47 protein-coding genes (2 of these 47 running past the window's edge) are annotated in these 57,671 nt (G+C 62.5%); 13 read left to right on the top strand and 34 right to left on the bottom strand.

Annotated features, from left to right (window positions below; genetic code table 11):
* The 5 genes from ACVWYF_RS07835 to treF form a co-directional block, all read right to left on the bottom strand.
* On the bottom strand, window positions 1–61 hold the 5' portion of the coding sequence (locus ACVWYF_RS07835; RefSeq protein ID WP_457066335.1) for a porin family protein. It extends 758 nt beyond the left edge of the window; only the first 61 of its 819 coding nucleotides appear in the window; it begins with the start codon at window positions 59–61; its stop codon lies beyond the left edge, outside the window.
* 295 nt (window positions 62–356) lie between these two features.
* Window positions 357–3,167 carry a DUF7619 domain-containing protein gene (locus ACVWYF_RS07840; protein WP_457066337.1) on the bottom strand — a complete coding sequence of 937 codons (2,811 nt, stop codon included), beginning with the start codon at window positions 3,165–3,167 and terminating at the stop codon, window positions 357–359.
* Window positions 3,168–3,313: 146 nt separating this feature from the next.
* On the bottom strand, window positions 3,314–4,639 hold the full coding sequence (locus ACVWYF_RS07845; protein ID WP_457066339.1) for a hypothetical protein: 1,326 nt from the start codon (window positions 4,637–4,639) through the stop codon (window positions 3,314–3,316).
* A gap of 461 nt (window positions 4,640–5,100) precedes the next feature.
* Window positions 5,101–5,652, bottom strand: coding sequence for an RNA polymerase sigma factor (locus ACVWYF_RS07850; RefSeq protein WP_457066341.1), 552 nt, complete (start codon window positions 5,650–5,652; stop codon window positions 5,101–5,103).
* 116 nt (window positions 5,653–5,768) lie between these two features.
* Window positions 5,769–7,427, bottom strand: a complete 1,659-nt coding sequence (gene treF / locus ACVWYF_RS07855) for an alpha,alpha-trehalase TreF (protein ID WP_457066343.1) — start codon at window positions 7,425–7,427, stop codon at window positions 5,769–5,771.
* A gap of 287 nt (window positions 7,428–7,714) precedes the next feature.
* Here treF and ACVWYF_RS07860 point away from each other — a divergent pair, with 287 nt between their 5' ends.
* From ACVWYF_RS07860 to ACVWYF_RS07875, 4 genes are all read left to right on the top strand, one after another.
* A complete protein-coding gene (locus ACVWYF_RS07860) occupies window positions 7,715–8,122 on the top strand; it encodes a BlaI/MecI/CopY family transcriptional regulator (protein ID WP_457066345.1) in 408 nt (135 codons plus the stop codon).
* Window positions 8,100–9,551 carry a M56 family metallopeptidase gene (locus tag ACVWYF_RS07865; protein ID WP_457066347.1) on the top strand — a complete coding sequence of 484 codons (1,452 nt, stop codon included), beginning with the start codon at window positions 8,100–8,102 and terminating at the stop codon, window positions 9,549–9,551. Before ACVWYF_RS07860 ends, ACVWYF_RS07865 begins: the two co-directional genes overlap by 23 nt.
* 230 nt (window positions 9,552–9,781) lie before the next feature.
* Window positions 9,782–10,600: a class I SAM-dependent methyltransferase gene (locus ACVWYF_RS07870; RefSeq protein ID WP_457066349.1), complete on the top strand. Its 819-nt coding sequence runs from the start codon at window positions 9,782–9,784 to the stop codon at window positions 10,598–10,600.
* Between the two features lie 112 nt (window positions 10,601–10,712).
* Window positions 10,713–11,750, top strand: a complete 1,038-nt coding sequence (locus tag ACVWYF_RS07875; RefSeq protein WP_457066351.1) for a hypothetical protein — start codon at window positions 10,713–10,715, stop codon at window positions 11,748–11,750.
* Between the two features lie 112 nt (window positions 11,751–11,862).
* On the opposite strand, the gene ACVWYF_RS07880 is transcribed toward ACVWYF_RS07875, so the two are convergent.
* The 4 genes from ACVWYF_RS07880 to ACVWYF_RS07895 all read right to left on the bottom strand — a co-directional run bounded on the left by ACVWYF_RS07880 (window position 11,863) and on the right by ACVWYF_RS07895 (window position 16,724).
* Window positions 11,863–13,434, bottom strand: a complete 1,572-nt coding sequence (locus tag ACVWYF_RS07880; protein ID WP_457066353.1) for a DHA2 family efflux MFS transporter permease subunit — start codon at window positions 13,432–13,434, stop codon at window positions 11,863–11,865.
* 156 nt (window positions 13,435–13,590) lie between these two features.
* Complete coding sequence (locus tag ACVWYF_RS07885) at window positions 13,591–14,700, bottom strand: HlyD family secretion protein (protein WP_457066355.1); 1,110 nt, start codon at window positions 14,698–14,700, stop codon at window positions 13,591–13,593.
* A gap of 110 nt (window positions 14,701–14,810) precedes the next feature.
* Complete coding sequence (locus tag ACVWYF_RS07890) at window positions 14,811–15,236, bottom strand: universal stress protein (RefSeq protein ID WP_457066357.1); 426 nt, start codon at window positions 15,234–15,236, stop codon at window positions 14,811–14,813.
* Between the two features lie 123 nt (window positions 15,237–15,359).
* Window positions 15,360–16,724, bottom strand: a complete 1,365-nt coding sequence (locus ACVWYF_RS07895; protein ID WP_457066359.1) for a TolC family protein — start codon at window positions 16,722–16,724, stop codon at window positions 15,360–15,362.
* Window positions 16,725–17,007: 283 nt separating this feature from the next.
* Here ACVWYF_RS07895 and ACVWYF_RS07900 point away from each other — a divergent pair, with 283 nt between their 5' ends.
* Window positions 17,008–19,140, top strand: a complete 2,133-nt coding sequence (locus ACVWYF_RS07900; protein WP_457066361.1) for a sigma-54-dependent Fis family transcriptional regulator — start codon at window positions 17,008–17,010, stop codon at window positions 19,138–19,140.
* A gap of 84 nt (window positions 19,141–19,224) precedes the next feature.
* Entirely contained in the window at window positions 19,225–19,347 is a 123-nt protein-coding gene (locus ACVWYF_RS07905; protein ID WP_457066363.1) for a hypothetical protein, read from the top strand.
* A 71-nt stretch (window positions 19,348–19,418) separates the two neighbouring features.
* Here ACVWYF_RS07905 and ACVWYF_RS07910 read toward each other — a convergent pair whose 3' ends face one another.
* The 11 genes from ACVWYF_RS07910 to ACVWYF_RS07960 form a co-directional block, all read right to left on the bottom strand.
* A complete protein-coding gene (locus ACVWYF_RS07910; RefSeq protein WP_457066365.1) occupies window positions 19,419–19,901 on the bottom strand; it encodes a DinB family protein in 483 nt (160 codons plus the stop codon).
* A gap of 60 nt (window positions 19,902–19,961) precedes the next feature.
* Window positions 19,962–21,008, bottom strand: coding sequence for a serine hydrolase domain-containing protein (locus tag ACVWYF_RS07915; RefSeq protein WP_457066367.1), 1,047 nt, complete (start codon window positions 21,006–21,008; stop codon window positions 19,962–19,964).
* A 130-nt stretch (window positions 21,009–21,138) separates the two neighbouring features.
* The gene (locus tag ACVWYF_RS07920; protein ID WP_457066369.1) at window positions 21,139–21,621 is read right to left on the bottom strand and encodes a DinB family protein; all 483 of its coding nucleotides are present in this window, start codon (window positions 21,619–21,621) and stop codon (window positions 21,139–21,141) included.
* A gap of 13 nt (window positions 21,622–21,634) precedes the next feature.
* Window positions 21,635–22,057: a DoxX family protein gene (locus ACVWYF_RS07925; protein WP_457066371.1), complete on the bottom strand. Its 423-nt coding sequence runs from the start codon at window positions 22,055–22,057 to the stop codon at window positions 21,635–21,637.
* A gap of 99 nt (window positions 22,058–22,156) precedes the next feature.
* Complete coding sequence (locus ACVWYF_RS07930) at window positions 22,157–23,302, bottom strand: hypothetical protein (protein WP_457066373.1); 1,146 nt, start codon at window positions 23,300–23,302, stop codon at window positions 22,157–22,159.
* Between the two features lie 72 nt (window positions 23,303–23,374).
* Window positions 23,375–26,266, bottom strand: coding sequence for a DNA polymerase I (gene polA, locus ACVWYF_RS07935; RefSeq protein WP_457066375.1), 2,892 nt, complete (start codon window positions 26,264–26,266; stop codon window positions 23,375–23,377).
* A 123-nt stretch (window positions 26,267–26,389) separates the two neighbouring features.
* A complete protein-coding gene (locus ACVWYF_RS07940; RefSeq protein WP_457066377.1) occupies window positions 26,390–28,819 on the bottom strand; it encodes an MG2 domain-containing protein in 2,430 nt (809 codons plus the stop codon).
* Window positions 28,820–28,844: 25 nt separating this feature from the next.
* Window positions 28,845–29,975, bottom strand: coding sequence for a DUF4249 domain-containing protein (locus tag ACVWYF_RS07945; RefSeq protein ID WP_457066379.1), 1,131 nt, complete (start codon window positions 29,973–29,975; stop codon window positions 28,845–28,847).
* 99 nt (window positions 29,976–30,074) lie between these two features.
* Window positions 30,075–31,202, bottom strand: a complete 1,128-nt coding sequence (locus ACVWYF_RS07950) for a DUF4249 domain-containing protein (RefSeq protein ID WP_457066381.1) — start codon at window positions 31,200–31,202, stop codon at window positions 30,075–30,077.
* Window positions 31,203–31,208: 6 nt separating this feature from the next.
* Window positions 31,209–33,983, bottom strand: coding sequence for a TonB-dependent receptor (locus ACVWYF_RS07955; protein WP_457066383.1), 2,775 nt, complete (start codon window positions 33,981–33,983; stop codon window positions 31,209–31,211).
* A 60-nt stretch (window positions 33,984–34,043) separates the two neighbouring features.
* A complete protein-coding gene (locus tag ACVWYF_RS07960) occupies window positions 34,044–34,799 on the bottom strand; it encodes a hypothetical protein (protein WP_457066385.1) in 756 nt (251 codons plus the stop codon).
* A gap of 555 nt (window positions 34,800–35,354) precedes the next feature.
* Between ACVWYF_RS07960 and ACVWYF_RS07965 the strand changes: the two genes are divergently transcribed.
* The gene (locus ACVWYF_RS07965) at window positions 35,355–35,987 is read left to right on the top strand and encodes a 3'-5' exonuclease (protein WP_457066387.1); all 633 of its coding nucleotides are present in this window, start codon (window positions 35,355–35,357) and stop codon (window positions 35,985–35,987) included.
* A 46-nt stretch (window positions 35,988–36,033) separates the two neighbouring features.
* On the opposite strand, the gene ACVWYF_RS07970 is transcribed toward ACVWYF_RS07965, so the two are convergent.
* The gene (locus tag ACVWYF_RS07970; RefSeq protein WP_457066389.1) at window positions 36,034–36,744 is read right to left on the bottom strand and encodes a LytR/AlgR family response regulator transcription factor; all 711 of its coding nucleotides are present in this window, start codon (window positions 36,742–36,744) and stop codon (window positions 36,034–36,036) included.
* A 203-nt stretch (window positions 36,745–36,947) separates the two neighbouring features.
* Here ACVWYF_RS07970 and ACVWYF_RS07975 point away from each other — a divergent pair, with 203 nt between their 5' ends.
* A complete protein-coding gene (locus ACVWYF_RS07975; RefSeq protein WP_457066391.1) occupies window positions 36,948–37,364 on the top strand; it encodes a hypothetical protein in 417 nt (138 codons plus the stop codon).
* A 24-nt stretch (window positions 37,365–37,388) separates the two neighbouring features.
* Here ACVWYF_RS07975 and ACVWYF_RS07980 read toward each other — a convergent pair whose 3' ends face one another.
* The gene (locus ACVWYF_RS07980) at window positions 37,389–38,768 is read right to left on the bottom strand and encodes an FAD-dependent oxidoreductase (protein ID WP_457066393.1); all 1,380 of its coding nucleotides are present in this window, start codon (window positions 38,766–38,768) and stop codon (window positions 37,389–37,391) included.
* 238 nt (window positions 38,769–39,006) lie between these two features.
* Here ACVWYF_RS07980 and ACVWYF_RS07985 point away from each other — a divergent pair, with 238 nt between their 5' ends.
* The 3 genes from ACVWYF_RS07985 to ACVWYF_RS07995 all read left to right on the top strand — a co-directional run bounded on the left by ACVWYF_RS07985 (window position 39,007) and on the right by ACVWYF_RS07995 (window position 42,535).
* The gene (locus ACVWYF_RS07985; protein WP_457066395.1) at window positions 39,007–39,219 is read left to right on the top strand and encodes a hypothetical protein; all 213 of its coding nucleotides are present in this window, start codon (window positions 39,007–39,009) and stop codon (window positions 39,217–39,219) included.
* A gap of 117 nt (window positions 39,220–39,336) precedes the next feature.
* Window positions 39,337–42,123, top strand: coding sequence for a TonB-dependent receptor (locus ACVWYF_RS07990; protein WP_457066397.1), 2,787 nt, complete (start codon window positions 39,337–39,339; stop codon window positions 42,121–42,123).
* Window positions 42,124–42,322: 199 nt separating this feature from the next.
* Entirely contained in the window at window positions 42,323–42,535 is a 213-nt protein-coding gene (locus ACVWYF_RS07995) for a hypothetical protein (RefSeq protein ID WP_457066399.1), read from the top strand.
* 7 nt (window positions 42,536–42,542) lie between these two features.
* On the opposite strand, the gene ACVWYF_RS08000 is transcribed toward ACVWYF_RS07995, so the two are convergent.
* From ACVWYF_RS08000 to ACVWYF_RS08040, 9 genes are all read right to left on the bottom strand, one after another.
* Entirely contained in the window at window positions 42,543–43,142 is a 600-nt protein-coding gene (locus ACVWYF_RS08000; protein WP_457066401.1) for an alpha-ketoglutarate-dependent dioxygenase AlkB family protein, read from the bottom strand.
* Between the two features lie 60 nt (window positions 43,143–43,202).
* Window positions 43,203–43,898: a hypothetical protein gene (locus ACVWYF_RS08005; protein ID WP_457066403.1), complete on the bottom strand. Its 696-nt coding sequence runs from the start codon at window positions 43,896–43,898 to the stop codon at window positions 43,203–43,205.
* Window positions 43,899–44,016: 118 nt separating this feature from the next.
* Window positions 44,017–45,279, bottom strand: a complete 1,263-nt coding sequence (gene kynU, locus ACVWYF_RS08010) for a kynureninase (RefSeq protein ID WP_457066405.1) — start codon at window positions 45,277–45,279, stop codon at window positions 44,017–44,019.
* A 17-nt stretch (window positions 45,280–45,296) separates the two neighbouring features.
* The gene (locus tag ACVWYF_RS08015) at window positions 45,297–46,634 is read right to left on the bottom strand and encodes a hypothetical protein (RefSeq protein WP_457066407.1); all 1,338 of its coding nucleotides are present in this window, start codon (window positions 46,632–46,634) and stop codon (window positions 45,297–45,299) included.
* 27 nt (window positions 46,635–46,661) lie between these two features.
* Window positions 46,662–47,225 (bottom strand): hypothetical protein, encoded by a 564-nt coding sequence (locus ACVWYF_RS08020; RefSeq protein WP_457066409.1) that lies wholly within the window; start codon window positions 47,223–47,225, stop codon window positions 46,662–46,664.
* A 231-nt stretch (window positions 47,226–47,456) separates the two neighbouring features.
* Window positions 47,457–48,932 (bottom strand): hypothetical protein, encoded by a 1,476-nt coding sequence (locus ACVWYF_RS08025; RefSeq protein WP_457066411.1) that lies wholly within the window; start codon window positions 48,930–48,932, stop codon window positions 47,457–47,459.
* A 139-nt stretch (window positions 48,933–49,071) separates the two neighbouring features.
* Complete coding sequence (locus ACVWYF_RS08030; protein WP_457066413.1) at window positions 49,072–50,091, bottom strand: amidohydrolase family protein; 1,020 nt, start codon at window positions 50,089–50,091, stop codon at window positions 49,072–49,074.
* A gap of 27 nt (window positions 50,092–50,118) precedes the next feature.
* Window positions 50,119–50,658, bottom strand: coding sequence for a 3-hydroxyanthranilate 3,4-dioxygenase (locus ACVWYF_RS08035; protein WP_457066415.1), 540 nt, complete (start codon window positions 50,656–50,658; stop codon window positions 50,119–50,121).
* A gap of 49 nt (window positions 50,659–50,707) precedes the next feature.
* Entirely contained in the window at window positions 50,708–51,988 is a 1,281-nt protein-coding gene (locus ACVWYF_RS08040) for a hypothetical protein (RefSeq protein WP_457066417.1), read from the bottom strand.
* Window positions 51,989–52,172: 184 nt separating this feature from the next.
* Here ACVWYF_RS08040 and ACVWYF_RS08045 point away from each other — a divergent pair, with 184 nt between their 5' ends.
* The gene (locus ACVWYF_RS08045; RefSeq protein ID WP_457066419.1) at window positions 52,173–52,964 is read left to right on the top strand and encodes an SDR family oxidoreductase; all 792 of its coding nucleotides are present in this window, start codon (window positions 52,173–52,175) and stop codon (window positions 52,962–52,964) included.
* A 44-nt stretch (window positions 52,965–53,008) separates the two neighbouring features.
* Here the strand turns inward: ACVWYF_RS08045 and ACVWYF_RS08050 are convergent, their stop codons facing one another.
* Together ACVWYF_RS08050 and ACVWYF_RS08055 are read right to left on the bottom strand one after the other, a co-directional pair.
* Window positions 53,009–54,358 carry a hypothetical protein gene (locus ACVWYF_RS08050; protein ID WP_457066421.1) on the bottom strand — a complete coding sequence of 450 codons (1,350 nt, stop codon included), beginning with the start codon at window positions 54,356–54,358 and terminating at the stop codon, window positions 53,009–53,011.
* 166 nt (window positions 54,359–54,524) lie between these two features.
* A complete protein-coding gene (locus ACVWYF_RS08055) occupies window positions 54,525–55,064 on the bottom strand; it encodes a carbohydrate binding domain-containing protein (RefSeq protein WP_457066422.1) in 540 nt (179 codons plus the stop codon).
* Between the two features lie 131 nt (window positions 55,065–55,195).
* On the opposite strand from ACVWYF_RS08055, the gene ACVWYF_RS08060 reads away from it, so the two are divergent.
* Window positions 55,196–56,416 (top strand): acyltransferase family protein, encoded by a 1,221-nt coding sequence (locus tag ACVWYF_RS08060; protein WP_457066424.1) that lies wholly within the window; start codon window positions 55,196–55,198, stop codon window positions 56,414–56,416.
* On the opposite strand, the gene ACVWYF_RS08065 is transcribed toward ACVWYF_RS08060, so the two are convergent.
* A protein-coding gene (locus ACVWYF_RS08065; RefSeq protein ID WP_457066426.1) for a glycoside hydrolase family 16 protein crosses the window boundary here: on the bottom strand, window positions 56,400–57,671 show its 3' portion. 108 nt of this gene lie beyond the right edge of the window; 1,272 of the gene's 1,380 nt are visible here — the last part of the coding sequence; its start codon lies off the right edge, out of view; it ends in the stop codon at window positions 56,400–56,402. The two genes, ACVWYF_RS08060 and ACVWYF_RS08065, sit on opposite strands and share 17 nt — an antisense overlap.

Consider the following 57,671-nt stretch of genomic DNA (forward strand, 5'->3'; position numbering starts at 1 on the left):
AGGTGGCCGAAACCAATAGGCAAGCCGCGGCCAGGCCGCCGGAAAGGCGTGAAATTTTCATAACCAGCAAGGGTTGGAATGGGTGAAAGAAACCGGCCGCTCGGGGCCGGACTCCCGGCCCGGCTATCAGGGCCGATGCAGGGGTACATTGCAAAACCGTGCCAAACCGCTTCGCGGAAGCCCACCGCTACGGCTTGGTTTTTTAGCGCAGCAGACCAACGCCGGCAATTTCCGGACTAACCGCCGTCCGAAATCGACCAATGCCTGCTTGCTCAAAACGCAAAAAGCCGGACCGCTCCAGTGAGCGGCCCGGCTTAGCAGCGGGAAAAGTGGAAAGTGGAAAAAGGAAGAGGAAACTAATGAAGCACCACGCGGCGGCTGGTGGCTGGGCCAGTGGGCGGCGTGAGGCGCAGCAGGTACACGCCGGCGGCCAGGCCGCGCAGGTCCACCAGCTGATGGAGCGGGCCGGCGGGTGCAGTGAACAGCTGCCGGCGTAGGGGGCGGCCCAGCACATCAAGCAGCTCGATGCCGACCGGGCCGGCGGTGGCCAGGTCGGCCGCGATGCTGATGGCATCGGTGGCGGGGTTGGGGTAGGCGGTCCAGGCGGGGGCGTCGTGGCGGGCCAGCACGGCCGTGCCCTGGGCTACCGTGGTGGTGGCCGTGTTGGTGATGACGGGATTATTGTAATCGAACACGATGCCGGCGTGGTTGGGGATGATTTCGCCCACGGCCAGCGTGGCGCGCGGCTGCACCCGGAACCGCACGAAGCCCTGCGAGCGAATCACGTCGACGTTGCGCTCGGGCAGGTTGATGTTCAGAAAGCGCACCGTGAGCAGGCCTTTCTCGGGGCCAGCGGTGGTCAGGCTCCATATGCAGCTGTGCGACTGGGCCACCAGCATCAGGCTGGCCAGGTTGAGCTTGCGGAAATCCAGCGTATCGCTCAGAACGACCGTGGATGCCGCCGCCGTGCCCAGGTTCTGGAAATGAATGGTGTAGTCGAGCGGCTGCTGGGCCGTGATTTGGGCCGGCGTGAGGCGCTCGTAGTTCACATCCATGCTGTTGGGGTCGTAGGCGCCCACTACGGTTTGGGCCAAGGCGGCGGTGTTGTCGGCGGGTGCTACGTCGGCGGTAAGGGGCGCGGCGGCAGCGGTGTTGAGCACGGTGCCTACTACGGTATTGGTGGGCAGGCTGAACAGCACGTCGTATTCCAGCCGGGCAAATGGGGCCAGACCGGTATAGGTCCACGTCAGGACCTGACCCGTGCGGCTGGCGCTGGGCGTGCTGCTGATGTAGGCCATGCGGCCGTCGAGCGTGACGGTGGCCGTGCCGCTGGCCACCGTGGTGGTGCCCACGTTTTCCACCGTGAGGCGGTAGCGGGTGGTGAAGCCCGGCCGCGCCATGCCGTAGGGCGTGAGGGTGGCGCGGACATCGGCCTGATTGGCAATGGGGGCCAACCCGAAATCCTGCCCGTTGACCAGCTGGGTGCTGCTGCTGAAGGTGCCCGCGTAGCTGCCGCTACCAGGCTGCGACACGGTGTAGTACTGCGGCACCTGGGCCAGGCTTAGGGTGTAGGCCCCGGGCAAAGCATAGGCTTGTAATTGGCCCGTGGTGCTCACCGCCGAATAAATAGTAGCAGTGCCTTGGGTCAGGGCGGCGGTTAGCGGCTTCGGAAAAGGGCCTTCGGTGGGGTCTTGCTGGCCGTTGCCGTTCAGGTCGTAGTACACCATCCCGCGCAGCGTATTGGCATAGGTATTGAGCCGGACCACAATGGTGCCTCGGCCCACAGCCGTCTGCGCGCCAAATTGAATGACGGGCGGGGTAGTCTGGTAAGTGGGCAGCGGAAGGCCCACGGTGTAGAGCGTGCCCCGACCATCAATGCCCAACCCCCGGGGCGAAAAATAAGGTGCCGGCGCACTGACTGAGCCGGTCCAAGTATCGGCCGCAGTCCACTGTTCCAGCCCCTGCGCCGTGTAATGCACCACGTTGAACGGGGCCGTCAGGAGCAGGGTGCCCACCACTATTCTGGCCTGGCTGCGCTGGGCAATGGTACTGACCACCACGTTCACCCCCGCGCTGTTGGCGGCCAGTAGCAAGCCTTCGTCGCTGTAAGTGATGACGTTTGGGGATTGAGCTCCGCGCACCCACTGCCGCGTTCCGGTCGCGTCGTACTTCACCAAGAAGTACCCGCTGGCGAGGGCGGTGCTGCCAATTTGCAGGGGGCCGAAAGTCCCCCCGGTCACGTAGGTGTTGCCCGCGGCATCCGCCGCCGTGGCGTTGATGTTGGTAAAGGCCTGCGAAGAGGCATTCGTATTGTTCAATACCTGACTCCACAAGTGCGTGCCGGCCGCATCGAAACTGCTCACGAACCCGCCACTTGCTCCGCTTGAAGATGCCAGGGTGATGCCCGTCCCCGTTCCCAGATACAGCGTAGCGCGTACGATGCCACTCACCAGGCAGCCGCCGCCAGGTTTCGGGCCCAGCCGGAAGTTATAAACGGGGTCGGTGGGGGTGCCGTGCAGCACCCGCACCCACTGCTGGGTGCCGGCCCCATCGGTTTTGAGGATGAACGATTGGGTGCTGTCCACGGCTGTGCCGCCCACGGTGCTGTTGCCGCGCACGGTGCCAGCCACGTAGGCCGCGCCGGCATTGTCGGCCACCAGCCGAATGTCGAGGGTGGCGTAGGAGGCGAGCGTAGGCAGGGCACGGCTCCACTGCAACGTGCCAGCGGCCGAGCATTTGGCATAGAAGGCCGTGGAGGCGCTGATGGGCACGGGGCTGCCGTCCCAGGTGCCTGCGGTACGGTTTCGGGCCGTAATAAAAATCCCTCCGGCGCTGTTGTCGGCGGCCAGGGCCACCACCTGCAAGTCAGCCAAGGGCTTTGCCCACACCACCGCGCCGGACGAGTCATATTTTATTACGGCCATCGACCAGTTGCGCGGGCCCGTGAGCAGCAGGCGGCCCAGCCGCAGGCTATCGGTGAAGTTTACGGCCACGTAGGTATTGCCCGCCACGTCGGTGGCACTGGCTTGTGGCTGTACAAAGGCGGTATCTACCGCTCCATGCACCACACGGGCCCATTGAAACACCTGCGCAGATACCCGCTCCCGGCCCGTGGCAGCCAGCAGAACAAACAGGAAAAGCAGAAAGGGAAGTCGAAGTAGTTTCATTATCAGTGGAAAGGAAAAGCAAGGACCAAATGCGTGGCCGCACGCTGTTAAACCCGCTAGTGCCGCCCCGGCCGGAGCGCGGCATCGCATTTCAAAAGCCCAGACCAGTCACCCCCTGAAAAGGCTGCCGGCCCCATCAAAAAAACTTACAGTCCCAGCCGCACTCCGAACATCAGCCCCGTGGACGTGGCCTGCTGGCGCAGCCCCGTTTCGGGCTTGTAGAGCGACAGGGCCTGCCAGCGCATGCTCGGGGCCACGCTCACGCTGAGGCGGGGCGTGAGGGCATAGTTGAGGGCCAGCGAGCCGGCGAGGGCCACGTTGAGGGTGCGGAAGGGGCCGGTGCCGGCCGTTATGTTCTCGGTGCGGAAGTTCTCGCCGTCGTTGGTGACTATCTGCGTGCCGCCCAGGAAAAACTGGAGTTGCGCGCCCACGGCCACATCGGTCCAGAGGCGGCTGGTGCCGGGCGAGGCCAGGCGGTAGCGCAGCAGCACCGGCACCGTGAAGAAGCGGTAGTTGGGCTGCAATAGTTTGGTGGTGAGGGTTTCCTTCTTGGTGATGGTGGGCGTGGTGGTGTGGGTGGTGGTGTGGGTAGTATCGTGCTGCACGGTGGTGGTGAACACCGTGTCCTGGCGCGGCACATACACTGTGTCGTAGCGAATGACCTGGCCGCTGCCGTTGAAGATGGGCGAGAGCTGCGGCACCTGAATGATGCGGATGGAATGCGTCTGGTAGCTGGAGGTGAAAACGTTGGTGCTGGTGGTGGTCGCGGTGTTGTAGGCCACTTGCACATCGGTGGTTTTGTTGGTAATGCGCAGGTCGGCCCCGAAGGCAGTGTAGCCCACACCGCCGCCCACGCTCAGGCGGGGCGTGAGCTTGTACTCGGCCAGGAGGGCGGCGCTGAGGCCGGCGCGGCCGGTTTCGTGATTGCGGCGCAGGGCCGTGAGCGAGTCTCCTTCGGGGCCTTGCAGGGTGAGGGTATTTTGCTCGGGCGTAGCCGTGAGCATGACGCTCCAGCGGTGGGCCAGCGGGCACAGGCGGGCCGTGTCGGGCGCGGCGGTGGCCACGGTAGGAGCAGCCGGGGCCGCGCCGGGTAGGTCGCCGAGGGCCAGCAGCAGGCTATCGGTGCGGCGCTGGAGGCGGAAAAGCTCGGCCCGCTCAGTGCGCAGGTTAGTCAGCAGGGCGGCGCGGCCATCGGCCGGCAATGCGCCGGGCGCGAGAGTGCTGATGCTGGGCAGCTGCTCCAAGGTCTGGCGCTCCAGCGCCGCGAGGGGGCGCAGGGTGGCGGGCAGGGTTTCGGCAGTAGCGGTTGAACCTGCTGCGTCCCTTGCCGGAGCATCCGGCGCAGGCTGGGTCGCTTGGGTTGCTGTTGAGGCAATAGCAGTTTCGCTTTCGATGGGCGCATTCTGCAGCTGGCTGGTCCGGCGCACCCTTCTGGCATCCCGGTGCAGCACAGCCAAGCTCAGGTTTACCATTCCCAAGCTCGGATTTGCTATTCCTGAACCCGGGTTTGCTGTTCCTGAGCTCAGGAGTGGCAAACCTGAACTAGAGTTTGCCATTCCTGAGCTCAGGTTTGCCATTCCTGGATTCAGGTTTGCTAAACCTGAGCTCGGATTAGGCGTCCCGGTGTTCGGGTTTGGTAAACCTGAACCCGGAAGTGCCTCCCCCGACTTCTTCGTTGAGTCCCGGCTTGCCGTGGCCACCGAAACAGTTTTGGCCGGCCCGTGCGGCAGCAGCCAGCCCCCCAGCCCGGCCAGCAGGCCCGTGAGCACGAACAGCAGCGGTACCAGCACCGGCCTGCGGCGCGGGCGTAGCCGGGGCGGCGGGGGCAGGCGCTGCTCAATGCCGGCCCATACCGGCGCGCCAGGCGTGAGCTCAAAGTCTTCAAATTTATTGCGCAAAGACTGGTCGAGGCGGTTTTCTTCCGATTCGGGTATCATAGTCGTAAGTAGTTGGCTTGCTGCTGGTGCAGCCGCGTGAGTTGTTTGCGGGCCTTGCTGAGCTGGGCCTTGGAGGTGCTCTCCTGAATGCCCAGCAGCTCCGCGATTTCGCCGTGCGTGTAGCCGTCCACGGCGTAGAGGTTGAGGACCATGCGGCAGCCGTCGGGCAGCTGTTCCATCAGGGCCAGTACTTCGGCCACGCCCAGGCGGTCGAAGGCGTCGGCATTAGCGAAGGGCTCAGGCACGTCATCCAGCAATAATTGCTGGCGGCGATGCTGCCCGCTCTGCCAGTGGTTGAGGGCCGTGGTGACCACGATGCGCCGCACCCAGCCTTCCAACGAGCCCTCGGCCCGGAACTCGCCCAAATGGGTGAATACCTTCACGAAAGCATCCTGCAACACGTCCTCCGCCTCGGCCACCGAGCGCACGTAGCGCCGCGCCACGCCCAGCATCCGGCCGGCGTAGCGGGCATAGAGCGTCCGCTGCGCCGCCGGCTCGCGGCGACGGCAGGCGGCAAGAAGCTCGTCCAGTTCCGTAGAAAGGGGCATTAAAGGGAGAAAGCAGCGCAGCCCGGCCGGGTGCTGCCCGGCAGACAAGTTACTTCCCAAAAAGGCTGCTGCGGGAGACGAAGATTTTTTCGGGGGCTGCTCACCCGTCCGTCATTCTACCGCGGCTGCTCCCTATTTAGCAGGCGCAGCAGCACCCCATTGGTCCACCCGAAACCGTCCTGTAGCGGGTACTCGCCGCCGCCGGCGGGGCGGTTCACGTTTTGCACATCGTATTTCTCCAGCAGCTTGCCGGTTTGGTTATACACGCGGCTGTTGAGGCGCACCCAGCGGTGGGCCACGGTGTCGGCCAGCGCCTGCTGCTTGTAGCGCGTCAGGCCCTCAATGGCCAGGTGTTGCAGCGGAGCCCAGGCATTGGGCGCGTCCCACTGCTGCTTGGTGGCCGATAGTGTGGTTACCAGGCCGCCGGGTTTGAGGAAGCTGGTTTGCAGTTCCGCCGCTACGCGCTTGGCCTGCTCTGGCGTGGCTAGTCCGTACGCCAGCGGGAACGTGCCCGCCAGGCTGCGCACCTGCGAGCGCTGCTTCAGGCGCCAGTTGTAGTCCTGAAACCAGCCGGCTTTCGGGTCCCAGCTCAGGGCCAGTAGGGCCGTTTTGCGCTGGGCGGCCTTGGCATCGTACAGCCGGGCCTGGGCGGGCTGGCCGGCCACGCGGGCCGCCTCGGCCAGGGTTGTTTCGAGGTTATAAAGGAGGCAGTTCAAATCGATGGGCACCAAATCGGTGGTCTGAATGCTCTCCAGTCCGCCGCCGGGCTTAAACCAGCGGCTGCTGAAATCCCAGCCCGAAGCCGCGCCCGCCCGCATGTGGTGGTAGAACTGGGCGGCTGGCTGCTTGCTTTTTTTGGCGGCGGCCACGTCCTCGGCGTAGGATTCTTCGCGGGGCTGGTCGCTCTCGTCCCAATAGCGGTTCAGGAGGGCACCGGTGGGCAGGCGCACCACGCGGTGGGCGGCGGTGCCGGGCTTCAGGGTTTCGGCGCCCAGCATCCAATAGCGGTATTCGGCTTCGAGGGCGGGCCGGTAGCGCAGCAGCTCGCCATTGCCCAGGTCCTGGGCCAGCAGCTTCACGATATCGGCGAAAAAGGGCGGTTGCGAGCGGGTGAGGTAGTACGTGCGGTTGCCGTTGGGAATGAAGCCGAACCGGCCGATGAGGTAGGCGAAATTGTCGGTGATGTCCTTCAACAGCTGCTTCTTGCCGGACTCGGCCAGTCCCAGCATCGTGAAGTAGGAATCCCAGTAATACACTTCCCGGAACCGCCCGCCCGGCACCAGGTAGGGCTTGGGCAGCGGCACCAGCGAGCGAAATTCAGCCAATGAGTCCGTCGCATCAGCGGGCGGGGCGGCGGGCCGGGCCAGCACCGTCCACAGCGTATCGAGGTGGTGGCGCAGGCCGGCTTTCAGGTCGCTCTGAAAGGGCACGGAGCCGTCGGTTGGCAGCGTAAAGTGGCTTTCTACAAAAGCTTTCAGCTGAAAGCCCGGTTGGTCCTTCTCGCGCCGCCAGGCGGCCAGAATGGTGGCTGGCCGCTGCTTGGGTGCGGCATCCACAAAGGTCTTGTTGTCGGGGAAAATGTGGCCCAGCTGCACTGCCTCAAAAAGCCCGGGAAATAGCTGCCGGGGCGAAAGCGGTACGGCGGCCGGCTTCGGTGCCATTGCTGGCGGGGCAGCGGCTGCTTTGGAAGCCAGCGGCGCGGCAGTTTCGGTTTGGGCCAAGGCCGGTTGGGTGGCCAGCAGCCCGAGCAGCGAACAGAATACAAGTTTCAGCATGGGTGGGAATGAAGAATAAATCAGGGCGGCGCGGCCGTGCGCCAATGGTGGGCTTCGGGATGGTTTACGGCGAGTAGCAGCTTTTGGCTTCGTAGCGCCGACGGCCACTCAGGGCTTGCCGCCGACCCCTGCTGCGGCCTGCTACCGTAACACACTGGCTGCTGCAAGCTACCTGAAATCCTTCATTTACATCGAATAACAACCAATTTACAAGATAAACTAAATGGATAGTTTGTAAACTAAAATATTAGTTATACGTTTGTGTTACCCTGATTCAACCTCCCAACATGGACCCCTCCGCTTTCCCCGAACTCACCCGCGCCGAAGAACAAGTGATGCAGGTGCTCTGGCGCCTCGGCCCCGCCTTCGTGAAGGACGTGCTGGCCGAATTGCCCGCGCCCCAGCCGGCCTACAACACGGTTTCCACCATCATTCGTATCCTCGAAACCAAGGGGTTTGTCGACCACGAAGCCTTCGGGCGCACGCACCGCTACTTCGTGCTGGTGGCCCAGGACGACTACCGCCGCTTCTCGTTGCGCAAGCTGCTGGGTGGGCACTTCGGAAACTCGTTTAGCCGCCTCGTTTCGTTTTTCGCCAAGGAAGAAAACCTCGACGCTGCCCAGCTCGACGAGCTGCTGCGCCACGCCGCCCACCCCCAAACCCCCGAAGACCATGAACCAACTCAGCCTGCTTAACTGGATGCTGCTCAGCACTGTGCTCCTGGGCGCGTGGTGGGGGTGCTACCGCCTGGCCCTGCGCCAGGAGCGCAGCTTTGCCTACAACCGGGCATTTCTGGCGCTGGGGCCGCTGTTGGCCGCCGGCCTGCCGCTACTGCCGCTGGCCTGGCCGGCCGGTTGGTGGGGCACCAGCCCGGCGGGCCTGGCCGGCGTAGCGGCCGTGCTGCTACCAACGGTGGAGGTTGGCGCGCCCGGTACGGCCGCCGTGGCCAACGGTCCGGATTGGACCTTCTGGCTGCTAGTGATTTACCTGGCTGGCGTGGGCCTCATGCTGGCCCGTCTGGCCTACGGATTAGCTGGCTTATGGCATACTGCCCGCCGCCTGCCCCGCACGGTCCACGCCGGCTACACGCTGGCCAAAACCCACGGCTGGCTGCCCACCAGTTCCTTCGGGCGGGTCATATTCTGGGATGAAACCCTGGCCCTGAGCCCGGCCGAGGCCCATCAGGTACTGTGCCACGAGCTGGCCCACGTCCGCCAGCACCACACCTACGACCGGCTGCTGCTGGAGCTGCTGCGCGCCGCGCTGTGGTTCAATCCCTTCGTGCACCTCTGCGGGCGGGCACTGGCCCTCACCCACGAGTACCTGGCCGACGAAGCGGCCCTACACGATGATTTCTCGCCAACTCCTTCCCTTTCCACTTCCTACTCCCAACTGCTGGCCCGGCAAGTGGCCAGCCGCCTCGGTTTCTCGGTTCCGCTTGCGCACTCCTTCTCCCATTCCCAAACCCTCAGTCGCATTGCCATGATTCAGAAAACCAATCCCATTCGCCGCTGGAAACAGTGGCTCGCCCTGCCGTTGGCGGGCGTGTTAGTCGTTGCCGTAGCCTGCGAAAAAGCCGCCCCGCCGGCCGCGCCAGCCGTTTCGAGCGCCTCGGCCGATGCCCAGGTGGCCCCGCCGGCCCCGCCAAAACTCGTATTTATTAACTCTGTGAATGGTATTCCATCGCCCCCACAAAACAGGGTCTACACGTATGTTGAGCAAATGCCCGAGCTACCGGGTGGTGGCGGCAACGGTGCCATTGTCGGATTTATTCAGCAACACTTAAAATATCCTGCCAATCTGCCCGCTGCCGAGCGCATTAATGGCACCATATTCGTGCAATTTATCGTGGATGCCGAGGGTGTCGTCCAACCCGCGACGGTGCATTTGGTGAAGGGCCTGACCGCCCCCTACAACACGGCCGTCGTGCAGGCCGTGCTGCAACTGCCCCGCTTCACGCCCGGGATGCAGCGCATCCCGGCTGAAACCGGCCAGAAGAAGCCCGTAGCCGTGAGCTTCACCGTGCCCATTCGCTTTTCCTGGAAAACTTCGGTAGGTTTCTCCGGGGCCATGCCGATTAACTGGCAAGGCTGGGTGATTCCGTCCTCCGGCACCGGGTGTTAGCGGAAGCATTTCCCGGCATCAATTAAAATCGAGAGAAACCGCTCGAAAAGCTCCGGCCCGCGCCGGGGCCTTTCTGCGTTGCAGGCTTTGGGGCAAAGCCAACCGCAGCCCCGGCAGTAGCTTTAGGGCCGGAAGCGGCTGCCAAAGCTGCTTTTAAGTTGCCAGCTGCCTGGTTTCGCCCGCATCGTGTGCTGCCAGTCAGCGGGCAAACCAGTACCCGACCACCCGCTATGTCCCGAATATCCGTTGCCTTCCAGGCTTTACGCAGCCTGGCCCGCACCCCCTCACTGCTCAACCACGTCATTGCCGGCGATGTGGCCGAATGGCAGCGCCGGGCGCTGGCCCACCCCGGCCGCCAGCTCACGGCCAAAGGCCTGCCGATGGTATCGCTGGCCCATTTCCTGAGCCCAGCCGATAATACCGTGCGCCCGTTCGCCTTCCGCGAGGGCGGCTCGCTGCCGACTGATTTGCTGCTGCTGCGTGCCCTCGCCCGCCGCGTGCCCGGCTGCCGTTACCTCGAAATCGGGACATGGCGCGGCGAGAGTGCCGCCAACGTGGCCGAAGTCGCCGCCGAAGTCTTCACCCTGAACCTGTCGGACGAAGAAATCCGCGCCCTCGGCCTGCCCGAGCGCTATATCGAGCTACACGGCTTTTTCTCGAAGCCGCTGCCCAACGTGCGCCACCTGCACGGCAACTCGGCCACCTATGATTTTGCCGCGCTGGGCGGGCCGTTCGATGTGATTTTCATCGACGGCGACCACCGCTACGAGGCCGTGCGGACCGATACCAAGCGAGTATTCGAGCACTTGGTCGGTCCCAAAACTACTGTGGTGTGGCATGACGCTAGCCGCCAGCCCGGCGAGCCCCGCTGGGAAGTGCTGGCCGGCCTCTTCGACGGGCTGCCCGCCACGGCCACCGGTCAGCTGGTGCAGGTCGAGAACTCGCTATGCGCCCTGTACTCGCCCACGCCGCTGCCCGCGCAGGTGCCCGACCCGCTCGCCGACCCCACCACCTGGTTTGAGGTAACGCTGACGCCAGTTTCGCGTTAGCTCCCAAATTAAGCCACAGGATTTAAGCTGGTTTTAATTGCCTGGCCGGTTAGGGCCGGGCGGAAACCCTTACCTTTGAGGCAACTATTGCTCGCTTTGTTCCCCATTATCAGTGTCTTTAAACGCAACCTCTAGCGCGTTCGTCGCTACCCTGGGCCTGTTGGCGGCCCTGGCCCTGCCCGCCTGCTCCACCCGCCCCGCCGAGGGCGAAAAAGCCGCCGACGGCACCACCGCAGCTACCGGCGACACCCCCGCCCAACCCGCTCCCGTCGACACCATCAAGCTGAAGATGCAGGCCATGCGGCGCGACTCGCTTAAGGCCGACAGCATTGCCCGGAAAACCGGGCAGCTGCCGGGCGCTATTCTGCCGGGCCACCGCATCATTGCGTTCTATGGCAACATTCGCTCGAAGGGCATGGGCATCCTAGGCCGCGAGCCCAAAGACCAGATGTTCCGCAAATTTGAGGGCGTGCTGAAGGAGTGGCAGGCCGCCGACCCCAGCATTCCGGTGCAGGCCGCCCTGCACAACGTGACCATCACGGCCCAGGGCACGGCCGGCAAAGACGGCAAATGGCGCCTGATGAACTCCAAGTCCACCATTGAGGAGGTGCTGAGTTGGGCCAAGGAGCACAACTGCCTGCTGTTTCTGGACGTGCAGCCCGGCCACAGCACCCTGCAAGCCGAGCTGCCCAAGCTGGAGCAATACCTGAAAGACCCCATCGTTCACCTCGGCATCGACCCCGAGTTTTCGTTGGCCACCATGCCCGGCGTGCGCCCCAACCAGCGCATCGGCACCCTTGATGCCAAGGACGTGAACTTCACCATCAACTTCCTGGCCCGCATCGTGAGCGAAAACCACCTGCCGCCCAAGGTGCTCACGGTCCACCGCTTCACCCGGAAGATGCTGACCAACTACAAAAACATCAAGCTCGACCCCCGCGTGCAGGTGGTGATGCACATGGACGGCCACGGCGAGCCGACGCTGAAAAAGGACTCTTACCACGACTACATCCAGGTCGAGCCCGTGCAATACACCGGCTTCAAACTGTTCTATGAGTACGATGCCCGGCCCGCTCCCCACCACATCATGACCGCCGTGGAAGTGCTGAGCCAGCTCACGCCCAAACCGCTGTACATCCAGTACCAGTAGTTATTGCTGACAAATAAAAAGGGCTTCCTGCTAGATGCAGGAAGCCCTTTTTATGTATAAAATAATCTAACGTTCACCTAATCAAGCCACATAGCATAGCAATATTGCGGGCTTAGTGAGCCGCGTTCAGGTCCATCTTCGCCCCCGGCTTGTTGCGCTTGATGAGCAGCACCAGCGGCAGACAGGCAATGAAGAAGAAGCCGAGGCCCGTGAATACCTGGCCGTAGGTGATAATCGAAACCTGCTTCATGAGGATGCCTTCGAGGGCGGCGTAGGCCTGCTGGCGGGCCTGCTCCAGCGGGAAGCCTTTCGCCATGAAGTTCTGGGTGAAGGCCTGGATGCGCTGCATCGTGGCCGAGTCGTAGAGCGAGATGTGGGGCAGCAGTGCCACCCGGTTGTAGGCAATGCTGCGTTCCAGGTAAGTGCCCACGATGGCCACGCCGAACGAGCCGCCGAGCTGGCGAATCATGCCGGTGAGGCCGGCGGCCTGGCCGGCGTCTTTGCCCTGCAAACCGGCCAGCGACATGGTCGTGATGGGCAGGAAAATCAGGCCCAGACCCACGCCCCGCAGGATGAGCGGCCAGAAAAAGTCGCTTTCGCCCGCCGTGGGCGTGATGCGGGTGGCAATCCAGAAGGTGAAGAGAAAGAAAATGGTGAAGCCCACCGGAATCATGATTTTCTGGGGTACTCCGGCCTGTAAAGCCTTGCCGATAACCGGCATCATGAAGCCCGAAGCCAGCGCGCCCGGCAGCAGGAGAAAACCCGTTTGGGCCGCCGTGAAGCCCAGAATGCGCTGCGTGAAGATGGGGAACACAAACACCGAGGCAAACAGGCCAAAGCCCAGCACGAACGACAGGAACGCGCCCACCGCCAAATTGCGGCTCTTGGTAAGCACGCGCAGGTCCACAATGGGCTTTGCGGCCGTGAGCTCGCGCCAGATGAACCCCACAATACCAATAACCGACAACGCCGTGAACAGGATGATGGTGTTGTCGTCGAACCAGTCGTTGCTTTCGCCCTGTTCCAGCACAAACTGCAGCGAGCCCACGCCGAGAATCAGCAGGCCGATGCCGGCCCAGTCAATCTCGCGCAGGGGCCGGGGAATGGCGTTTTTGATGCGTTCCGGGTCGCGGATGAACAACCACGTAAACAGCGCCGCCAGGATGCCCACCGGCACGTTCACATAGAAAATCCAGGGCCAGTCGTAGTTGTCCACGATGTAGCCGCCCAGCGTGGGGCCGATGGTGGGGCCGATAATCACGCCCATGCCGAACAGGGCCTGCCCCAGGGGCAGTTGCTTAGGCGGGAAGGTGTCAATCAGAATAGCCTGCGAGGTGGCCATGAGCGCACCGCCGCCCACGCCCTGCACGAAGCGGAAGGCCACCAGCTCCCACAGGTTGGTGCTTTGGCCGCAGGCCATCGAGGCCAGGGTGAAGAGAATCACCGAGAAGAAAAAGTAGTTTTTGCGCCCAAACTGCTCGGCCAGAAAGCCGGTCATCGGAATCACAATCACGTTGGCGATGCCGTAGGAGGCCACCACCCAGCTCACTTCCTGCTGCGTGGCCGAGAGGTTGCCCATCATCTGGGTCAGGGCCACGTTCACGATGCTGGTATCAATTAGCTCCAGCAAGACGCAGAGGACCACCGTCACAACGATAATCCACTTGGTAAATCCGGTTTCCATTAAACGAGATATTTAAGAGTTAAAAAGGCCGTCATGCTCATCTGGCGTCCGCTTGTCGAAGCATTTCTCCTGCGTAACTAATCCGGATGATTGAATTACTGCTGCGGTAGAGATGCTTCGACTACGCTCAGCATGACGGCCGCGTGGCCCGTTACCTTATTTCACCTGCACCACCGCGTTCACGCTCATGCCGGCGCGCAGCGGGTGCTGGGGGTCCACTTTATCGAGGGCAATGCGGACGGGGATGCGCTGGGTCACTTTCACGAAGTTGCCGCTGGCGTTGTCGGGGGGCAGCAGGGCGAAGCGGGCCCCGGTAGCGGCCGAAAGGCTCTCGATGTGGCCCTGGAACTCCTCTTTAGGGTAAGCGTCAATCTCCAGTTTCACGGGCTGGCCTACTTTCATGTCTTCCAGCTGGGTTTCCTTAAAGTTGGCCACAATCCAGGTGCGGGCACTGCCCACGATGCCGAACAGCTGCTGGCCCGGGCCGACCACCTGGCCCGGCTGCACGTTCTTCTTGCTGATGATGCCGTTCTGCGGAGCCACAATGGTGGTGTAGCTGAGCTGCAGCTTGGCGTTGTCGAGGTCGGCCTGACGCTGTTTCACCACGGCCTGGGCCACGGCGATTTGCTGTGAAGCGACGGCTACCTGCTGGCGGGCCACGCTCACCTGGTCGGTGGCGGTGGCGCGCTGGGCGGCGGTGGCCTTCAGGTTGGCTTGCACGGCATCGTACTCACTCTGCGGAATGATGTCCTGCTTGCGCAGGAAGGTGCTGCGCTTCAAGTCTTTCTGGAGGCGCTCCTGGTTGGCCTCGCTCACGCCGATGCCGGTTTGGGCGGTGCGGACGTTGGCCTGGGCCGTGCCCACGCCGGCGCGGGCGGCCGTTACCTGGGCCTGCGCAGCGAACAGGGCAGCCTCCGCCGCGTTCACGCGCTGCTGGTAGTCGGCCTGGTCGAGGGTCACGAGGACATCGCCCTTTTTCACGACTTGGTTGTCGTCCACTTTCACTTCAAGCACCGGGCCGCCCACGCGGGGCAGCACGGGGTACACGTCGCCTTCTACCTGGGCGTCGTCGGTGCTCTCGTGGGCTTTGGCAAACTGGTAGCGCGTGAAGCCATAGTAGCCGCCGCCCAGCAGTACCAGTAGCATAATGATGAGAACAAGCGGGTTGCGCTTTTTAGGCTCTTCCATGGGCTCACTTTCAGCGGCCGCGTTGGGGTAGGGAGCAGGAGTGTTTTGAACGGCGGGGGAAGTTTCGGTCTGGGCCATCTTAATAGAATTAAGAATGAGGAATTAAGAATGAAGAATTACGAAGGGAGTGTGAGCAAGCAGAAGAGGTGGGGAAGCGTCGGCAAAGACAATTCTTCATTCCTCGTTCTTTATTCCTCATTAAGCAAAGGGGCGCGCACCAGCAGCGTGGCGCACCGGGCGGTGCGGAGCACGATTTCGGCGGTAGTACCCATCAAAAAACGGGTAAGGCCGGTTTGGCCGTGTGCGCCAATAACAATTAAATCAGCCTGTTGGCGAGCCGCTTCGGCCACAATTTCTGGCGCGGCCTCGCCGCGTACCATGCCGGTATGCACCCGGGCCACGCCAGCTTCTTCGGCCGAAGCCCGCAGGGCCTGCATCCGGTCTTTGCAGGGCGCAAACACCGTGGCATCGGGCCGCTGGCCGGTGGGGTCCTCCTGCGGCTCGCACACATGCAGCAGCCGCAGCTCGGCTCCCATTGCCACGGCCAGGGCCGCCGCGTAGGCCACCAGGCTAGCCGAAGCGGCCGAGAAATCGAGCGGACAAAGGATGGTCATTTTTTTAGTGGTTAACGGTTAGTGATAAGTGATTAATGAATGTTGGGACGGTTCGGATAACCAGAATAAAACAGGGTGAATGAATAATTAACCACTAACCGTTAATAACTAACCACTAATAACTTATTGCCAAATCTGCTCGCCGGTGGCGCGGCGCAGCTGGTACTGGCCCAGCGTGTAGTTGTACTCGGCCTGCACGAGGGCCAGGCGGGCCTGGGCGAGCTGGGTTTCGGCGTCCAGCACGTCGAGGTTCTGGCCCACACCGTAGCGGTACCGGTCGCGGGCTTTGCTCAGGGCCTCAGTGGCCTGGGCTACCTGCTGCTGGGCATTCTCGTGGCGGGCCTGGCTGAAGTCCATGTTGTTGACGGCCTGGCGCACATCGGCGCGGATTTGCTCCTGCGTGTCGGAGGTGCGGGCCACGGCGGCGCGGGAAATTGCCGCTGCCTCCACGCGCTGCTTCTTGTTCTTGTTGCCGTCATAAATCGGCACCGACAACTGCAATACGCCTACCGTGTTGAAGCGAATCCGGTTGATGTCGGGCAGGATGTAGCCGTTTTTGGCACCGGCCTGCACACCAGCTCCCAGGCTCGGCATGTTGCTACGCTCGATGAGGCGGGCCTGCATGGCGGCCGTGTTTTCGGCATCGCGGGCCAGCTTCACTTCGGGGCGGTTGTTGCTGGCTTTGGTCACCTCGGCCTCCACATTCACGGGCTGGGGCTCGTAGGTGAGGCGGCCTTTCACCGGCACATCGGCCTGGGCGGGCTTGTGCAGCAGGCGGGCCAGCTGCACCTGCTGGTTGCGCAACTGGTTTTGCAGGTCGAGCTTGGTGCTTTGGGCCTGCGTGATGCGGACATCGGTGGTAGTCACGTCGAACTTGGTGCTCACGCCGGCCTCCACGCGCTTGTTCATTTCGTTGCGATGGGCTTGCAAGGAGGCAATCTGCTGGTCCTGCACTTTGATGCTCTCGCGCATGAAAAGGATGTTGTAATACACCTGCGCGGCGTTGAACGCCAAGTCGCGGCGGGCCACCGTGATATTGTCCTGCGCCGTTTGCACCTGCGATTCGGCCACCTTCACTATCGCATCGTTCTTGCCGAAGTCGAACAGCAGGTACTGCGCCGTGAGGTGAAAGTCGTAGTTGTTATTGGGCGCGAACTGGAGCGTTTCCCCATTGAACGGCAGCTTCACCACGGGGTCGATGCGGGTGTAGGTGGCCGTGCCCGTCACTTGGGGCAGGAAACCGGCCCGCGTCTGGCTCAGGCGGCTGGTTGAGGCCGCCGACAACTCGGTGAGATTGGTAATGCTGGGGTTGGCGTCGAGCACGGCCTGCAGCGTCGCGCCGAGCGTTAGGGAGTCGCTGGCCAGGCCAATGGCCTGGGCCGCCGCCGGAACGCTGGGCTGGTTTTGTGCCAGCGCCGGCTGGGCCAGCAGCAAGCCGCCGAACAGCGACAAACCGGCAAAGCCCTTGAGAGATTGAGAAGAAAACATAAGGCCAAGTGGCTTAGGGTGTGCCCTGCCCTTACCGAAAGCCATGCCAGCGCCGAGAGCGGGCTATTGTTTCTTTTATAGTTGCTGAATATCAGCATTTTGAATTTTAATTACTGCGATTCCTAAAACTTCGCCGCCGCCATATGTTCCTTACATATCAGGAATTAGTCGTATTCAACTCCTGATATGTAAGGAATTTTTAATCCGGCATACGCCATAGCCGGTGTCTTCTTGCTTTGCTTTCCACCCTTCTTTGCGCAAGCTGCGGCCTGCGCTCCAAGCTATGCCCACCACCGACGAAACCCTGCTGCTGCACCTCAACGAGGCCATTGCCACCATCCGCGACAAAAACCAACTGTTCAAAGTGGTGACCACCAAGCTGCGGCTCATTTTTCCGTTCGACCTCATCGGTATCAATATTTTCGATGAAACGCTGCAATACAAGCGCTTATTTCTGCGCGACTACTACGGTGTGGACGAAGCCCCGCCCGTGCCCGAGGGCCTGGAGCAATTCTCGCCCATTGCCGGCACGCCGCTCGAAGTGCTCGTGGCCGACCCCCGCGTGCGGCAATTCACGCCGAAGGAGTACATGGCCAATTACCCGCATTACGCGCCCTACAACAAGTTCGAAAAGCTGGGCGTGACGCACCTCACGGCTGTGCCGCTGCACCTCGCCGGGCGCCTCACGGGCTTCCTCACGCTGGCCTCGCGCCGCAACCCCAACCTCACGCCCGCCGACGAAAAACTGCTGGATAAAATCGGCTCCCTCATTGCCGTGGCCGTAACCAACACGCTGGCCTTCGAGGAGGTAGCCCGCCGGGAGCAGGAGCGCACCTTGCAGCTCAGCATCACCAATGCCCTGCTCAGCATCAAGCAGCGCGAGCCGCTGTTCCGGGCCGTGGCCGATAGTTTGAGCAAAGTGGTGCCGTTCGACTACTTCGGCCTGCGGGTGCAGCGGGCCGGGCGGCAGGAGCCGTTTGAGGGCTTTGCCGAATTCTCGCGGACCGACGACGGCAACGCCCCGCTCCTTGCCCTCGACCCCCACCGCCAGCACGGCCTGAACCAGCTCGATACCTCGGCCATGTACCACCAGCTGAACGAGTTGCTGCAAGTGCCGGGCCTATACACCGCCGATGAGTTTCGGGAAAAGGCCCAGCGCTACCCGCTGCTGCGCCGCGTGTATGAGGAGTACGGTACGCGGGCCATGCTCATCGTGCCCATCTGGCAGCGGCCCGATGGCGCGGCCGTGCTCATCCTGGCTTCGCCCAACCCGCTGGCTTTCCGGCCCGAAGACCTGGCTACCGTGCTGGCCCTCACGCCCCAAATTGCCCTGGCTCTGGAAAACCTCTTCGCCTTCGAGCAGATTGAGGAGCTGAAGGCCCAGGTGGAGCAGGAGCGGACTTATCTGGTCGATGAAATCAATACCTCCGCCCGCTTCGGGTCCGATTCGGGCGCGTTCATCGGCAGCGGGCCGGCCTTGCAGCGGGTGCAGCTCCGCATCAGCCAGGTGGCCCCCACCGATACCACGGTGCTGATTTCGGGCGAAACCGGCACCGGCAAGGAGCTGGTGGCCCGCGAGCTGCACAACGCCTCGCCCCGCCACGCCCGCGCCCTCATCAAGCTCAATTGCGCCGCCCTGCCGGCCCAGCTCATTGAAAGTGAGTTGTTTGGCCACGAAAAAGGGGCCTTCACGGGGGCCGTGGAGCGCCGCATCGGCAAGTTCGAGCTGGCCAACGGCGGCAGTATTTTCCTCGATGAAATCGGCGAGCTGCCGCTCGATTTGCAAGCCAAGCTGCTGCGCGTGCTCCAGGAAAAGGAGTTCGAGCGCCTGGGCGGTACCAAAGTCCTGCACTCCGATGCCCGCGTTATCGCGGCCACCAATCGCGTGCTGGCTGCGGAAGTGGCCGCCGGCCGCTTCCGCGCCGATTTATACTACCGGCTCAACGTTTTCCCCATCGAGCTGGCCCCCCTGCGCGAGCGCCGCGAAGACATCGAACCCCTGCTGCGCCACTTCATCCAGCGCCTGAGCAAGCGCCTGGGCAAGCCCATCCGCCAGGTGCGGCCCGCCGATTTGGCGGCGTTGCAGGCCTACGGCTGGCCCGGTAATATCCGCGAGCTGGAGCACGTACTGGAGCAGGCCATCATCGTGAGCCAGGGAGCATTTCTAGAATTTGCGGGCTTTGCGGCCGCGCCGCTGGCGCTGGCTGGTGCGGCAATGCCCGCAGCTTTGGCCGCTGCGCCCATTAAAACCCTGAAGGAGCAGGAGCGCGACCACATTCTGACGGCCCTCACGCGCACCGGCGGCCGGGTGAGCGGCGCACAGGGCGCGGCGCTGCTGCTCGACATCAACCCCAAAACCCTGGAAGCCCGTATGAAAAAGCTGGGCATCCGGCGCACGGTGGGCGTGGAAGGGTAAGAGGCCGGGAAAAAGTGCCCGTATGCCCAGCCCTCGGCGCGGCTGGCCCGTATAAACCGGCATTCACCTAACTCTTTCTCCGTCATGGCCAATACCACCAGCACCCCGAAGCACACCGACCCTGCTACCAAAACCAAGGAAAAGCAGAACGAAGAGGTTATCAAGGACAAGCCCTCGGGCAAAGCCGTGAAAACCCAGAAGAAGTAGGTTTCCAATAAGAAACGCAAAAGAGCCCGGCGCGTCTGACGTGCCGGGCTCTTTTGCGTTTAATAAACCCCTTATTTCCAGGCTTTCAGCAGGCGGCGTACCAGGATAATTTCGCCGGTGTGGTAGGCGGCGTGGTCGGCAATGAGCATGGCCTCGCGCAAAATGGTCTGGCCGGTGCCGTGCGGGATGAGGGCCAGCAGGTCGGTGCCGGGAGCGTGCAGTAGGCCGATAAAGCGCTGCCGGTCGGCGTGGATGTGGTCCAGCGTGGCCTGCCACTGCTTTTTATCGGCGGTGGTATCCCGGGCGGGCCAGTATCCGGCCGGCCACTCCGGCGACTCATGCTTTTCGCTGAACGAAAACTCCACAATGTCGTGCTGCGCGATGCGAATGTGCTCCACCAATTGCCAGATGGTGTAAGGCACCTCCGGTACGTGCCGGTTCCAGAGGTCGGACGTGAGGCCGGCGCAGGCGTCCTCAAAAGTAGCGTGGGCATTGCCCTGGGTGAGCAGGCTGATGAGTTCGGCGACGATGCCTTGTTGGGTGGCTTTTTCCATGAACTTCTTACTGGCTGCGAGGGGAATCGGTTGCGCCGCCGGTTTTGCCAACGGCCCGGCTCATTCAGCCAGCCATTGTGTGGCCCGGTACTCGCCCGGCCCGAAAAAGAATTGCAGCAGGTCTGCGGTCATTTTGGGGCCGTTGGAGCTGTTGGTGAAGAATACCAGGGTTTCCTTTTGGGCCGGCAAGGTCATGTAGAAGCCTTTGAAGTTGCCGTTGTCGCCCCACTGCCACTGGGCCAGGCCGTGGCTGGTAGTAGCCAGGCCCACGCCGCAGGCCCAGGCAATGAACGGGTCGGTGGCCGTGGCGGGCTGGCCGCAGCGGTGGGCCTCGTTGGCGGGCGTGAGAAGCAGTTGTGCGGTGGCGGGTTTCAGGCCCTGGCCCGTCATCACGACTTGCAAAAGCCGGCTGTAGTCGGCGGCCGTACTGAACAGGCTGTAGGCTCCGTAGGCTGCCGAGTAGTGCGCGATGGGGGTGGGCTTGCGCTGGCCATCGTGGCCCGAGGCGGCGTTGGCTGCAAACTTCTCCTGCCACACAAAGCTGCTGTGCTGCATGCGCAACGGCCCGAAAACTTCCTCCTGCGCCAGCGTCTCAAACGACTTGCCGGTGAGGTGTTCCAGGGTTTTTTGCAGAAATACGTAGCCCTCGCCCGAGTAATTCCAGCAGCTGTCGGGGGCGTATTTCAGGCGCAGCGGGGCGGTGGCCCACTCCGGGCTTAGCGGGTTGGTGGCCCAGTTGGGCAGGCCGGTGGTATGGCCCAGCACCATCCGGGCCGTGATTTTATTGGCATTGGCCGCGCCCTGCAAACGCGGGTAGGCGTAGTAAGTCAGGAGCGGCTTGTCGAGGGCAATTACGCCCCGGTCGAGCAGGCGCAGCGTGAGGTATGCCAGCACGGCCTTGCCCAGCGAAGCAGCTTCAAAAGTGGTAGTGGCATCTACGGCGGCTGGCTGGCCGGCGGTGCGCTGGCCCAGGGCATACGCCTGGGTTTTGCCACCGTGGGTGTACACCAGCTGCATGCCCGGCACGTTGGCTTTTTGCATCAGTACCGTAAGCACCTCGGCTGAGGGTGGCGTCTGGGCGTAGGTAGCCGGGCCGGAGTATAGCATCGGTAACAATAAAAAAAGGTTTTTCATGGCCGGTAAGGTAGTCCGGGGCACTCAAATTAATGGCGGTGCTCCAGGTACCACAGATGCACCCGATGCCACGGCGGCTGCCCGTAGCGGCCTGCGCCCCGGCTTATTTCCAGGCGTGGAGCAGGCGGCGCACCAGAATGATTTCGCCGGTGTGGTAGGCGGCGTGGTCGGCAATCAGAAAAGCTTCGCGCAGGATGGTCTGGCCGGTGCCGTGCGGGATGGGGGCCAGCAAGTCGGTGCCAGGGGCATGCAGCAGATGAAGAAAGCGCTGACGGTTCTGCCGGATATGGTCCAGTGCTTCCTGCCACTGCTCTTCATCGGCGGTAGCGTTGGGGCTGGGCCAATAGCCATCCGGCCATCTGGGCGATTTGTGTTCGGGTTCGAAGCAGAACTCCACAATATCCCACTGCGCAACACGGATGTGCTCGACCAGTTGCCAGATGGTGTAGGGCGCGTCCGGCAAGCGATGGTTCCAGGTTTTGGGCGTAAGGTCGGCGGTCGCTTCTTCGAAGGTTGCGTGGGCGTTGCCCTTCGTGAGCAGGCTGGTCGATTCCGCCAGCAGGGCTTTCTGATTAGGCCTATCCATTGAATGCCAAGCGCTATTTCTGGCGTTTTCGCGCATTCAGGGCCCCAGTGCCGTACAGAGCTGCGCCCATCAGCACGGGCTGGAAAAACAGCCGGGCCAGCCGCTTGGCATCCGTATCGAGGCCGAAGGCGGACAGGTGCTGGGTGTACTGGTGAATGTTGCCGGGGAAAATGGCGGCGTAAAAGGTGGCCAGTCCGATGCCCATGCGCACCCGATTTTTGCCCTTGAGCAGCAGTAGCGCCAGCCCGAGTCCAATTTCCACCACGCCCGAAGCCAGCACAGTCGTGTCCTTATCCAGCGGCACGAAATCGGGCACCTGGGCCTGGAAATCCTGCCGGGCAAAGGTGAGGTGGCCGGTGCCGGCCACCACCATAAAGGAGCCCAGCAGGCCGCGGGTTACGTTCTGGATGGTGGTGGTGTGGGGTTGGTGGGGCATGGCTTTCTGGTGGGTGAGGTGTAGCGGCTATACGACACGCATGTGACCAGGTACACGCCTGCAATTAGATTTGATTTAGTCGCTAGTGATAATCAGTTGCTAATAATTGCAATAGGAGTACCGTGCAGGCTGCTCACCCCATTCTACTTTCGTAATAATATTACCCTGTGCTAGCAAGCAAGAGTATTCTTCGTAAGTACCTTTTTCGTAATGAGGAAGACTAATAAGGGTTAAGTCAGGGCCATATTTTACGGAACTGGGACCAAAATTCTCCAATGACTGGACAAATAATGGGTCAACGACCGTGATAATATCGTGGTCTATAATAGCCAAAAAGGTGGTTTCACGCCAGGTTACCAGATACAGTTGTTGCTGTTGCCACTGAAAACATCCGAGCATTTCGACCCAATAGAAAAATCTCCGCTGGACCAATGGGTCAGGCCCCAAATCTGGTAAATCGGAATACTCCCAGGATTGCGCCGGATTATACTTCTGATAAATAAGAGGCAGCTTTTCCGGAGCCGGTACAACGCCGCTTTTTGCATTGCTCGACAGTGATGTCAGCAAGTGGTATTTTCCGCCCTGCTTCCAAACCGTGGTAGCGCAAGTTGCCGTGGTGTAATGGGTAAGGCCGGTACGTTTGTCGAAGAAATAAACGTGTCCGCCAAACTCGCTCTGGCAATCTGTAGTGCAGACAAATCGCTCATCTTCGAACAGCTTTGCTAGTCTGGCAAAAGTTGTGGGGCCGTTGTATCGTTGCCAGTCATGCCGTAGTGTATCAAAGCGGTAAGCGGCACCCTGGTGCCAGCCGATAAGCTGCTGATTCAGTATCCAGTGCTGCTCAAATGGCAACGCATTCAGTTGAGCCTCCAACTGCTTATTACGACTAAAATCAGAAAGGTGGAAGCACGCAAATCCCCCCGAAGCAAATAGCGCAACCAACTGGTGCTGAAAGATAACGGAGGTGCAAAGCGGATGAGCTTTGATGTCAAAGGGATTGGGCAATCGCACTATTTGGTGGTGCAATCCCAATGGTTTTGCGGCTATACGCAGCTCAAAATCCTGCTTAAGTTGTCCGGTACTATCGCGGGTGCTATCCCGAAAAATAATCGGCGGTGGCAGCAGCTTGGTGTTGCAGCGTTCACTGTGCTTCCAGCAACGCAATAAATCGGTTAAATCAGCGGCATAAGGCTCGACAAGTGGTGTTGGTTCAACTACTTGGCAAGAAGCAAGGAGTTGAACCAACAGAAAATGAACTAGTAAGAACTTGCACCCGCCGAAAAACCTCATTGACCTGTAACGAAGGCTAACTATCGCCTAGTGCGCCTGCAGCCAGTTGCGGCCGCTGCCCACTTCCACTTCCAGCGGCACGCCGCGGGGCAGCAGCAGCGCGGTGGTCATCAGTTCTTTGATTTTGGGGGTGATGTAGGCCACTTCCTCGGCTACGGCGTCGAACACGAGTTCGTCGTGGACTTGGAGTATCATCTTGGTGCCCAGCTTCTCCTCGCGCAGCCAGGCGTGGATGTTAATCATAGCCATTTTGATGATGTCGGCGGCCGTGCCCTGGATGGGGGCGTTTATGGCGTTGCGCTCGGTATAGCCGCGCAGCGTGGCGTTGCGCGAGTTGATGTCGCGCAGGTAGCGGCGGCGCTTGAGCAGGGTTTCGGCGTATTCCAGCTCGCGGGCCCGGTTGATGCTGTCGTCCATGAACGCCTTCACCGACGGGAATTCCTGGAAGTACGTCTCAATAATGTCGGTGGCTTCCTTGCGGCTGATGCCGATGCGCTGGGCCAGCCCGAACGCCGAAATCCCGTAGATGATGCCGAAATTGACGGTTTTGGCCTTGCGGCGCATCTCCGAATCCACCTCCTCAATGGGGACGCGAAACACCTTGCTAGCGGTGCTAGAGTGGACATCGATGCCCAGGCGGAAGGCTTCAATCATGGTTTTATCGCCCGAGAAGTCGGCCATGATGCGCAGCTCCACTTGCGAGTAGTCGGCCGCGAGCAATACGTGCTGGTCGTCGCGCGGCACGAAGGCTTTGCGGATTTCGCGGCCCCGCTCCGTGCGGATGGGGATATTCTGAAGGTTGGGGTTGGTGCTGCTGAGGCGGCCGGTGGCGGCCACCGCCTGGTTGAAGCTGGTGTGTACGCGGCCGTCCACCACGCTCACGAGCTGGGGCAGGGCCTCCACGTAGGTGCTGCGCAGCTTGGTGAGCTGGCGGTATTCGAGGATGAGGGCGGCGATGGGATTTTCGGTGGCCAGCTGGCTCAGGATTTCCTCGCCGGTGGCGTACTGGCCGGTTTTGGTCTTCTTGACTTTGCCCTTGCCGATGTCCATCTTATCGAACAGCACCTCGCCCAGCTGCTTCGGCGAGCCAATGTTGAACTCCTGGCCGGCTTCGCGGAAAATCTGGGTTTCCAACTCCGCGATGTAGCCCTGCAGCTCGGCCGAATACTCGTTCATGGCCCCGGAATCAATCCGAATGCCCTCGTATTCGATGTCGGCCAGCACGGGCACCAGCGGGTTTTCCACGTCATTCAGCAGGCCCAGCAGGCCCAGGTCCTTCAGCATAGGCTCGAAGACGTGCTTGAGCTGCAAGGTCACGTCGGCATCCTCGCAGGCGTAGTCTTTCACGGCCGCCGGCGGCAGGTCGGCCATCGTGATTTGCTTCTTGCCTTTCGGGCCGATGAGGTCGGTGATGGGCACCGGCGAGTAGTGCAGGTAGGTTTCGGCCAGTACGTCCATGTTGTGGCGCATGTCGGGCTCGATGAGGTAGTGGGCCAGCATGGTATCGAACAGCGGCCCCGAAATCTGCACGTTGTAGTGCTTGAGAATGGTGAGGTCGTACTTGATGTTCTGGCCAATTTTCAGAATGGTTTTCGACTCGAAAAACGGGCAAAACTCATCCACAATGGCTTGGGTGGCTTCTTGGTCATCGGCCGGCACGGGCACGTAGTACGCCTCGCCCGGCAGCCAGGCGAAGCTCAGGCCCACCAGCCGCGCCGTCATGGTATCGAGGCCGGTGGTTTCGGTGTCGAAGCTCACTTCCTCCTGCTGCACCAGAAACGCGAGCAGCGACTGGCGCAGCTCCGGCGTGTCCATCAGGTGATACTGGTAGGGAACGTCCTCCAGCCGTTTGCGCGGGCCGCCGGGTGCCCCGAAGCCCGCAGTTTCGCCTTCCTCCGCGCCAATGGCTACGGCCGCGTCTTCGCTGCTGCCAAATAGCGAGGCCTGACCGCCGGGCACCAGTTTGGGCCGGCGGAGAGGGGTGCTGCCGGGCACGGCCACGCTGGCCGGCGTGCGGGCCGGGCCGCTGCCGCTCAAAATGCGGGCGGCCAGCTGCCGGAACTCCAGCTCCTCAAACAGCTCGCGCAGGGTGGCCTCATCGGGCGCATCGAGCACCAATTTATCGGCTTCAAAATCCAGCGGGACGTTGACGTGGATGGTGGCCAGCTCCTTGCTCATCAGGCCCTGCTCGGCGAAGTTGCGCACGTTTTCCTGCTGCTTGCCCTTCAGCTCGTCCACGTTAGCCAGCAGGTTTTCGACCGAGCCGTACTTCTGGATGAGCGTTTTGGCCGTTTTTTCGCCAATGCCGGGGATGCCGGGGATGTTGTCGGAGGCATCGCCCTGGAGGCCCAGAATGTCAATCACCTGCTCCACGCGCTCAATCTCGAAGCGGGCCAGCACATGGGCCACGTCCAGAATTTCGGCCGCGTTGCCCATGAAAGCGGGGCGGTATATTTTGATGTTCTCCGTCACCAGCTGGCAGTAGTCCTTATCGGGCGTCATCATAAACACCTCGAAGCCTTCCTTTTCTGCCTTCTGGGCCAGCGTGCCAATCACGTCATCGGCCTCAAACCCATCCATCATCAGAATGGGAATGTGGAAGCCCTGAATAATTTTCTTGATATAGGGCAGCGCAATGCCAATGTCCTCGGGCATGGCCTGGCGCTGGGCCTTGTACTCGGCGTACTGCTCGTGGCGGAAAGTCTTTTTCGGCCCGTCAAAGCACACGCCGATGTGGGTGGGCTTTTCCTTTTGCAGCACTTCCACCAGCGTGTTGGTAAAGCCCAGCACGGCCCCGGTGTTCATGCCCTTGGAGTTGATGCGCGGGTTTTTGCTGAACGCGAAGTGCGAGCGGTAGATGAGGGCGAAAGCATCGAGCAGGAAGAGCTTTTTGGGGGCAGGAGCGGCGGTGTCAGACATAAGGGCGAAGGTACGGAGTGGGCCTAGCGCAACGGCTAAATTCGGGACCAACACGACAAACAAAACGGTCCTGAAGACTGCAAAAAGCGCCGTCAGGACCGTTAGGCAACCTGTACTAAAAACTTACAGTGCCGGCTTCACTTCCAGCACCAGGCGCTGGCTAGCGGCCTGCCCATCGGCGGCCAGGCCTTGCAGCACCACGAGATAGCGGCCGGCCTGGTCGCCGGTGAAGAAGCTCAGCGTTTGGGGCTGGGAGCCGGTCGTGGTGATGTTTGGGTTCCAGTAGAGCAGGTTGCGCAGGTCGGGCAGGCGGCTTTGGGCGGTGGCGGGCGTATCGTAGCGCGGGGCGTAGAACTCGCGCTGGCGCTGCACGCCTTCGTAGTGCTCCACCAGCACCCGTGGGTCGAGCTGGAAGCCTTCCAGGTCGCCCTTATACGTGCTGAAGCTCACCACCCCATTATACACGGCCAGGCCCTGAAAGTACCGGCTGTCAACGACTTCCAGCTTCCGGATTTTGATGGAAGGCATGGCCATTATCCTGTTGATGTTGAACACCGGCACCCCGTCGAGCAGCACCATAGGGTTTTCGGCGAGCAGGGTCTGGTTCACCTTGTCGGCCACCAGGAAGTGGAAGCCGTCCTTCCGAATCCGGACCACCACGCCGGGCACGTACTCGCGCAGCACTTCCTCCAGCACTTTGAAGCGGGTGTATTTATCCAGCAGGTAGGTTTCGTCGGGCTTGCCATAGAAAGCCAGGCTGTCCACCCGTTCCGTCGCGTAGCGGTTGCGGTACTTGCCGAAGTACAGGTTCTGCACCTGCGTTTGCAAGTGCCGCTTCTCGTAGTCGGGCTGGAAGCGGGGCGTGAGGCCGTACGCCAGGTCCGGCCCGCTGCGGTAGCGCGTCGAAAACGGCTCCAGTACCTGAATCTGGCAGGTGCTGTCCTGCTGCGGGTCGGTTTGCACCACCAGGTCCTGGGGGCCGTCGAAGTGGTGCAGCTCAAACTGCACCCGGCCGTCGGCATCGCTCACGGCGTTGCTCAGGCGAATGATGCGGCTTGGCGAGGAGAGGTAGGTCATCACGCCCGGGCGCGGCGTGGCAGTGCCCGCCCGCGTGAGCCGGGCCTGCACCACGGGGCCGTTGGGCTCGGGCAGAAACCTGGGGGCCGGCAGCGACGGGGCCAGCACATCTTCCCACCGAAACCGGCTCCAGCCCTGGGTCAGCAGCAGGTTGTCGGTCGCTTCGGCATCGTTGGCGGTGAAATAATAGTCCGGGTTTTCCACGGGCCCCTTCAGCTCCGAGGTCAGGCCCAGGTACCGGTCAATGGCCAGCGCCGGCGTGGCCGCGAGCGAATCGAGCCGGTACACGGCCATCGAGAGGCTGGCGCTGGCTGCGGGGTCCGCGTCGGCCAGCGCCAGCTGCACCTGCACTTTTTCGCGCGGGCCGTACTGGGGCTTGTCGGCCTGGGCCGCAACGGCCAGGCCCGGCGTGGGGCGCTGGAAATACAGCCGCTCGGCCACGGGCTGCTGCGCTGTGTTGAACACGGTGAAGTGCGACACGCCGCCCAGCAATTGGTCGGGGCGGAAAACGAAGACGGCGTGGCCGTTCATCAGCTGCATTCGAGTAGCCAGGGCGGTTTGCTGCCGCGAGTGGGCCAGCAGAAACAGGGTTTCGGGCAGCCGCTGGGTGGCATCCACGGTGAGGGTGAGCTGGTTGGGCTCGCTGCGCTCCAGGTGCATCACGTAGCCCTGGGCGAAAGCGCGGGGTAGGGGCCGGCTGATGGTTTGGCCCGGCCCCAGCGTGAGCACCGCGGTGTAGGTGTCCAGGGCCGAGGCGGGCGTGAACAAAAAGCTGCCCATGCCCAGCCGCAGGGTGCTGAAGGTAGCCACCACGGCCCCTTTCTGGTTCAGCACTTTGCCGGTGGCCGCCACGCCGTGCCCGGCCTGGTCGGTTACTTTTAGGGCCACTTTGCTGCGCAGGCCCTGCACCAGGTTGCCGCCTTCCGGGAAAAACTGGGCTTCGTAAGCCACCGAGTCTTTGGCCGGGCGGGCCGCCGCGCCCGACGCGACAAAAGTGTTCAGCACCGTCACCGGGCCGTGGAAATAGGCTTCGGGGGCGAAGTTTTTCATCCAGCTCGTGTAGGCCCGCACCGTGTAGCTGCCCGAGGCCACCGAGGCCGGCACCACGAAGGAACCCTGCCCCACCGCGTTTTTCAAGGCAATTTTCGCCTGAAGCACGGGGCGGTTTTTGGCATCGAGCACTTCCACGTAGGCCACGCTGCTCAGCGTGAGCGGGCGGGAGTAGGTGCCGTCCACGGCGTATACTTTAAACCACATGGTTTCGCCGCTCAGGTACACGGGCCGGTCCAGGTGTAGAAACAGTTTTTCCTGCACGCGGGCTTTCTCGTAGCGGGCCAGCTGGCGCGGCAGGCTGGCCAAGGTATCGGCCTGGCCCCAGGCCGGAGCCGCGCCGGCCAGCCCGAGCAGGCCGGCCAAAAACAGGCCGGCGAAGGCCGGAAATCGCGGTTGGCGGAACGTAATGAAATGGCTAGTCATAAACAAAACACGAAAAACAATTTGATTACCAGAACGAGGGCCGGGCTACCGAGCCCCTGCGGCGGCAGTCCACGCAGTCCGGCGTCGAGATGAGGTAGGTTCCGGGAACCCTGCTGACCGGCACCGCATAGCCTGGGGCAAAAAACGGAATAGGTCTGATTTTGGGGTCCAGCGTATCGGGCGGGTAGCACCCGGCATAGCCATTGTTAAAGGGCCAGTCCAGCGGCAGTTGGCTGCGGTCGATGAAAATGCGACGCGCCGTCAGTGAGTGCGCGCCCACAAAGCCCAGGGCGGTTTCGTTCGCATCGCTCAGGCAATGCACGTTGCCGGTGAGCTGGCTGGGCTGCGGGTCGAAAAGGGTGCCCAGGCTCTCGGTGTTTTTGCGCAGGGCCTCCCAGTATTCGTACTCTTCCTTGGTGAGGGCGTGCTGCTGCACCAGAATGCTGTAGCGGCGGTAGAGCCGGTCGGAAGTACGGGCCAGGCGGCGCAGCAGTAGGTCGGCCACGACATCCTTGGTCAGCGCCGTGGTTTTGGCCAGCTGAATGGCCACTGCCCGCTCGTTGCCCCAGCACCGCGTGGGGTAGGGCACCCGAATGGGAATAATGGCATTGTTATAGAATTCAAGCTCAGGGCTGAGGGAGGGAATAATTTCCCAGGTTTCCTCGTATTCCCAGCGGTAGTAGCGGCTGGTGTTGGTGTCGTCGTGGGCACTGAGGTAAATGCCCAGGCCGGTGCTTTCGGGGCGGGCGTCCACCGCGTCGATGGGTGGCGTGGTCTTGGCGGGCACGAAGTCGGAGGCATACAGTACGCCCGCCGAGGTGGCGATGCGCAGGCGGTAGGTGCGGCCCGGCGCGAGGGCGAGGTAAGCCGAGGTGTAGGTGCCGGCGGCACCCTCGGCCAGCGGAAACCGGACCCCACCGGCATCTTCGATGTAGACCGTGGCCCGGGTGACGGCCGGCACTTTGGGCAGCGAGGAAATGGCAAACGTGCGCGAGAGCTTGATGCTGGTCACGCCCTGGCTGTTGATGAAGCCATCGACGACCAGAAAGCTGCGGGGCGAGGAAAGGACATCGGGCGAGTACGGGTCGACGCAGGCCGGCAGCAGCAGGAGCAGCAGCCCGGCCAGCAAGCGAGAAAAAAAGGCGGTGATACGCATCGATGAAAAGGAAAAGAGGGTGCAAAAGCCGCCGTCCGGAGCGGCTGGGCAAGTTTTCAGCAGCTTGGCCGGGCGTTGGGTGTGGCCTTGCGGCCGGGCTTACCAGAAAGCTGGCCGGTTAGACGAGCCCCGCCGCCGGCAGTCGATGCAGTCCAGGGTGGCCACCGTAATGCCTCCCCGTACTTCACTAACGGGCAGCACAAAGCCGGTACGCAGCAGCGGAATGACGTTGCCCTTGGCCGTATCGGGCGGCACGCAGGCCTCGTAGCCGCTCACGAACGGCCAGTCGAAGGGCAGCTGGCTGCGTTCGATGAAAATGCGCTTCTGGGCCAGCGAGTGCGCGCCCACGAAACCGAAGGCCAGCTCATCCTCATTGCTCAGGCAATGCACGTTGCCGGAGAGCTGGCTGGGCTGCGGGTCGAAGAGCGTGCCCAGGCTCTCGGTATTCTTACGCAGCTGTTCCCAATAGCTATACTCATCTTTGGTGAGGGCGTGCTGCTGCACCAGAATGCTGTAGCGGCGATACAGGCGGTCGGTGGAGCGGGGCAGGCGGCGCAAGGCAAAGCCGGACACCACGTCTTTGCTCAGTGCCTTGGTGGTAGTCAGCTGGATGGCGGCGGCCCGCTCATTGCCCCAACACCGGTCCGGGTAGAGCACCCGAATGGGCCGTAGCACGTTGTTGACGAACTCAATAGAAGGGCTGAAAGGCGGGATGATTTCCCAAGTTTCCTCGTACTCCCAGCGGTAGTATTGAGTGGCGTTGGTGTCGTCGTGGGCGCTGATATAAATGCCAAGGCCGGCGTTATCGGTCCGCCAGTCCACCGCATCAATGGGCGGGGTGGTTTTAGCGGGCACAAAATCGGAGGCGTAGAGCACGCCCGCAGGCGTGGCAATGCGCAGGCGGTAGGTGCGCCCCAGGATGAGGTTGAGGTAGGCCGAGGTGTACGTACCGGTTGCGCCCTCGGCCAGCGGAAAGCGCGCCCCGGCCGTGTCTTCAATGTACACCACGGCCTTGGTTTCGTTGGGTACCTTGGGCAGCGAGGTAACCGCGAAGGTGCGCGAGAGCCGGATTGTGGTCACGCCCACGCTGTTGATGAAGCCATCCACTACCAGAAAGCTGCGCTTGGCCGCCGGTATTTCGGGCGAATAAGGCTCGATGCAAGCCGGCAGCAGCAGAACCAGCAGCAAAGCCAGCCCCTGGGAAACCATTGAAAAGGCGGAACGCATGGCAGGCTAGAATTTGAAGTTATAAGTTACCGTGGGGATGGGCTGGCCGAAGATGGACAACTGGTACCCCTTAATCTGCCCGTTCACCGCCTTGAAGTAGATGGAGTACGGGTTGCGGCGGCCGGTGAGGTTGTACACGCCCAGCGTCCAGGAGCTGTGGGCCAGCTTCTTCACCTTGTGGCTGCCCTCAATGTTCAGGGCCAGGTCCACGCGGTAGTAGTCGGGCACGCGGTAGGCGTTGCGGTCCGAGTAGTACACGCGCAGCGAGTTGCCCACGTAGTACTCGGCCAGGGGCAGCGTGATGGGCCGGCCCGTGCTGTAGGTGAAGTTGAGCGAGGAGCTGAAGCGCCGGCTGAAGCGGTAGTTGCCCACCATCGTAAAATCGTGGGGCTTGTCGAAGTTGCTGGGGTAGTAAGCGCCGCCGTTGATGATGTCGGCCGGCGTGCCGGCGTTGGCCCGCACCAGCGAGCGGGAGTAGGTGTAGCTTACCCAGCCGTTAATCTTGCCCGTCAGCTTCTTCACAAATACCTCGACGCCATAGGCTTTGCCCTGGGCATTGATGATGTCGGTTTCGATGTGCCGGTTGAGCACCAGCGTGGCCCCACTCTTGTAGTCCACAAAATCGCGCAGCGACTTGTAGTACGTCTCAATAGAGGCCTCAATGGTGTTCGACTTGAAGTTGCGGTAATACCCCACCGAAACCTGGTCGCCAATCTGGGGGCGCACGTTGCCGTCGCTCAGCTTCCAGATGTCGGTGGGCGACACCGAGGCCGTGTTCGTGAGCTGGTGAATGTACTGGCGGGTGCGGGTGTAGCTCGCCTTCACCGACGACCGGTCGTTGAGCGAGTACCGCGCCGAGAGGCGGTATTCCGGGCCGTGGTACGTGGCCACGGTTTTGCCCGAAGCGTAGTGCAGGGTGTCGAGCAGGCTGTTTTCGGTGCGCGACTCGCCAGGAGCGTACTGGTACACGTCGCGCGGGCCCAGGGCCTGGTACAGCGAGTAGCGCAGCCCCAGGCTCAGCGAAAAGCGGGTGGTGATATCGAACCGGTCGGAGGCGTACAGGGCGCTTTCCAGGCCCTGCTCGCGGGGCAGCACGTTGGGCATCACCAGCGACTCGGGACCCACCGGCGTGAAGCTGCCCGGCGCAATGCGGTAGAGCTGCGAGCTCACCCCAAAGTCCACCGTGTGCCGGGAGTTGGGAAAAAAGCTGAAATCGGCCCGCAGCGCCGGCTGGTCAATGCTGTACTTTAACTCGTAAGCATTCACCTTGTTGCCAGTGCTGCTGATGTTGTAGTCATAGTGGCTGTACGCGCCAGTCAGCACCCCGTAAAACTTGTTGGTGAAGGTGTGCCGCCACTTCAGGCTGGCCGTCTGGTTGAGGTAGTGGTAGGTGGTGTCGCTGGCCAGCCGGAACCGGTCCGAGCTCATGTAGGCCGTGGCATACAGCGAGTTTTTGTCGTTGAACTCGTGGCTGACGTAGGCCGTGAAGTCATAGAACGCGGCCGAACTTTGGGCAAAGTTCTTGTCGTTCAGCTGTTTCAAAATCCAGTCGGAGTAGCTGGCGCGCCCGCTCACGATGAAGGCGCTTTTGTCCTTCACCAGCGGCCCTTCCAGCGTGAGGCGGCTGGTGAGCGGCCCGATGCCGCCCGAGCCGGCAAACTTCTTCTTGTTGCCCTCGCGGGTCGTAATGTCCAGCACCGACGACAGCCGCCCGCCGTACTTGGCCGGAATGGCGCTTTTATACAGCTCCACCGACTGCAGAATGTCGGGGTTGAAAGCCGAGAAAAAGCCGAATAAGTGCGACGGATTATACAGCGTCGCGTCGTTGAACAGAATCAGGTTCTGGTCCGTAGCGCCGCCGCGCACGTTGAGGCCCGTGCTGCCCTCGCCCACCGATTTCACGCCCGGCAGCGTGAGCACCACCCGCAGCAAATCGGTTTCGCCGAAGGCCGTGGGCACCTGCTTCATGGTCTTGATGTCAATCTTCTCCAGGCCCATCTGCATGCCCGACACGTTCTTGTCCTTTTCAGCCTCAATCACCACTTCCTTCAGGGTCACAATGTCTTCCTCCACCTCAATCTCCAGCTTGCCGTTGCCGCGCAGCACTACCTTGCGCACAGTGTTCTTGATGCCCACGCCCCGCACTTTCAGGTCGTAGCGGCCCAGGGGCAGCGTGAGGGAGTAGGAGCCAAACTGGTCGGTGCTGGCCCCCACGTTGGGCACTTCGGAGTAGATGGACGCGCCAATCACCGGCTCGCCCGACTTCAGGTCGCGCAGGTGGCCGGCCAGCGTGGCCCGGCCCGTGCCGCCGCTGCCAATCTCGTACACCTTGTACTCGGCCGCGCTCACGTAGCGCGAGCGGCCGGTGGGCGTGGCCGGCAGGTCATTGTTGTCGGGGCGCACGGCCACATCGGTGGCTTCCACCGGCTGGGGACTGAGAAAGTCGGCCATCACCATTGGCTCAATGGCCCGGCCCTGGTACACGAATACCCGGCCCTCGTCGTTGGTGGTGAAGCGGAATTTCGTGTTCAGCAGGGCCTGCTCCAGCACCGTGGCTACGGGCTGGCGCTGGGCCTGCACCGTCACAAACAGGCTGTCGACGGCCGCCGGGTCATAGTAAAAATGCAGGCCCGTCTGGGCCTCCACCTGGCCCACAAACTGCCCGAACGGCGTGTGGGTGAATGTGCCGCTCACCAGTTTGGGCGGTTGCTGCTGCCCGTGACCGGGCAACGCCAGCAGGCCGAAAAACACCAGCAGCATCAGGGTATACGCTTGCTTCATCGAAAAGGAAAAAAGGACGGGAAGGCTATTGGGGAAGAGGAACGGGCCACGGCCGCCGTTTTATTGCGGGGGCGGCAGCAGGCCCACGTAGTAGAGGGCCAGATGCACCGCGGAAGCATCGAAATCGGCCTTACCGAAGCGCAGGCCTTTCTCCCTGATGTGCTGTTGCACTTCTTTCTTATGGTCGGCAAAGGCCCGCAAAATGGCGCTTTTGCTATTGATGGGCGTGTAAACCCCCGCCTTTTGCAGAAAGAACTTATCGGCCGTGAGAAACTCCACGTTGAGGAAGCCTTGGGCCGGCACCTCCTGCAGGTTCTTGGCGCGCTTGGCCAGCAGCTGCAATTGGCTGTCGTCCACCAGCAGCTCGTAGAAGCCCGTGCTAATCACCCGGCTGGTGCTGCTATCCGCCACCAGCCGCACAAAGTGGTGGTAGTCAAGGGTGAACTCGCGCACCTGCTCGTTGATGAGCCGCAGGTTGAGCGGGCTGGTCGGCTGCGTGATTACCACCTGCTCCAGCACTACATCGTAGGCCAGCCGCAGGTTGGGGAAATAATGGTCGTTGTAGTACACGCTACCGGCCGTTTTCTCCGGCGTGGAAAAAAACTGGTGGCCGGTGCGGGCATGGTAGCGCAGGGAATAGTCCACGTACTCCGGCCCGTTGTAGAGTTGTGGCGGCCCCACAAAGGACTGGTTGTACCGGGCTTTGGCGGCTTCCACGGCCGCTGTTAGGGGCTCGGGTGCCGGGCGCTGCTGGGCCAGGGCACCGCGCCCCAGCAGGCCCAGAAGCGCAAGCAAGGAAATGTAGCGTGTTTTCATGGTTTGAGAAAGGGTGGCACCGTGGCCCGGGCCGCCACGCAGGCACCCGGAACGCGAAGGGAAGGAGGCGAAAGAACATGGCCTGCCCGGTCTCGGCGCACGGTGGTGGCCGGAGGAGGGGAGCGGGCGTGCAACGACGCAAAAAAAGCAGGGGAGGAAAGGCAACCGGCTGAAATGCACATCGGGGTAGCGACTACAGTATCAACCTAAAAGCCGAAGATAACGAATGGCCGATGAGGGAGCCTCCAAAGGCCATCGTGCGTGCCCGTGCGGAGCCATTAATTATTCATTGGCAGCAATCCAACTGCTGAGTCCCCAATCCCGTCGAGTGCGTTTTGCCTGAATGCGAACGAATTGGAGGCGGTAAAATTGTGGGCTGGCCAGTCCGGTATTTTTGCTGCCCGCAATTCGTTCGCATTTTTTTAATCCCGTTCTGCGGAACAGGAGCCGAAGCGCCGCCGATGCCCCGGCCCATTGAAGGAGTGCGGCAGCCGGCCCGGTCCTAATTACCCGCCAAGCCCGCCGCCCGGCCCGCCGCTTCCGTACACTCCCCCCATGCGCTACGTTTCCCTCGACCTCGAAACCTCCGGCTCGAACCCCGCCCGCCACCAAATCCTGGAACTGGCTGCCGTGGTGGAAGACAGTCGCCACCCGCTGCCGCTCAATGAGTTGCCGGCCTTTCGGCGGGTGGTGCGCCACCCGGAGTACGCGGGCACCGCCGGAGCCATTGCCCTCAACGCCCGCCTGTTCGAGGAACTGGCCCAAAAAGAGCCCAACCCCGAGCTGTGTACGCCTGCCGAGCTGCTACCGCAATTGCGCGAGTTTCTGCTACGACACGGCTTCCGGCCCGATAAGCACGACTGTGTTTCGGTGACCATGGCCGGCAAAAACATCGGGGTTTTCGACCTCGGCTTTCTGCGGGAGCTGCCCGGCTGGGGCACCCTCGTGCGTGCCGAGCCCGCCATGCTCGACCCGGCCGCCTTCTACCTCAACTGGCGTAAAGACTCGCGCCTGCCCAGCATGAGCATCTGCAAGGCGCGGGCGGGGCTGGAGCGCGAAGTAGCCCACGAAGCCCTGGCCGATGCCCTCGACGTGGTGCGCCTGCTCCGGCCCTTCTACGAACTGCCGGTTTACAAGCAGGTGCCGATTTTCGAAGTCGGACTGCCCGAAACGCCCGAAGAGGCTTAGAGCAGTTTGCATAACGCTGTACAGTAGCGCGAACTTGGAAGCCGCTCTAAATGCGCTGCAAGCCCTTGAAAAAGGCTTCCTGGTACGACTTGCCAATGGGCACGAAGTGGCCGCCGCTCAGGTTGGCCGTGTTGTCCTCGATGGACTCGATGTGCTGGGTATTGAGCAAGTAGCTGCGATGCACCCGCATAAAATTCGGGAACGTCCCCAGCCGGGTTTCCAGCGCCTTGAGCGTGGTGTACACAATGTACTTGTGTTTGGGCGTCACGATGTTGACGTAATCCGACAGGGCTTCCACGTACAGCACGTCATCGAAATTGATACGCACCATGCGGCTGTTCACCTTCACAAACAGGTCGGCGCTGGTGGGAGCCTCGGGCGCGGCGGCGGCGACCGCCGGAACCCGGCGCGAAGCCACGCGCTGCACGGCCTGCGTGAAGCGGGCAAAGTCAAACGGTTTCACCAGGTAGTCGGTCACGCGCAGCTCGAACGCATCGACGGCAAAATCCTGCCGGGCAGTGGTAATGATGACCTCGGGCGGGTCGGAGAGCACCCGCAGCAGCTCCAGGCCGCTGAGGTGCGGCATCTCAATATCCAGAAACAGCACGTCGACTTTGTGGCCTTCGCGGAAAAACGTGAGCCCGGCGATGCCATCGGCCAACGAGGCCACCAGCTTCAGATTGGGCGTGAGCTCGACGTAATGCTCCAGCGTGAGGCGGTTGATTTCGTCGTCGTCGATAATAGCGCAGGTCATCATAGAAGAAGCAGAGAAAAGAGCGTGAATCAGGATATTGGGCTGGGATATCAAATTCTTCGCCGATATAAAGTAACCACTCAGGGGGCAAAACACGGCAATCACCCGAAAGTATAAGCTACTGAAAACAGTGCGGGTTAGTTTTGAAAACTATAAAACGCAATAAATAAAGCCGCTATGTGAATAGCCGCTTCAGCTTTCTGGTTATGAATTGGACGCGTACGCTTGGATTGATTTTGATGGGATGGGTGAGCGTTGCCGGAGCCCGGGCGGCCGGCCACCCCAAGCCGCTCACCATGGCGCAGGCCGAAGCCCGCAATGAAGCACCCGCCCCGGGCTTCTCCGGACAGCTGTACGAAGCCCGGCGCGTCAGTAGATTTCTTGCCGATGCCTTGGTGCTCAATAATGCCCAACAGCATGCCGTGCAGGCCTATACTGCCGCCAAATTTCAGGCCCTGTCCTTGGCCGTGACCGCCGCCGACACCGCCGAAGCCCGGCACCAGTACCGGCAAGCCGTGCGGCGCGTGCTGGCTCCCAGCCAGCGCGACGCCTACGCCGGCCTCTGCCAGCACCTGATGGATACCCTGCTGCCACTCGACGGCTACGGGCTGGCTTTGCGTTAAAAGCCTGGCAATGAAGCCGCAGGGCTAATGACGGGCGGCCATTTCCTGCTGCACCAGGGCCTGCACTGCCGGCTGGTCGTAGTCGGCCTCGGCCTGAATGTGGGGCATGAGGCGGGCCATGATGGCATCCTGGCGCTGGCCGGCGGCCCAGGCCTCGGCGTAGGGCGTATCGGAGAAGGTGACCTGCGAGTACAGCGGCACCCACTGACCAGGAAACTGGCCCGAGATTTTCGCCTCAATCTTCTTCTGGAGCAGAAAGCCGGGGTCGGCCACGCGGTCGCGCATTTCCACGAAGTTGTAGAGGGCCAGGTTGGCCATGGCGTCGTTGTTGGGCTTGCGCTCGGCCTGAAACTCGGCAAAAATGGTGTCCCAGGCCGAGTCGCCGTACCGGTCAAACAGCGCGTTGAGCACCGTGCAGTCCTCGAAGCCGGAGTTCATGCCCTGGCCGTAGAAGGGCACAATGGCGTGCGCCGCATCGCCGAGCAGTAGCACGTCGTCGTCGTACTTCCACGGGAAACACTTGATGGTGAGCAATGAGCCCGTGGGATGCGCAAAGAACTCCTCCGTGAGGGACGGCATGAGCGGCACGGCATCGGGAAATACGCGGTCGAAAAAGGCCGTGACATCGGCCGGCGTTTGCAGGGCGGCGAAGCTCTCGGGGCCTTCGTAGGGAAAAAACAGCGTGGCGTTGAAGGAGCCGTCGAAGTTGGGCAGCGCAATCATAAGGTACTGCCCGCGCGGCCAGATGTGGAGCGCGTTTTTCTCCAGCTGCCACGCGCCGCCCGGCCCGGCCGCAATGGTGAGCTCCTTGTAGCCGTAGTCGAGAAAATCCTGCGAGTAGTCGAACCGGTCGGTGCGCTGCAAGGCACTGCGCACCGCCGAGAAGGCCCCGTCGGTGCCAAACAGGCGGGTATAGGGCTCGTTGCGCTCCTGCTGGGTTTCGGTGTCGCGCAGGCGCAGCTCTTTGGCTTTGAGGTCGATGCCGAGGCACTGCTGGCCAAAATTGAACGTCACGCCCGTCTGGGCCTCGGCCAGGTCGAGGAGGCGGCGGTTGAGATGGCCCCGGTTCACGGAGTAGATGGCCTGCCCGTCGTGCCCATAGGGCTGGCGGGTGAGGTTGCCGTGTACGTCGTGCATCACGCGGCCGCTCATCGGAATGCCGACGTGGCGGATGTCGTTGGCCACGCCCACGCCGCCCAGGGCCTTCCAGCCCCGGTCCGACAGGGCCAGGTTGATGGAGCGGCCCTCCTGGAAGCCGGCCCGGCGCGGGTCGCCCCGCCGCTCAAATACTTCCACCGCGTGCCCGCGGCGGGCCAGGTACAGCGACAACAGGGAGCCCACCAGCCCGGCTCCCATTACGGTAAGGCGTTCGGTGGTGGGGTGAGCGGGGGCAGGGGTGGCCATAGGGGGAGTGCTTAAATATGGGTGGGTAGGAAGCAACGGCGAAGCTACTACGGCTGGTGCGGTTGGCCGGGCGAGCGCAAAAAACCCACCGGGCTATCAATTGTATTCATCGCCTAAAGTTTATGATTGGTCGTAAAATCTGCGCGGCAGGCAACCGTTGTCGGACCTTTGACGAACTAGAACTAAAACAACTTTTGCTATGACACATTTTCGATTTCGGTACAAGCGAACAGGATACATGCGGTGGCGCTGTCGCACGGCCCGGGTGCGGACTGCGGTGTTGCCCCTGGCAACCGGTGCCCGGCATGCGCCCAGCCTGGCGGCGTGGCGGCGGACGCAGCCGGTGGTGATGCCGCCGATTCCCATCAGCCTCATGCTGCAAGTCGGCCGCTATCTGGTAGGAGCCGAGGGCGACCCGCAGCTAAGCGGCCATCCCGATATCAGGTACTAACTGATTATTAATCAAGCTAAATAACTCGACTATTAAAACAATAAAATAAGCGAATGCTGCGCATGGTTTCGGGAAAAAGTAGTAGGTTTGCATACTATTTTCAAATATTCCCAAATAATGCAGCAACGTTACTTCTTTCTTATGCTGTGCCTGATGCTATCGCTGAGCAGCTGGGCCCAGGTCCCTCAAACCATCAGCGGCACCGTGCAAACGGAGGCCGGAATGCCCCTACCCGGGGCCACTATTTTCTTCAAAGGCACCTACAACGGCGGTAGTACCAACGAGGAAGGTCAGTTTCAGATAAAAGCGGACTTTTCCAAGGGGCCACAGGTTTTGTCCATCTCGTTTGTGGGCTATGAAACGCAGATGATTACCCTGGCCCAGCCTGACAACGCGCTGGTGGTAACGCTGCGGCCCAGCGCCGTGCTCGACCAGGTGGTGGTGGCGGCCTCCCGCGTGGAGGAAAGCATCGGCCAGGTGCCGGTGACGGTGGAAAAGCTCCGCCAGCGCCAGGTGGAGCAGATTACCACGCCCGATTTGGTGGCCGGCCTCGGCCGCTTCAAAGGCATTGACGTGAGCAGCTCCAGCTTGCTCACCACCAGCTTCAGTACGCGGGGCTTCAACTCCTCGCGCTCGGAGCGCGTCATCCAGCTCTCGGACTACATGGATACGCAGGTACCCAGCCTGAGCAGCTACTTCGGCAACCTGCTGGGCGCGCCGGTGTTGGATGTGGCCAGCGTGGAAATTGTGCATGGCCCGGCCTCGGCCCTCTACGGGGCCAACGCCTTCAACGGCGTGCTGCTCACCAACTCGAAAGACCCCTTCAAAGCCCCCGGCCTGACCGTGCGCCTGCGCGGCGGCAACCGCGACCTGCTGGATGGCCAGCTTCGCTACGCCACCAAAATCGGCGACCGCGTGGCGTTCAAAATATCGGGCGGGGCCACAGTAGCCACCGATTTCCTGGCCACTAATCAGGACGCGACTTCGACGCTGATTGAGCGGGCCAATAACCCAGCCGGCTCCAACCTAGGCTACGACGCGGTGAGCCGCTACGGCGACGTGGGCACTACCTTTTCCAGTAGTCCAACCACCCCCGGTGCCATTTACGCCGGCCCACTGCTGGCCAACAAAACCGTGTTTCTGCCCGGCTTCAGCGAAGGCGACCTGGTGGCCGGCGACAACAAAACGCATTCCTACAAAGTAGCGCCCAGCCTGGCGGTGCTGCTCACCAACAGCATTAAGGCCACGATAGACTATAAATACACCAACGCCACCACTTCCTACCAGAGCGCCAGCCGCTACCGGTTCGTGGACGGCGGAGCCCATCAGGGGCGCGTGCAGTTGGAGGGCCGCAACTGGTTTGTGCGCGGGTTCACCACGCATGACTTCTCGGGCAAGAGCGATGCGCAACAGGATGGCTCCTACAATCTGGGTTTTCTGGGGGCTTTCCTGCAAGCGCAGCAGGCCATTGCGGTCGATGCTAACGGCAATGCCCGGTACGATGCCAGCGGTGCCCCCATCCTGCAGGTTGATGCCACCGGCCGCCCCGTGAGCTACGGTGCCCGGTACATCAGCACTTACGCCAGCCGCTACAACACGGCTTACACCACCAACGGTCAAAACGCCGACCTGGCGGCCCAGACGGCCCGCCAGGAGGCCGGTAAGTACGCGCCGCTGCTGCAACCCGGCAGCAAGGAATTTAACGATGCCCGCAATAAGATTATTCACGACCCGACGCCGGGCCAGGGGGCGCGGCTGTTCATCCGCTCCATCCTCAACGAGGGCAGCGGACAGTACACCTACAATAATAACATTGCCGACCTGACCGTGGGAGCGGCCTACCGACAGTACCTGCTGGGCTCGGATGGCAGCCTGTTTGAGGACACCAAGGGCGGCGACCGCATCAAAAACTACGAGTACGGAGCCTATGCCCAGGCCACCAAAACACTGCTCGACAGCCACCTGAAGCTAGCTGCTGCTGGCCGCGTCGACCAGTTTCAGAACTTTGGCGCGGCATTTTCGCCCCGGGCTTCGGTGGTGTACTCGCCGGGGGCCGATAAGCTCCAGAACTTCCGCGCCAGCTTCAGCCGCGCCTTCCGGGCTCCTACGCAGAACGACCAGTACATCAAGCTAGACGTGGGCCGCGCCTTCCTGCTGGGCAACGTTCGCAACGGTTTCGACGGCTACACGCTGGACGTGCTCAAGGGCGCGTCGCCGGCCGATGCCGCTAACCTGTACCACGCCGACAAGCTGCGCCTCGAAGAAGTGAACAGCTACGAAGTAGGCTACCGCGCCGAGCTGTTCAAGAAGCTGTATATCGACGTGGACTACTTCTACAGCACGTACAACAACTTCATTGCCACCCAGAACTTTGTGGGCCGTCTCGACGGCACGCGCCCCGCGCCAGTCGAGCTGGCTACCACCAACGCGCCCGGCAGCAACGTGCGCATCATTCAGATTGCGGCTAACGTGGACCAGCGCGTGCAGAGCCAAGGTGCCGGCATCACGCTGAGTTACGCCTTTGCTCCCGGCCTCACCCTGAACGGCAACTACAGCTACAACGAGCTCATCACGAAGGACTTTAAGGCCGGCACGCAGTCGTTCTTCAACACGCCGAAGAACAAGTTCAACCTCGGCATCGATGGCCAACTGCTGAACCGCGCCCTGAGCTACAATGTGAACTACCGCTGGGTCGACACCTTCCTGTACGAGTCCACCTTTGCCACCGGCACCGTGCCCACGGCCCAGACCGTGGATGCGCAGCTCGGCTACACCCTCAAGGCCCTGCACACCACGCTGCAGGCCGGCGTCACCAACCTCTTCGACACCGGCAACCTGCAGGTGTACGGCGCGCCCAGCTACGGCCGCATCGGCTACTTCGGGCTGCTGTTCGACATCAAGTAGAAAAAACCTTGCGGACCGAAAGCCCCAACCAGAAACTGGTTGGGGCTTTTTTGCGGGTCCCGAATAATGGGCGGCGGCTACTGTGGCGCTTAACGGCCATGCTGGTACGCTCCTTGCGAATGGCCGGCTGCCGCAGCCTCAAGCAGCTGAATACGGTTGAGTTAACCAGCGCCTCTCACCGCTATTATCCGCCCTGTTTATGCCTCGTTCCGCTACTTCCCGCCGCCCCGCTCAGCCGCCCGCTGTGTCGCTCGATTCGCTCTTCGCCGCCGAGGAACCTCCCGCTGCCGCCCGGCCCGGCGGTGCCAAAGTCATTCAGCTCATTACCACCCCGGTTTTTCGGATGAGCGGCTACGAAGTGGGCGACGGCTACTGCCCCCGTCTGCACGGCCACCCGGATATCCGCTACTAGCCCGCTACTAGCCCGCTGCTCCCGCCACCCACCGAAACGTGAGGTTGAGGCGCGGGCCGATGGGCCGGGTGGTTTTGGGCAACGCGTGCTGCCAGTGCTGCTGGGTGGGGCCGCGCATCAGGAGCAGGCTGCCGCTGGGCAGGTCGAGGCCGAAGGGCGCGTGGGCCAGTCCGGCGCGGGCGCGCAGCCGGAAGCGCCGGGTGGCCCCCAAGCTGAGCGAGGCAATGACCGGCGCAGGACCCAATTCCGGCTCATCGTCGGCGTGCCAGCCCATGCTGTCGCGGCCGTCGCGGTACAGATTCAGCAGCACGCTGTTGAATGGGGTGCCGGCGGCGGCTTCGAGGCGCTGGCGCAGCGCCAGCAGGGTGGGCAGCCAGGGGCGCGGCTCCCAGGTCAGGCCCGAATAGGTGTAGCGGGCCTCCGCATCGCCGTACCATGCGGTGAGGCGCGGCTGCGGAATTTCCTGCCCAAAAATGCGGATGGCCCGCTGCTCCCAGGCCACTGCGGCGGTGAGCTGCGTGCGTAGCGCCGCCGCCTCGGCCGCCGGCAGAAAAGCGGGGTCGAACGACAGCTCGGCCTGGGGCAGGAGCAACGGGGAGAGAGCCATAAGAAACGCCCGTAACGTATAGCCCCGCCTTCAAGACGCGGCCGTCGATTGGTTCGAATTTTACTGTTTTGGCATCATGCGCTCAAACTCCTGCTGCACCTCCTTGGGCTGCTGCTTCAGCATATAGGACTGGAAGCGTTGCGCGCCGTAGGCCAGGGCGAAGCACACCAGCAGCGGCGGCAGCCAGCTGCGGTTGCGGTAAACCGGCTGCCCCACGTAGCGCGGCCAGAACCACAGCACGTAAGCCAGAATAGCGGGCAGGTTGAATAGCGGCCCATACCACGGGCTCAGGCCAAAGCGGGGCAGTGCCCAGCTCAGGGCCAGCACGCCGGCCAGCAGGTAGGCCCCGACGAAAAACACCAGGGCCAGCAAAGCCCGCTTGCGGCCCAGCCGCCACAGGTTGAGGCCCAGCAGCACGCCGCCCGCCAGCAGCGTGAACGGGATGGAAAACAGCACAATGGTGACCGGCGAATACAGCGTGGGGGCGGCTTCGTCGGGTTCCGGGGCCGCGAGGGTTTCGGCCGGCAGCTCCCGGCGGCGGTCGGCCTCGGCGGCTTCGTCGAGGGTGCGCTGGGTGGCGGCCCCGGCTTCGAGGGCGGGGCGCAGGGCGGCTTCTTCGGGGGCGGGCTGGTCCCGGCGGCGCAGCTCATCGAGGGCGGCCAGCACGGCGGCCTCGCGGTACTGGACATGGCCGGTCACGTATTCGCGCAGGGCCGCGTCGGTCTTGAGCAGCATCTTGGCGGCGTAATCTTCCATTTTTTCTAGTTAAGAGTTATTAGTTAAAAGTTAGGAGTTGGAAATCGGAGTTGTTGAGTGAAAACGGGGCTTGGCATTCATCGGTAGCAAGGCGGTTCTAACTCATAACTCCTAACTCTTAACTGAAGAAGCGCGCCAGCGCTTCGCCCACCCGCTCCACGTCCTCAAACGAATTATAGAGCGGCACGGGTGCCAGGCGGATGACATTGGGCTCGCGCCAGTCGGCGATGATGCCCTGCGCGGCCAGGAAATCGAACAGCTCGCGCCCGCGCTCATGCACCAGCACCGAGAGCTGGCAGCCGCGCTGGGCCGGGTCAGCGGGCGTGATGATTTCGAGCTTGTTGGCGGGCAGGCCCAGGCCGTGAATGAGGCTTTCGAGGCGGGCGGTGAGCTGCTCACTCTTGCGGCGCAACGCGGCCATGCCGCCGGCCCGGTCCACGATGTCGAGGCTGGCGCGGTGGATGGCCATCGGGAAAATCTGGGCGTTGGAGAGCTGCCAGCCGGCCGCGCCGGGCATGGGCCGGAAGCCTTTCTTCATCTGGAAGCGCACCGAGGCATCGTGGCCCCACCAGCCGGCCAGCCGCACGAGGTCGGGCCGGTTGGCAAACCGCTCATGCACAAACACGCCAGAGGTGCCGCCGGGGCCGGAGTTCAGGTACTTATAAGTACACCAGCAGGCAAAGTCCACGTCCCAGTCGTGCAGGCGCAGGTTGAGGTTGCCGGCGGCGTGGGCCAGGTCGAAGCCCACGTAGGCCCCCACGGCATGGCCCGCCCGGGCAATGGCGGCCATATCGAAGGCCTGCCCGGTGTAGTAGTTCACCCCGCCGATGAGGACGGTGGCCAGGGAGGCGCCCAGCTCCGCAATTTTGGCCTCGATGTCCACCGTGCGTAGGGTGTGCTCGCCGGGGCGCGGCACCAGCTCCACAATGGCGGCATGGGGGTCGAGGCCGTGCAGGCGGGCCTGGCTTTCGATGGCGTACTGGTCCGACGGGAACGCGCCACCCTCCATCAGAATCTTGTAGCGCGTGGCCGTGGGGCGGTAAAACGTGACCAGCAGCAGGTGCAGGTTCACGGTCAGGTTGTTCATCACCACCACTTCCAGGGGCCGCGCACCCACCAGCCGGGCCGTGGCCTCGGTGAGGGTGTCGTGGAAATTCATCCAGAACGAAGGAGCCTGAAAATGGCCTTCCACGCCCAGTCGCTCCCAGGTTTCAAACTCCTGCTCGGCGGCGGCGCGGGCAGCCTTGGGCATCAGGCCCAGCGAGTTGCCGCAGAAGTAGGCGCAGGGCCGGCCATCGGGGCCGGGCGGCAGGTGAAACTCCGGGCGGAAAGCGGCCAGCGGGTCGGTCGCGTCGAGGTGGGCGGTGTGGGCGTGAAGCATACAGGATTGTATCGAAGCTAGTTTACCCAAACCCCATTCAGGAAGAGGTTCAGGATGAAGCAGAGCATGAACAGGTTAAGGAAATACATGCCCGTGGCTATTTCCCGGTACCAGCGGCAGCGGTCAGGGCGCACCAGCCAGTAGTAGGCCAGGTACAGGCCAAGCAGGCCAAAAAACCACAGCGCTTCGCCGGGCGCAAAATTGACCAGCTGCCCCGGCAGGCCCGCCAGCCCGCCCACCACCACCAGGGCCACCCCCAGCACGGACAGTACGCGGGCCGTAGACCATTCGGCCTGCCAGGCCCAGGCCAGCAGTGCGCCCCAAAACGGCGTGGCAAACAGGTAGCGGCTTAGACCGACCAAATCGCCGCCCTGATAAAAAACGATGAAGAACCCGGCCCCGGCCGTGTAGCCCAGCGCAAACAGCACGGCCTTGGAGGGCGCGGTGGTTGGCTGGCCGGATAAGCGCTGGCGCAGCCAGCGCACCCCCAGCACTGCGCAGCTCACCAGGGCCACCATGCTCACCAGCAGCGCCAGGGCATCGAGCCAAAACATGGGCACCCCTGCCGAAGAGTACAGAAAATCGGTGGGAACCACGAACTTATGCCCCCACAGGTCATGCACTTTGTAGAACGCCAGGGCATCGCCGCCTTCGCGCAGCTGCAGCATCATGACCGCGCCGATGCTGGCGGCAATGGCCAGCAGCCCCGTGACCCAATTCAGCAGCAAGCGCCGGCCCGAGTTGGTGCTGCCCCAGGCCAGGAGTTCGGCAAACAAATAAGCCGGCACAAACAACGTGCCCGCCGAGCGCGTGAGGCAGCAGCCCAGCAGCCCCACCAGCGTCAACGCCAGGCGGTTGCGATGCAGGCCGCTGACCAGGATTGCCCCGAAAAAGAAGAAAAACCCCTCGGTGTAAGGCACCAGCGTGAACATGAGCAGCGGGGCCGAAGCCACCAGCAGCGTTTGCCGCCCGCTGAAGGCGAAGGCGCGGGCCAGGATGTATATGCCAATGGCGGCCACCGAGGTACTGAGCAAAGCCGATTGCAGCAGGTCGAGATGGGCATAGCGCCAGATGAGCGGCACCAGCGGGAAAAAGGCATTGTAGCCGCGCGTTGGGTCGGCATAGCCAATGTCTTTAACCGTCAGCAAGTCAGCTACATCCCAGGCACGCAGGGTGTCGTTGGTGGGTAGCTTGGTGATGAAGCCGAAGCAGTACAGGGCCGAGTAGAGGGCCGTGAGCAGGCCCGCGTGCAGGAGCAGGGCCGCCAGCGGTGGGTTGTTGTGCAGGCGGCCGGCCAGCCACTGCCCGGCGCGCCGCAGGGGGGCCAGCCGGCTGGAAAAGGAATAGCTATTCACTCGAAATAAAGGCAGTTACGGTGCGGGTTAACGAATTTTCTCAAGCCGGATGTCGTCCACATACAGGTTGTCGCGCACGGGGCTGGACTGCCAGATGTAGATGATGACTTCATCTTCGGGGGCCAGCGTCTTGGGGAGGGTGATGTCGCGCACGGCCGGTTCCCATTGCTGGTAGCGGCGCACAATCTGGCCCAGCGGCAGCGATTCCCACACAAGCTGCTCGTTGCCCCGGCGCACCAGAAGCACCAGGGCCACTTTCAGGCCGGGGTGAGGTAGCCAGGCCCAGGAGCGGAGCCGCACGCGGCGCGGCTCGCCGATGCCCGCGAAGGTAGTTTTGAAGAGGGGCGTATATTCTGTGTTAGCTGCAACCAGGCAGGAATATTGGCCTGAGTGCGCCTGGGCAGTGCTGAGCCAGGCCGGCTCGTTGGGAATCCAACCGCCAAGCGAATCAAAATCCTGAAGCACCGGCACGGCCTCAGGGGCCGGGCGGCACCCGCTGGCGGCGCTCAGGGCCAGCAGCAGGCCCAGGGCAAAACGTGCGGGCCGGTGATTGGGCAGTAAAGACCTAATCCGTTGGTAAAAAACAGTCATGGTAGCGTGAAATGGGGCGCTAAGGTAAGGACGGAACGGGGCGGCCCTAGGTATGAGGGCCCGGCGGGGTGCCGCGGAAGTAGGAGCAATAGCCGGGGCGGCGGGCCGGCCCGCCGCCCCAATTAAGGGGAACACTGCCCGGCACCCAGGCAGGGGCCAGCGCTCCGAGGGCAGCAGAAAGAAACGGCGAAAAAATTAAGACAATCGTCGAAAGCAGAGGCAAAAAATCCGCTATTCGGACTGCTGCGAAACTGAGGACGGGCCAAATAACTCGCGCGGGCCATACTGTAGCCGGCGCTGGGTGTTGGCCGACAGCGAAAACAAGGCGAACATCCCGCCCCCGTACAGCAGCAGGCCCACTACCCACTGCCGCGCCGGGTAGCGGCGCAGCCCCGCCAACGATACCCCGAAGACCGCCGCCGCGCTCAGCAGCAGGTGCAGCGGCAGCAGAAACCGGCACTCCATGGCTGTTGGCAGCGTGGCCAGGCAGGGCAGCAGCAGCCCGGCTGCCACCGCTGCCGCCCGGCCATGCTGCCGCCAGCTCCCGCGCCCGGCCCGAAGCGCCAGTACGGCAATGCCGGCCAGCAGCACGGTGTAGTTCAGCGCGGCCAGCTTCCAGGTAGGCACGTACACCGCCTGCACGTACGGCTCGGGGTACTGCACGTCCAGCCCGTTGAATAAATGGCCCAGCCATACCCGCAAAATGCCCAGTGGCTCGTGGGCAGCAAGGTCCAGGTACTGGCCATAAGAAGTGAACGCGGTCAGGCCGGTAGCATTCCATATTTCCTGCCCACGGGGGTCGGTAAAAATCAGTTGGGGAATAGGGTAATCGTGGCTGATACTTGTTTCGTACTTCCGACAGTTCAGACCCCATCCGAGCTGCACCAAGTACAGGCTGGGGGCCTTGGGCAGCGTGGTGAGCACCAGCGGACTGCTTACTCCAAAATGCGCCCGGTTGATGACAGCCTGGGGCCAGCATACGACCGCCAGCCCGGCCACAAATGCCAGGCCCCGCACGAAGGCCCACCCCGTGCGGGCTGCCCCGGCCAGCTGTCCGGTGCGGGGCCACAGCCCCAGCAGGCCCACCAGCGGCACGGCCGCCACATATACCGGCCGAAAATTGGCTGCCGCCGCCACCAACACCCCCGCCACTAGACTGCGCCCCACCGAGCGCCCTCCCGCCACGGCCCATAGGCTGGCAGCCAGGGCCAGCAGGGCCGGAAAATCGGTGAGCGGGTAGTTAAAATAGTCGTGCCATATCGCAAACCCTACCACCCCAAATACCAGCCGGCGGCCCAGCGGCACCGGCCCGGCCGCCGCCTGCGTGGCCCGCCACAGCCCCGGCCCTACCACCCCAAACAGGAGGGCGGCCATGGCCGCTCCCACCGGCCGGAATACCTCCATCGGAGGCAGCGCCTCGGGCTGCGCCAGCCGAAACAGTGGGGTGAGGAGCAAGGGGAAAAGGTAGCCCCGCAGCAGGTCGTCGAAGCCCAGGAAATAGAAATCGCCCCGCGTATAGTACTTGCCGGCCAGCCGCCAATAGTCAGCGGCATCGTAAGGAAACTCCATCGCCCACTGCCCCGTCAGGTACAGGTAAAAGCTGGCGAACAGCACCAAGGCGGCACACAGGGCGGGGTGGGCCGCAACCCAGCGCTGGAGGTGCCGGCCTGCGCGAACCAGGGCGGCGAACAAGGGGTAGTCAGGCATTAACGTTTGTCGCAAATTCAAGTTATTTATAATCAGTTGTTTGTAATACTAACGCTTTCGCAATGAGACTGTTAAATCAGCAGCGGGTAGCGGTGATGGTGCGACTAGAAAGCCCGGTACGGGAGATGCCCTTGCTTCACTAACCCAAGCCGAAACCAAAATGCTCCCGCGCCAGCCCCAGCCAGTCCAAGGCATTCTGCCCCAGCATCTGCTGCTTTATCGTGTCCGAAAACGGCATGGATTTAATCAATTGTCCCGGCTCCAGCTCGCCCAGCGGAAACGGGTAGTCGGTGCCGAGGGTGATTTTATCGGCCCCCAGCGTTTTCACCAGGTACTCCAGCATCAGCGGGTCGTGTACCAGGGAGTCGACCCAGAACTTGCCCAGGTACTTGCGCGGGTTGTGGGGGTTGTCTATGGCGCACAAATCCGGCCGCACCTGCCAGCCGTGCTCGATGCGCCCGATGGTGCTGGCGAACGAGCCGCCGCCGTGGGCCACGGCCACGCGCAGGTTGGGCAGGCGCTCCAGCACCCCGCCGAATATCAGCGAGCACAGGGCTAGGGTGCTTTCGGCGGGCATCCCTACTAGCCAGGGCAGCCAGTACTTGGGCATTTTCTGCTGGGCCATCATGTCCCAGGGATGCACAAACACGCAGGCCCCCAGCTCCTCGGCCGCGGCAAATATTTCGAAAAGCTCCGGCGCGTCGAGGTTCCAGTCGTTGACGTGGGAGCCAATCTGCACACCGGCCAGGCCAATTTTCATGCAGCGCTCCAGCTCCCGGATGGCCAGGGCCGGGGCTTGCATCGGGATGGTGCCCAGGCCCACGAAGCGGGTGGGGTAGCGCCGCACCACGTCGGCAATGTGGTCGTTGAGCAACTGGCTGAGGTCCAGGCAGTCCAGCGGCTGGGCCCAGTAGCTGAACATCACGGGCACCGTGCTTAGCACCTGCACCTGCACGCCAAACTGGTCGTACTCACGCATTCGCACCTGTGGGTCCCAGCAATTGTCCTGCACTTCGCGGAAGAACTTGTCGTCCTGCATCATGCGGGCGCAGCAGGGCTTGTGGTGGTCGAGCCGGATGAAGCCGCCGTAGCCATACCGCTCGTGCAGGTCGGGCCAGCGCTCGGGCAGAATGTGGGTGTGAATATCGATTGACAGCAAAGCGCGGGTGGAGATGGGGTTCTACTATTATTCGGCCGCTGGGGCAACCGGCGCGGGCGCTTCTATGTAGGTGCCGCAGTTTTTGCAGGTCCGCAGGTCGTCATTGGCCCAAAAGGCATTCATGATGGGCGGCAGCTGGGCTACGATGTCGGTGATGAGGGCAAATTCCTCGTGCAGCTTGTGGCCGCAGTTTTCGCAGTACCACTGGAAGCCGTCCAGCTCCTCGGTGGTGCGGTAGCGCTCCAGCACCAGGCCCACGGTGCCCGCCGGGCGGCGCGGCGAGTGCGGCACATTGGGCGGCAGCAGAAACATCTCGCCCGGCCCAATGGTGATATCTACCGGCTTCCCGTCCTCGATGATTTTGACGGTCATCGTGCCCTCCATTTGCCAGAACAGCTCCTCGCCGGCATCTACGTGGTAGTCTTTGCGGGCATTGGGGCCGCCCACCACCATCACAATGAAGTCCTGGTTGTCCTTGAAAACCTGCTGGTTGCCCACCGGGGGCTTCAGCAAATGGCGGTGTTCATCAATCCACTGCTGGATGTTGAAGGGGCGGGCGACAGGCATGGGAGCGGCTGAAAAGTGAGGAAAAGGGGCAACGCACGGGCCGGCGGGGCTACGCCACCCATTCGTGGCGTAAAAAACGAAATAATAAAACCAATAGCAGCGCCGCCCCGCCCGCCACCGTGGGCAGCAGGGCGTAGCGGCGCACGCGCGGGTGGCAATGGGCATTGGCCAGCCACAGCAGCACCGCGCCACTCACCAGCGTGAAGCCCAGCAAGGTACGGATGTGACCATAGGCCGCGAACAGGCCCAGCCAGGTCAGCTCCATCAGGCCAAACAACGCCAGCAGCTGCCGGGTAGAAAGGCGCGGCCGGCCGGTGAGTTCCGCCAGCAGCAGCAGGAAATAAGGCGTCGCGTACACGTAGCGGCTCAGGCTCACCAGCTCGCCGCCCTTGGTGGCCAGGGTGATGAGCGTGATGCCTGCCACGTAGGCCAGCGAAAACAAGGCGGGCCGGTCGGCGGCGGGCAGGGGCTGCCGCCAGTGCCGGTAGGCCAGCCCCACCAGGCCGGCCGCGCAGCCCAGCCCGATGAGCAGGGCCGGGGCCTCGTAGCGCGTGGGAAACGACCCGCCCCAATTGGACAAGGGCAGCGCCGGCCAACGCAACTGATTGTTCCACAAACGCTGGGCCGCGAAAAACACAAACCACCGCCCCGTGTACCAGTAATGCACCCCCACGCTGAGGCCCAGCCCCAGCAGCGTGGCCGCCGCTGCCGCCGCCGTGCGGCCCAAGGCCCGGTCCCGGCTTTCGGGGGCCAGCCACTCGGTCGCCAGCACGGCGGGCAGCAGCACAAACGCCGCCGAGCGGCTCACGCAGCTCAGCAGCAGGCCCAGAAAATACAGCCCCAGGATATTGCGCCGCAGGCCCACCAGCACCAGCGCGCCGCTAACAAAAAAAACGGCCTCACTGTACGGCAGCGCCATGAACACGAGCGACGGTACCGCCAGCAGCAGCGCCTGCTGCCGCCCCGACCACGCAAACTGCCACGCCAGCCCGGCAAACCCAACGGCGAAAAGCCCGAGGTTGATAACGCCCATAGCAATGGGCGGCACCGCCAGCCACCGCCACAAAAAGGGAAACAGCGGAAAGAAAGCCGTCCGCTGCACGTCGTAGCCGTGGTCCCGGATGTAGCGGTAATGCTCAACGTCCCAGCGGCTGAAAGTGGCCTGGGTGAGCTCGCCCGCCGCCGGAAAGAACTGGCTCACCAGCACGGCGGCCACGCTCAGCAGCGCGCACCAGGCCAGGGTGCGGCCCAGGCATTGGCCAAAAGCAAGCCCGGCGGGACGACTCTCGGCGGCCACGGCAGGCGTTAAAACGGAAAGGGAAGCAAACATGGGGAGGTAGCGAGAAGCTTGGCGCACGGGAGCAGCGCCACGCCGGTTGGCCAACGCCGAAATTGCTTTGCGCAAGGGCCGGAATTAAGGGGCAATTTCGCACTTTTGCAGCCAAGTTTTCCCGCTGCCTGGCCCAGCCCCCCTGGGCCGCTTCCCAATCCTGTTCACTTCTGTCTTTTCGCGCATGAATTTTCCGCTCGCTTCCCGTCGCGCCCTAGTGGGCGGCTCCACCCAAGGCATTGGCCGTGCCGTGGCCCAGCTGCTGGCCGAGCAAGGCTGCGCCGTGACGCTGCTGGCCCGCAACGAAGCCCGCCTGCGCGAAGTAGCCGCCGCCCTGCCCACGCCCGCCGAGGCCCGGCACAATTACCTGGTGGCCGATTTCGACGACCCCAGCCAACTCGACACCGTGGTGCAGGGTTACTTGGCCCAGCACCCCGAGGGCTTCCACATTTTGGTGAACAACACCGGCGGCCCGGCCGGCGGCCCGCTGCTGGAGGCCCCGGTCGAGGCCCTGCGCATTGCCTTCAACCAGCACGTCATCTGCAACCAGCTGCTGGCCCAGGCCGTGGTGCCGGGCATGCGGGCGGCCGGCTACGGGCGCATCATCAACATTATCAGCACCTCCGTGAAGATTCCGCTGGCGGGTCTGGGCGTCAGCAACACCATTCGCGGAGCGGTGGCGAGCTGGGCCAAAACCCTGGCCAATGAGCTGGGGCCGGCCGGCATCACCGTCAACAACGTGCTGCCCGGGGCCACGCTCACCCAGCGCCACACCTCCCTCATCGAGAAGAAAGTGGCCCAGACCGGCCAGTCCGCCGAAGCCATCGAGGCCGATATGCTGAAAACCATTCCGGCCCGCCGCTTCGGCCACGCCGAAGAAGTGGCCGCCGCCGTGGCCTTTCTGGCCTCGCCCGCCGCCGGCTACATCAGCGGCGCCAGCGTGCCCGTGGACGGCGGCCGCACGGGCAGCCTGTAAATGCTGACTTTGCGGCGCGAGCCGAGGAAATAACGGGTGGCCGCCTACAGTCCGGCGGCCACCGGCTCCGCCTCGAGCGGCTGCCGCAGGCCCACCGTAATGAGCACCATAAATACCGACATGAACAGCCCCAGCGTAGCCAGGTAAGGGTAAGGAACCTGCAAAAAAGCGTAAAAAGTAGCCAGGTAAAGCTTCAGAATGGCGACCAGAAACACGCGGTAATCGGTCCGGCGGGTGCGCTGGCGCACGTAGACCACGGCGGCCCCCGCCACCACGGTCAGCAGCAGCGCCACATGCACGGTTTTGAGCAGCCCAATCTTCTCATAAAGTGAGCCGGGGGCGTAGGTATAGAAGAACGATGCCAGGCCCAGGCCGTTGAACGGATGAAGCGGAACGCCCAGCGAATCAACGTGTTTCCATTCGAATACGGCCGCGTCAGTGTACGAACGCTGCACTTCCATAAACAGGCCCCAATTGTGCGACAGGTAGGGTACGATGTACAACGCCACCACGCACACCAGCACCGTGCCGGCCACCAGCAGGGCATTCTTCTTTGAGTCGTAGAAGAACATCAGCCCCAGGTACAACGGCACCCAAAACACCAGGGAGTAGCGTGACAGCACGCACAGCAGCAGCGCCAGCGCCTGCAACGGCCAGAACCGCAGCAGGATACCCACCACCAGTAGCGTGTAGTAACCCAGTATCATGTACTCGACGGTGATGCCCACGTAGGCCCACTGCGTGGTAACCAAGGCATAGAAAACCACGAATGGCAGCGCGGCCAATGCCAGCGTCTGGGGCCAGGGCTGGCGCAGCCGCCACACCAGATAATCGTAGAGCAGCACGCCCAGCAGAAAGATACCCCAGGCCACCAAGCGGTAATCGAACCCCAGCCGCTCGGCCAGGATGAAGGGAAACCACATGGCCGGCAGGTACGTGGGCAGCTCGAAGTAGCCCAACTCCCACGTCAGGGGCGTGTAAATTTCGGAGCCGTTCAGCCAGCGCCGGGCGTAGGCCTGCAGGGCCGGAATAATATCGGCAAATTCGAGGATGGGGCGGTAGCTCCATATTTCGCGCTTCACCAGGTTCGTATTGTACCAGCCGCCCGCTATGGCCCCGGCGGCCAACGCCAAAAGGCGCTGCCACGCCGCCGGCCCCCACGTCGCAATGGGCCAGCTGGGCAGCGGCGGGGCCAGCTCCCACCTGCGGCCGCGCGCAAATGCCAGCGTGCTCAGCACCAGACCAATGGCCAGCAGGTACAGAATGACCGGACTGGCATAAGGCCCGAAACAATTGCGCTGCCAGTTAAAAAGCACAAGCTCGGCCACAAACAAGGCGTAGACCACATACTGGAGGCCGTTGCGGGATGAACTCGGGGAGGAGGAGCTAATCATTACACGTCGTTGCGGAAGCACAAAGAGCCCAACGGCTCCCTGGCCCGGCTAAGGGCCAGAAACTAGGTGAAATAAAAAACACAACACCGGGCCATGTTAGCAATAAGGCGGCCGATGGGCCACGATTCACTAAAAATGGCCCGGTGTTGCGCGGGAGGTGGTGCGACTAGGGGCGCAGAATCTGCACGTCGTCCAGGTAGGCAATGTTCGGCGCACCGCCGCTCCACATGTACACGTAAAGCTTGAAGTTGGGGCCGGCGTTGGCGGGCAGCGTGAGCGTCTTCTCCACTTCTACCCACTCGTTACGCTTTTTTACCGCCTTGTCGAGGGGCATGGGTTCCCACATGGCCATTTTGCCATCGGTGCTAGCCGGGTCCATGAGCTGGGTTATGATGGCGGCGGTCACGTTGCCGGCGGGTACGTACACCCAGGCTTTCACCTGCACCTGGGTGAGGCGGGTGGGGCTAATCTTGCCCAGCGTGCCGATAAAGCCATTGCTATAGTCAATGCCCGGGCCTACCCGCATGGAATAGGAACCGGAGTGGGCCTTTTCTTTGGTCAGGGATGGCAGAACCATATCGCCGGTCCAGCCTTCTAATTGGTCAAAATCATTGCCGGTCAGATAATTAGCCGGCCGGCTGCTGTTTTTGTCGCCGCAACCAGCTAGGGTAGCTGCTGTTAGCAGAAGCAAAGTATATTTTTTCATAAAAAAAATTGAAAACAAACGCTTTTGTAGCACTGCAAAGGTATGGCAGAATGCGGGATAGCTGAATGATTTGGCCGACTGAATAATGGTTGGATTGTACTTTAGGGGCCAATTTAATTTTTCCCTCTTCCGTGTCGATTCCCTCATCCGCAGTTACTGCCCCTACCACAGCAGCGCCAGCGGCAGCCGTGCCCTATTTTCAGGCCCTCGATATTGTCCGTTTTGTGGCGGCGTTGCTCATTCTCATCACCCACAGCTACGAGCACTGGACCGACGTGCCGCAGGTAGCGGCCACCATGGTCGACTGGGGCGGGCAGCCCGCGTGGTGGGCCACCAAGCTCAAGGTATTCGTGGGTAGTTTCAACATCGGGGTCGACATCTTTTTTCTGATGAGCGGGTTCCTGATTACCTACCTGCTGCTGGCCGAAAAGCAGCGCTACGCCCGCATCGACATCAAAAGCTTCTACATGCGCCGGGTGCTGCGCATCTGGCCGCTCTACTACTTCTGCGTGGCCATGGCCCCGGTGCTCTCGCACTTCGCCGGCGAGCCGGCGGCCAACATGCCGGCCCACTTGCTCTTTCTGGGCAACTTCGACCTGATGAAGCACGGCTGGGGCTCTACGGCCGTCAACCATCTGTGGTCCATCTGCATCGAGGAGCATTTCTACCTGGTGTGGCCGCTGCTCATTGCCTTTGTGCCCCGGCACAAGCTCACCACCGCTTTCGGGGCCGTTATTCTCCTCAGTTTTCTGACGCGGCTGTACTACTTCTACTTCGTGCCGGACGCGTACATGAGCCTGTACCTGAACACCTTGTGCCGGTGGGATGCCCTGGCCATCGGGGCCTTGTTTGCCTATGCCTACTTCTACGGCTACCAGCTGCCGCGCGTGCCGGCCGCCATGCGCTGGATGCTCTACGGCGCGGCGCTGCTGGTTTTCGCCAACGATGCGTACGGCAACTGGGACAACGTCTTTCTGCTTTCGTTCAAGAAATATGTCTTCCTGGGAGTCATCGCCTTTTTCATTGGCAACGTGCTTTTCAACCCCGGCTCGGCGGTGCAATGGCGGGGGCGCACCATCTTCCACTACTTCGGCAAGATTTCCTACGGCATCTACATGTTTCACGGCTTCGTGATTTTCGCGTTGGTGCGGGTCTTTCCCATGTTTCACACCCCGCTCTTCATCCTGTGGGTGATGCTGGCCACGCTACTGGTGTCCGCCGCCTCCTACGAGTTGGTGGAAAAGCCCATTCTGCGCCTGAAAAAATACTTCGATGCCTTCCGCCAGCAGCGCGCGCAGGTAGCGCCGCCGGCTCCGGTGGCGGTAGCCGAGCCAGTTAGCGTTCCAGGGTAAAGCCGGGCTCTGCGGGCGCGGCCAGCCATTCCGGCGTAAACACGGTGTCGTCGGGCCGGCCCAACTGGTACACCGTTTGATGCACTTGCCGGGAGCCGGCCTGCAAGCGCAGGGAGTAGGCCCCCGGCGGCAGGGTGGGCCAAGCCAGCTCCCAGGCGGGGGCCGGTGGCTGCTGGCCGCTACGCACTGGCTGGCCGCACAGGTCGTAGAGCGTCCAACTGAGCGCCGAGCGGCCACTGTCGGGCGAGGCCACCCAGTGGCGCGGCGAGTCGGTGTCGTTGAAGGCAACCAGCGGAGCCCGCCAATGGCCCTTCACCGGCAGCGGCAGCGAGGCGAAGTCGCGGGGGTTCAGGTTGCGGTACAGCTCTAGCCGGGGCCGCTGGCCGGGCGTGTCCGGCCAGCGCCAGCGCATCTCGGGGGCCTCAGCCCCCAGCACCGCCGCCGTGGTGCGTGGGAATTGCAGGACGCCCGGGGCCGGAGCCACCGGGGCCACCGGCGGGCGGGCCACGGTGTTGCGCGGCTGCTTGTACACCCGGATGTAATCAATATCGAGGGCGGCGGCCGAGTCCTGCGCCCAGGAGCTCATGCCCAGATTGGCAATCACATTGAGGGGGCAGCCCAGCGGCAGCAGCCGGGTTTCGTGCCTGATGGCCACGCCATCGAAATAATACACCAGCTCCTGGGCCTGCCAGCTCACGGCGTAGGTATGCAGATTAGCAGTTAGTCGGGATGGCCCCGGCCAATAGAACAGGCTTTGTGAAGCTTCATTAGCCAAACCGGGTTTCCCGAGGCGCCAAAAGCTATGGCTCCAGAGCACAACGTTGTTGGAAATGAGCTCTGGGGGGGAGCCTGCTTCAAAAACGTCCACTTCATCGGGGTTGCCATAGAGCCAGAAGGAAGAAAAGGAAGCCACCGCCTGGGGCAGCCGGCAGCGAATTTCGAACAAACCGTAGATGAAGTCCGGCCGGTCGCCATCGCCGTCTACCAGCCTTAACGAGTCGTTGCCCGAGCGGCTGAAGAGCATGCCCGAATCGTAGGGCAGCAGCCGGGGCGTGCTGCCGCCGATGCTGTAGCTTCGGGGGGCCGGGCGGTGGCGCGCCCGCAAGTGCAGTAGCCCGGCCGAATCGACGGCGACCTGCTCGCCGGTGTAGTACTGGCCTTCGGTACCGCCCAGGTTGCGCCCCCAAGGGTAGGCAAACTGCCAGTGCCCGGCCACCACGCTGCTGTCGCCGGGGGTGTTAAACTCGTCGGCCCA

The sequence above is a fragment of the Hymenobacter sp. UYAg731 genome (assembly GCF_054061335.1).

Bases quoted from the DNA above. Each gene is read 5' to 3' on its own strand.
- ACVWYF_RS08050 (WP_457066421.1), bottom strand. From the start codon at position 54,358: ATGATTAGCTCCTCCTCCCCGAGTTCATCCCGCAACGGCCTCCAGTAT.
- ACVWYF_RS07915 (WP_457066367.1), bottom strand. From the start codon at position 21,008: ATGCTATACTCCGGCCCGGCTACCTACGCCCAGACGCCACCCTCAGCC.
- ACVWYF_RS08035 (WP_457066415.1), bottom strand. From the start codon at position 50,658: ATGCCTGTCGCCCGCCCCTTCAACATCCAGCAGTGGATTGATGAACAC.
- ACVWYF_RS08055 (WP_457066422.1), bottom strand. From the start codon at position 55,064: ATGAAAAAATATACTTTGCTTCTGCTAACAGCAGCTACCCTAGCTGGT.
- ACVWYF_RS07965 (WP_457066387.1), top strand. From the start codon at position 35,355: ATGCGCTACGTTTCCCTCGACCTCGAAACCTCCGGCTCGAACCCCGCC.
- kynU (WP_457066405.1), bottom strand. From the start codon at position 45,279: ATGCTTCACGCCCACACCGCCCACCTCGACGCGACCGACCCGCTGGCC.
- ACVWYF_RS07980 (WP_457066393.1), bottom strand. From the start codon at position 38,768: ATGGCCACCCCTGCCCCCGCTCACCCCACCACCGAACGCCTTACCGTA.
- ACVWYF_RS08040 (WP_457066417.1), bottom strand. From the start codon at position 51,988: ATGTTTGCTTCCCTTTCCGTTTTAACGCCTGCCGTGGCCGCCGAGAGT.
- ACVWYF_RS07865 (WP_457066347.1), top strand. From the start codon at position 8,100: ATGAACCAACTCAGCCTGCTTAACTGGATGCTGCTCAGCACTGTGCTC.
- ACVWYF_RS07970 (WP_457066389.1), bottom strand. From the start codon at position 36,744: ATGATGACCTGCGCTATTATCGACGACGACGAAATCAACCGCCTCACG.
- ACVWYF_RS07850 (WP_457066341.1), bottom strand. From the start codon at position 5,652: ATGCCCCTTTCTACGGAACTGGACGAGCTTCTTGCCGCCTGCCGTCGC.
- treF (WP_457066343.1), bottom strand. From the start codon at position 7,427: ATGCTGAAACTTGTATTCTGTTCGCTGCTCGGGCTGCTGGCCACCCAA.
- ACVWYF_RS08025 (WP_457066411.1), bottom strand. From the start codon at position 48,932: ATGCCTGACTACCCCTTGTTCGCCGCCCTGGTTCGCGCAGGCCGGCAC.
- ACVWYF_RS07950 (WP_457066381.1), bottom strand. From the start codon at position 31,202: ATGCGTTCCGCCTTTTCAATGGTTTCCCAGGGGCTGGCTTTGCTGCTG.
- ACVWYF_RS07990 (WP_457066397.1), top strand. From the start codon at position 39,337: ATGCAGCAACGTTACTTCTTTCTTATGCTGTGCCTGATGCTATCGCTG.
- ACVWYF_RS07925 (WP_457066371.1), bottom strand. From the start codon at position 22,057: ATGCCCCACCAACCCCACACCACCACCATCCAGAACGTAACCCGCGGC.
- ACVWYF_RS07860 (WP_457066345.1), top strand. From the start codon at position 7,715: ATGGACCCCTCCGCTTTCCCCGAACTCACCCGCGCCGAAGAACAAGTG.
- ACVWYF_RS08005 (WP_457066403.1), bottom strand. From the start codon at position 43,898: ATGGAAGATTACGCCGCCAAGATGCTGCTCAAGACCGACGCGGCCCTG.
- ACVWYF_RS07960 (WP_457066385.1), bottom strand. From the start codon at position 34,799: ATGAAAACACGCTACATTTCCTTGCTTGCGCTTCTGGGCCTGCTGGGG.
- ACVWYF_RS07910 (WP_457066365.1), bottom strand. From the start codon at position 19,901: ATGGAAAAAGCCACCCAACAAGGCATCGTCGCCGAACTCATCAGCCTG.
- ACVWYF_RS07985 (WP_457066395.1), top strand. From the start codon at position 39,007: ATGCGGTGGCGCTGTCGCACGGCCCGGGTGCGGACTGCGGTGTTGCCC.
- ACVWYF_RS07845 (WP_457066339.1), bottom strand. From the start codon at position 4,639: ATGGTAAACCTGAGCTTGGCTGTGCTGCACCGGGATGCCAGAAGGGTG.
- ACVWYF_RS08045 (WP_457066419.1), top strand. From the start codon at position 52,173: ATGAATTTTCCGCTCGCTTCCCGTCGCGCCCTAGTGGGCGGCTCCACC.
- ACVWYF_RS08020 (WP_457066409.1), bottom strand. From the start codon at position 47,225: ATGACTGTTTTTTACCAACGGATTAGGTCTTTACTGCCCAATCACCGG.
- ACVWYF_RS08000 (WP_457066401.1), bottom strand. From the start codon at position 43,142: ATGGCTCTCTCCCCGTTGCTCCTGCCCCAGGCCGAGCTGTCGTTCGAC.
- ACVWYF_RS07955 (WP_457066383.1), bottom strand. From the start codon at position 33,983: ATGAAGCAAGCGTATACCCTGATGCTGCTGGTGTTTTTCGGCCTGCTG.
- polA (WP_457066375.1), bottom strand. From the start codon at position 26,266: ATGTCTGACACCGCCGCTCCTGCCCCCAAAAAGCTCTTCCTGCTCGAT.
- ACVWYF_RS07975 (WP_457066391.1), top strand. From the start codon at position 36,948: ATGAATTGGACGCGTACGCTTGGATTGATTTTGATGGGATGGGTGAGC.
- ACVWYF_RS07895 (WP_457066359.1), bottom strand. From the start codon at position 16,724: ATGTTTTCTTCTCAATCTCTCAAGGGCTTTGCCGGTTTGTCGCTGTTC.
- ACVWYF_RS07945 (WP_457066379.1), bottom strand. From the start codon at position 29,975: ATGCGTATCACCGCCTTTTTTTCTCGCTTGCTGGCCGGGCTGCTGCTC.
- ACVWYF_RS07840 (WP_457066337.1), bottom strand. From the start codon at position 3,167: ATGAAACTACTTCGACTTCCCTTTCTGCTTTTCCTGTTTGTTCTGCTG.
- ACVWYF_RS07880 (WP_457066353.1), bottom strand. From the start codon at position 13,434: ATGGAAACCGGATTTACCAAGTGGATTATCGTTGTGACGGTGGTCCTC.
- ACVWYF_RS07870 (WP_457066349.1), top strand. From the start codon at position 9,782: ATGTCCCGAATATCCGTTGCCTTCCAGGCTTTACGCAGCCTGGCCCGC.
- ACVWYF_RS07920 (WP_457066369.1), bottom strand. From the start codon at position 21,621: ATGGATAGGCCTAATCAGAAAGCCCTGCTGGCGGAATCGACCAGCCTG.
- ACVWYF_RS07940 (WP_457066377.1), bottom strand. From the start codon at position 28,819: ATGACTAGCCATTTCATTACGTTCCGCCAACCGCGATTTCCGGCCTTC.
- ACVWYF_RS07890 (WP_457066357.1), bottom strand. From the start codon at position 15,236: ATGACCATCCTTTGTCCGCTCGATTTCTCGGCCGCTTCGGCTAGCCTG.
- ACVWYF_RS07885 (WP_457066355.1), bottom strand. From the start codon at position 14,700: ATGGCCCAGACCGAAACTTCCCCCGCCGTTCAAAACACTCCTGCTCCC.
- ACVWYF_RS07900 (WP_457066361.1), top strand. From the start codon at position 17,008: ATGCCCACCACCGACGAAACCCTGCTGCTGCACCTCAACGAGGCCATT.
- ACVWYF_RS07995 (WP_457066399.1), top strand. From the start codon at position 42,323: ATGCCTCGTTCCGCTACTTCCCGCCGCCCCGCTCAGCCGCCCGCTGTG.
- ACVWYF_RS07905 (WP_457066363.1), top strand. From the start codon at position 19,225: ATGGCCAATACCACCAGCACCCCGAAGCACACCGACCCTGCTACCAAA.